The sequence below is a fragment of the Actinobacillus minor NM305 genome (assembly GCF_000175195.1).
In the GTDB taxonomy this organism is placed as follows: domain Bacteria; phylum Pseudomonadota; class Gammaproteobacteria; order Enterobacterales; family Pasteurellaceae; genus Haemophilus_A; species Haemophilus_A minor.
Map to the genome: position 1 here is coordinate 1 of NZ_ACQL01000001.1, position 48,813 is coordinate 48,813.

Below are 48,813 nucleotides of genomic sequence, written 5' to 3' on the forward strand. Positions count from 1 at the left end.
TGCTCTGCTCTGCTCTGCTCTGCTCTGCAAAAGTATGAACCCAAGATGATGGAATTGCCAATACATTTGTATCCCAACCTTGCTCAACTCGGGGAGCCTGATAAAAATTATTCGGCTGATAGCGGTTAGAGATAATCCAATAAGTTTGGTAATCCATTTGATGCAAATATTGCAAAATACCATCAGCTGCAGCAGGATGCGCTTCGATAAAAATCGCAGGTTGGTTTCGTTTAATGGTTTCTCTTGCGCCATCAAGAACACGGAGATCAAAACCCTCCGCATCAATTTTTAACAAATCAAGACTATCTAAACGTTGAACCGGCGCAAAATCATCTAACTTAATAATGCCAATCTCTTCCTTTAAGGTTTCGCCTTGAAAGTTTCCTTCGGTGCTAAATCCTTTATCAATAGAAAAGCTACCATAATTCCAAGGTTGGCTATAATCACTGGTTTCAATCCAAGTTTGGGTATTTTGATCACTGACGCCTAATCGATAACTTTCAACATTAACTAAATTATTTAGCGATAAATTACAACAAAGCTGTTGATAAATAATACGTTGAGGCTCAAAACAAAGTAGTTTACCTTGAGGAACTAATTTAGCTAATGGCACAGCATGCATACCAATATTCGATCCCACCTCAATTACATTAGACGAAGGAGAAAGAAGTAACCTAAATACAAAAACCTCCGCTTCAGACCATTCGCCATAATGAGCGGCAATACTACTAATAAAATCGCCCTGAATAAGGTTAAATTTCCCCCAACGTAACTCTTTTAAATATGTTTGCATACGAGATATCCTTATAGTGAAGATTTGGGCATTATAGCATTTCTTCATCCGAAATTGCCGTAAAAAGAAAAGCCGGGAAATCCCGACTTTGCCTTTCATTTAACTTGAGAATTCAATCAATCCGCTTACTTTACCATGTTCGTCTAATGCAATGAGAGAGTGAATATGCAATGCCTTCATCTGCTCTTCAGCTTTCGCTAAGAAAGTGGAATCCTCAATGGTTTTTGGATTGCGTGTCATAATTTGTTCTGCGGTTTTATTCAAACTTTCCGCTCCAAATTTTGCCAATGCTCGGCGAATATCTCCATCAGTAATAATGCCTTCAAGTTGATCGCCTTGCATAATGACCGCAACGCCCATTCTGCCTTCATTCATCACAGATAAGCATTCGCTAAAACTGGTCGAAGGGGAGGTAACGGGTACTTTGGGATTCATTACATCACGTACACGGCAAAGCAATTTACGCCCTAAACTGCCACCCGGGTGGAATCGCGCAAAATCTTCCGCTCGGAAGTTACGAGCATTAATTAACGCAATCGCTAAAGCATCTCCTAATGCCATTGTGACTAACGTTGAAGTAGTTGGAGCAAGATTATTTGGGCACGCTTCACGTTCTACATTGATATTCAATACAATATCTGCATGCTTTCCTAAGGTGGAATGGGGATTGCCGGTCATCGCAATAATTTTATTGCCAAACCCTTTTAAACTCGGAATCAGTTTATTGACATCATCTGTCTCTCCGCTATTCGAGATTAAGATCACAATATCAATAGCTTTCAGCATTCCCAAATCGCCGTGGAAAGCTTCTGTCGGATGTAAGAAAAAGCTTGGTGTGCCTGTCGATGCTAATGTTGCCACCATTTTTTTTCCCACTAAACCGGACTTACCAATCCCTGCAACAACAACCCGTCCTTCACAGTTTAAGATCATTTCGACCGCTTGATTGAATTCTTCATCAAGACGTTGATTTAAACGCTCTATTTCATAAGCGTAGCGAGTGAGAGTTTCTTTTGCACTGGTTAAATAATTCATTTGCCTTCTCCAGAGAGAAATTTTAGCGCATTATATCCTATTTTTAAGGAAATCATATCAATGACAAGCGGTTGGATTTATTAAATCTTTTACATATAAAAAATCCCAAACACTTCCGTTTGGGATTAAAAGCAAAGAAATTAAAGCTTTAACGATAGTTTTAGTAAACGAGCCACATTTTCTGCACTCGAAGTCAAATTCTCTTGACCTTTTGCTAGGGTTTCTGAAAGTGAACCTAAGTTCCGAATAATAGGGAATACGGCATCAATACCATGCTGATACACAACTTGGTAATCTTCTCTCAAGCAACCTACAATAGCAATAACCGGTTTTGCAAATTGTTTTGCGGTTCGAGCTACGCCTACAGGCGTTTTACCTGCAATACTTTGTGCATCCATTCGCCCTTCACCTGTGATAACCAAATCAGCACCTTTAACATGATCTGCTAATTTCGTTGCTTCAATAATGATCTGTACACCTGCTTTAAGTTGTGTATTTGGGAGTAATAACAAGCCACCGCCCATTCCTCCGGCTGCGCCAGCACCCGCTTTATCTAAAATACGAATGCCTAGTAACTCTTCAACCTTACGAGCAAAATGCGCTAATCCATTATCTAACTCCACCACCATAGAAGGCGTTGCTCCTTTTTGTGGCCCAAATACCGCTGAAGCCCCCATAGAGCCACACAATGGATTATTAACATCACATGCCACTTCAAGCACGATTTGTGATAAACGCGGATCGAGTTCATCTGTTGAAATCGTTTCAATTTGAGCTAAAGCGCCCCCACCCCATTGAATTTCTTGACCTTGAGCATCTAAAAAAGACATACCGAGTGCTTGTAACATGCCAACACCACCATCATTAGTTGCACTACCACCAATACCAAGTAGGATTTTTTTCACGCCTAAATCAAGAGCTTTCTTAATCAACTCTCCCGTACCATAACTGGTTGTTTTCAGTGGGTTACGTGCTTCTTGTGGCACTAAATGTAGCCCTGATGCGGCAGCCATCTCAATAAAAGCCGTTTGCTTATCGCCAGAAAGACCTAAAAATCCCTTAACCTGATTGCCTAATGGTGCCGTCACATCAACTTCAATTAACTCTCCATTCGTTGCATCGATGAGAGATTGAACCGATCCCTCTCCACCGTCTGCCATTGGCACTTTAACATATTCCGCATCTGGATAAATTTGTCTAAATCCGGCTTCAATCGCATTCGCAACTTCTAATGCGGTAAGACTTTCTTTAAAAGAATCTGGGGCAATAACAATCTTCATTTTTTACTCCTAAAATAAACCAAACACACCAAAAATTAAGGTAGAAATGACTGTCATGATGAAACCAATTGCGGTTTCATATGGAATAAGTTTTAAACGCTCACGAATATCCATATTCACGCTCCCTCCTGTGGCATGGAAGAAAGAGCCGTGAGGCATATGATCAAACACTGTTGCCCCTGCATGGATCATTGCAGCGCCAGCCAATGCTGAAACACCTAACTCTAATAGTGTTGCACTAAATACATTAGATGCGACTACAGTACCTGCTGTTGTAGAAGCTGTTGCAAGCGACATTAATGAGCCTGAAATAGGCGCTAATAAATAAGATGGTAAGCCTGAAGCCGTAAGAGCTTCAATCAAGACGTCTTTTAAACCAGAATTAGCAATAATACCTGCCAATGCTCCCGTACCTAATAGCATAATGGCAACAGGAGACATTTTAAGTAAACCGGATGTCGCAAATTGATTTATTTGCTTAATTTTACCCATTACTATTGCGCCAACTAAGCCACCTAAAGGTAATGCAATTAACGGATCAACTTTAATATCTGCAATAGGACGGAGTGCTAATAAAATAATGGCACATAACGGTGCAGAAACAGCGGGTAAGAAAGCGGGTAAATTTTCACTACGATTTACAGAAATTTCCGTATCAACCACTTTTGAACCTTTATTGATCAGTTTTTTTGCTAAAAAATAGGTTAAAACTAAACCAAATAATGCAGGAATAATTCCAGCAGCCATTACTGAAGTTAAAGGAAGGTGAAATGCATCTGATGCTGCAATCGCATTTGGATTTGGGGACATAATATTCCCTGCCTTACCTCCACCAATCATTGCTAATAGAATCGCTGGCTTAGAAAGATCACCACGTTTTGCTAAAGCAAGTGCAATCGGCGATACCGTAATAACTGCCACATCAACAAACACGCCAACTGTCGTCAAAATCATTGTGGAAATAACTAATGCCAATAATGCTCGTGTCTCACCTAATCGTTTCACGATAGTTTCAGCTATCGTATTCGCTGCACCAGACTCAATTAACACGCCGGCTAGAACACCTGCGGCTAAAATTCGCATAACAGCAGTAGTAATATTTTGAGCGCCGCCAATCATCAAACTGACTGTTTCAGATATATCTGCCCCACCAATCAATCCACCTATCAATGCACCAATCAACATGCCGTAGGCAGGTGGCACTTTTTCAAAATCAAAATAATAGCAACAGAGAGAGCAGTAATTGCCCCTAAAGCGGTAATCGTAACCATAAAAAGCTCCTCAACGATTAAATAAGATGAGTGTATTATGATCATTTCTTTTTAAAATGCTTTAGATGAAATAACAAAAAAGTAATGAAAAATCATCACTTTTTTGTTTTATGATACAATTTATCTGATAAGTAATGTTGCTAGATACAAAATACTTTTATCCTCTATCTTATTGAAAGATAAGGAAGTTATCTGGGAAATTCGCTCTAACCGATAACGTAAAGTATTTGGGTGAATAAATAATTTTTTTGCTGCGTGATCAAGATCACAATTTGAGAAAAAATATTGTTGCAAACTTTTCATTAACACCCATTTCTTATCTTGCTCTATGAGTTGATAAATAGGTTTAAATAGAATTTTTGCTTGCCAACTTTGTGCAAAATCCGCCAATAAAGCTGGCATCCGATATTCTTCAAAAAAGAGTAATTGTTTTCTCAAATGCATTTTTTCTACATATAACAATGTTTGCCAAGCATTTTGATAAGAATACTGTATGTCTATTAACGAGCTGACTTCATTACCTACGATGATCTGACAACTTTCCTCTGCAAATTCTGGTGGTAAATAACTTTTCCAAAACTTTGTTTTTTTGAGTATTTCATGTTGATCTAGCGGTTGAAAAATAACAATTTTCTGCAAATCAACTATCGCCGTAGCCACTTTAGGATGATAATGAGAAAGATAGGTCAATAATAATTGGAGTTTTTCCGCTGTGGGTTCTGCAAGTTTAAGCAAGACAGCCATATAAGGAACATCATATCGTAAACCGAAAAATGTAGATTGTTGCTCTATTTGCTCTGGAGAGAGTGTGGCCTTAGCAACCCCTAACACAAATTCCTCTTTATAACGGCTCTGCCAACGTTCCTTTTCAAGCTGCGCGGCCTGTTCGACAATGAGTTCAGCCGCCATCTTAACTAACTTAGCATACTCTCTGACAAGCTCGGGCTTGCCTGAAATACCAACCACGCCAATATTATTATTTAAATAAGTGATAGGGACATTAATGCCTTGTTTAACCTCAAAATGCCACTGCTTTTCTAGTTGTTCATCAATTTCAATAATCTGATTTTTTCTCAGTACTTGAACTGCACCAAGATGCCGTTGCCCTAATCGACAAATATCGCCAGAAGCAATAATTACACCATGTTCATCCATCACATTAACGGAATAAGGAATAATTTGCATCGCTCGCTTGACAATACCTTGTGCTAAAACATTATTTAATTTCACAATAACCTTTCACAAAAAGAAATTTTCTACATTTTAACTTGATGATCTCTTTATAGAAACTTCTTTTTCCCCTTTCACTTTTGCATTACAATCTCTCTATCTTTTTTTCAAAGGACATCATATGAAAAATTTAAAAAAATGCGTACTGCTTGCAACATTAGCTACTTTTCTTACCGCTTGTGGTGTGAAAGGTCCGCTTTATTTCCCAGAAAAAGCACCTGCTGAACAAAAACAAGTAAATTAATTACCATTTATTCTTATAAAAATAATGACATTTTAACAGGATAGCAAATGAATCATTTTGAATATAAAAACCAACAACTTTTTGCAGAAGACATTGCCGTTTCAGATATTGTGAAAGAACACGGTACGCCTGCATATATTTATTCTCGCGCAACACTAGAACGCCATTGGCATGCATTTGATAACGCCTTTGGCGATCATCCTCATTTAATCTGTTTTGCCGTTAAATCTAACTCCAATATTGCTTTACTCAATATCATGGCACGTTTAGGCTCTGGTTTTGATATCGTTTCTCAAGGTGAACTTGAGCGTGTTTTAGCCGCAGGCGGTGATCCAAGTAAAGTGGTATTCTCCGGTGTGGCTAAATCACATGCAGAAATCGCTCGTGCGCTTGAGGTTGGTATTCGTTGCTTTAATGTCGAATCCATTTCTGAACTCCATCGTATCAATGAAGTGGCTGGACAGCTTGGCAAAATTGCACCGATTTCATTACGAGTAAATCCAGATGTCGATGCTCATACCCACCCTTATATTTCAACTGGCTTAAAAGAAAATAAATTTGGTGTGAGCGTACAGCAAGCCAGAGAAGTGTATCGTTTAGCAAGCCATTTACCAAATGTAAAAATTACGGGAATGGATTGTCATATCGGCTCTCAATTAACCGAGTTACAGCCATTCTTAGATGCCACAGATCGCTTAATTGTTTTAATGGAGCAATTAAAAGAAGACGGCATTCGCTTACACCATTTAGATTTAGGTGGTGGTTTGGGTGTGCCTTATCACGGTGAAGAACCGCCACATCCAACAGAATATGCCAAGGCATTATTAGAGAAACTCAAAGACTATCAAGATCTTGAGATTATCCTAGAACCTGGTCGTGCCATCACGGCAAATGCAGGTATTTTAGTCACGAAAGTTGAATACCTAAAAACAAATGAAGATCGCCGTTTTGCGATTGTGGATACCGGTATGAACGATATGATCCGCCCAGCGTTATACGAAGCTTATATGGAATTGACCGAAGTGGATCGCTCACTCTCTCGTGAAAAAGCCGTTTATGATGTGGTTGGTCCTATTTGCGAAACGTCCGACTTCTTAGGGAAACAGCGTGAATTGGCTATCGCTGAAGGCGATTTAATTGCTATGCGTTCGGCTGGTGCTTATGGTGCAACGATGTCATCAACCTATAATTCTCGCCCACAAGCGGTCGAAATTATGGTAGATAGTGCAAATTATTATTTAATTAAAGCGCGTGCTTCATTCGAAGATTTATGGCGTTTGGAAAAATGTTTACCATAAACAAATGGGGGCTTCAGCCCCCTTATTTTTCTCTGCCATTTTGTGATCTATGTCATAAAAATGAAAGAAATTGATAGCTCATAAAAAAGCAAAAGTTTACTATATCAATATACCTATAAATTGTTAGGTTCTTTTATTTTATAACATCAAATGGAGTATTTTATGGAATTCCGTATCGAAAAAGATACTATGGGCGAAGTGCAAGTACCAGCAGACAAATATTGGGCAGCTCAAACAGAGCGTTCACGCAATAACTTCAAAATTGGACCAGAAGCATCAATGCCGAAAGAAATCATTGAAGCATTCGGTTATTTGAAAAAAGCTGCTGCTTACGCAAACCACGATTTAGGCGTACTTTCTGCTGAAAAACGTGATTTAATCGCTCAAGCCTGCGATGAAATTTTAGCGAATAAATTAGATGATCAATTCCCATTGGTAATTTGGCAAACAGGTTCAGGTACGCAATCTAATATGAATGTGAATGAAGTGGTTTCAAACCGTGCGCACGTTTTAAACGGTGGTAAACTTGGCGAGAAATCAATTATTCACCCAAATGATGATGTGAATAAATCACAATCTTCAAACGACACTTACCCAACAGCGATGCACATTGCGGCATACAAAAAAGTGGTTGAACATACCCTTCCTTGCGTAAAACGTTTACAAAAAACTTTAGCTGACAAAGCAGCAGCATTCCAAGATGTGGTGAAAATCGGTCGTACTCACTTAATGGACGCAACACCATTAACATTAGGTCAAGAGTTCTCTGCTTATGCAGCACAATTAGCTTTTGGTATCAAAGCGTTAGAAAATACGTTACCGCATTTAGCAGAATTAGCATTAGGTGGTACAGCGGTAGGTACAGGTTTAAATACACCAAAAGGCTACGATGTGAAAGTTGCAGATTATATTGCGAAATTCACCGGTTTACCGTTCGTGACTGCACAAAACAAATTTGAAGCACTCGCAACACACGATGCGATTGTCGAAACTCACGGTGCGTTAAAACAATTAGCAGTTTCACTTTACAAAATCGCTAACGATGTGCGTTTATTAGCATCTGGCCCACGTTCAGGTATCGGCGAAATTTTAATCCCTGAAAATGAACCAGGTTCATCAATTATGCCAGGTAAAGTAAACCCAACCCAATGTGAAGCAATGACAATGGTTTGCGCACAAGTGTTAGGTAACGATGTAACAATTTCATTTGCTGGTACACAAGGTCACTTCCAATTAAACGTGTATAAACCAGTAATGGCGTACAACTTCTTACAATCTGCACAATTATTAGGCGATGCGTGCGTATCATTCGATGAACACTGTGCAATCGGTATTGAACCAAACTATCCACGCATTAAACAGCAATTAGATCAATCTCTAATGCTTGTAACTGCATTAAATACCCATATCGGTTATGAAAATGCAGCGAAAATTGCGAAAACTGCACACAAAAACGGTACAACACTCAAAGAAGAAGCGATCAACTTAGGTTTAGTGACAGCTGAACAATTTGATGAGTGGGTACGCCCTGAAGATATGGTGGGAAGTTTGAAATAACCCATTAAAAATAGGATAAAACTAAGGCACTCTTTCGAGTGCCTTTCTTTTGGAGCAGATCGCAAAAATTACTTTCTACCAAACATTCCGCCCAGTCCGCCTAAGCCACCAAGACCACCGCCCATCATTCCTTTCATACCACGCATCATTTTCGCCATACCGCCTTTACGCATTTTTTTCATCATACGTTGCATTTCGTCAAACTGTTTGAGCAGTTTATTCACATCTTGCACTTGCGTACCTGAACCCAACGCAATACGGCGACGGCGTGAGCCTTTAATAATGTCTGGGTTAGCACGCTCTTTCAGGGTCATTGAGTTGATGATTGCTTCCATTTTGATGAACATTTTGTCATCGACTTGATTTTTAATGTGATCCGGTAAATTCTTCGCCCCAGGTAATTTATCAAGCATCGACATCATACCACCCATTTTTTTCATTTCTACGAGCTGTTCGCGGAAATCATCAAGGGTAAAATCATCGCCTTTCTTGAATTTTGCCGCCATTTTTTCGGCTTTTTCCTGATCGACAGAACGTTGTAAATCCTCAATCAACGACAGCACATCGCCCATACCTAAAATGCGTGAAGCGATACGATCAGGGTGGAATGGCTCAAGGGCATCGGTTTTCTCGCCAACCCCTAAGAATTTAATCGGCTTGCCGGTAATTTGACGAATAGATAACGCCGCACCACCACGAGCATCACCATCGACTTTAGTTAAAATTACCCCAGTGAGAGGTAGAGCTTCGTTAAAGGCTTTTGCCGTGTTTGCCGCATCTTGACCTGTCATTGCATCGACAGTAAACAAGGTTTCAATCGGGTTTAACACCGAGTGAATTTGCTGGATCTCTTCCATCATCTCGCCATCAACGTGCAAGCGACCTGCGGTATCGACAATTAACACATCAAAGAAATTGAGCTTAGCGTGTTTCAATGCGGCTTCTGCAATCTCAACCGGTTTTTGCGAGGTTTCTGTCGGGAAGAAATCGACTTTTAACGCTTCCGCAAGGGTTTGAAGCTGTTTAATCGCCGCTGGGCGATAAACGTCGGCAGACACCACAAGCACTTTTTTCTTATGGCGTTCTTTTAAGAATTTCGCCAATTTACCGACAGAGGTGGTTTTACCAGCCCCCTGCAAACCCGCCATTAAAATCACCGCTGGCGGTTGGGTGGCAAGGTTCAGCCCTTCATTTGCTTCGCCCATCGCTTTTTCAAGCTCAGCTTGCACGATTTTCAGGAACTCCTGCCCCGGTGTTAAGCTCTTATTGACTTCTTCGCCAATGGCACGCTCTTTGACTTTATTGATAAACTCACGCACCACAGGCAAAGCCACATCGGCTTCTAACAACGCCATACGCACTTCACGCAGGGTATCTTTAATGTTATCTTCGGTTAAACGCCCTTTCCCCGTAATGTTTTTTAGGGTTTTGGATAGTCTGTCGGATAGGTTCTCAAACATAATCTTTTCTCTATTTGCAAAATGCTATTTAAATCTGGCCGCTTGTAAGCAGTAAAGTAGGCGTATTATACAAAAAAACCACCTGAAAAGGCGGTTTATTTATGGATTAGGTAAATTTGATGGCGAAAACAGTACTATCAACAATGATACAAGACCTAAATCAAATTTATTTTATTAATGCCTGTATATTGACAATGAAATTTATCACATTCGCTCGGAGGTTCTCCCCTGTTACACCACCGAATAGTAAGATAGGGTACGTTAAATTACAGTGACCATTACTCTTGGAGGCAAATAAAGAGGTGTAGTTCTGCCTGTTATTGACGGCGTCACATACACTTTCTTTAGTCTGAGTTGCCACGAGCAAATACGCATTATCACGCAACATCGCAGCAACAGGCTGAGTCAGTTTAATATTATTTTCTTCCCAAAAAGATGAATTTCCCAACAAAACTAAAAGTGCAGACTTATTGGGGTCTATATGATGTGTTTCTAGAAGATTGTCATGCTCTAGCGCTGCTTTTAATTCACTTAATGAGATGGTTTCATCAAATACTTGTGCAGTGAATGGCTCTGCTTTAACCACATTTACCACACTAAACGCCAACATTAATGCACCAAACATTCGTACAAATTTGTTCATCATTATAAATCCTTATCTTATAGAAACTCATTCTTATCAACGAACAGATATTTTTTTAACAAGAGCAGCAAATATCGTTATCGTTGACTTGATATTATTTTTGCTTATACCACCAATTAAATTCATTGTTGTCACTAGATTACAATTCTTGCCATTTTTAATAATATAAGCCCCGAATAACTGCCCATTCCAATCAGTAATTGTTTTTTCATTACATTGTGTTTCAGGAAGATATGCTATAAACAATATTCTAGAGTTCAAAAGACTTACTCCTACAGAAGACACATGAACATTTAGATTTTTCCATATTTCATTATCTCCCGTTGCATAAATTTGTACACCTTCACGTTGAGCTTGAAACCTCATTAAATCTTCACTCTCTAAGATGCTTCTTAATTCACTCCAAGAAAGTTTTTCATCAACCATTTCCGTAGTTGCCGCTTTTGCACTAACTGTATTTACCACGCCTAAGGCTAACATTGCTACACTAAGCATTCGTATAAATTTTTTCATCGTTTATTTCCCCTTACTTATTAACGGCTAATGGTAATTTCTAAGCAATTAGTAGCAACTGTATATTGAATAGAGTAATTTTTATACTCCTTGATGATTTTGTGCATTGCTTTATCAATAAGCTCCTTATCGTAATGAATACAAATAACAGCCTTTTGTTCTGCTACCTCAAGCTCTGCTTTAAGCATGTCAATTTTCGCTTGAACTGTTGGTGCAATAAAATCATACACTTCTTTTAAAGTTACCATTTCAAAATCCTTATCCATCTAAATTGATTAAATACTGAACGAATATTGAAATTGTTTGTTTAATGTTCTCCAGTATTTGTTATATGTAGATCTCTACGTCAAGTAGAGATCTACATTCAGTATGGTACTGAATGGCGTATAAATTATGTACAAAAGATATGGGTAATATCAAGCGGTCAAATTCTTATACTTTTTTGTAATTGCCATAAGAAGTATGGCTCAATTGGTAGAATAAAGGTAAATCTAACTAAGAATAACTTTGTGGTATAAAAAAAGCGACATCACGCAATGTAATGTCGCAAAATTGACGATATTCGAGGAATCATTATTGTAATTTGTTTACCCATAATGATACTCTTTTTGTTCTGATAAAGTGAAGCGAAATTTCATTTTTTTCTCAACTTTGAGAACTAGATCACAAAATGAAAAATTATTACTAGAAAAGCAAAACCCCGATGATTTCTCATCGGGGCTTCTTAATATGGCTCCTCCTGCGGGACTCGAACCTGCGACATATGGATTAACAGTCCACCGTTCTACCGACTGAACTAAGGAGGAATTGATGGTGCCTCGAGGCGGAATCGAACCACCGACACGGGGATTTTCAATCCCCTGCTCTACCGACTGAGCTATCGAGGCAACTCGTCGTTTACGGGGTGCATTATGCAGTTTTTTTTAAATGTCGTCAAACGTTTTTTTCAAAAATTTAAGAAATTCTGTTTGAACGATCTTTTTTTGCGCTAATTGTGTTTTTTAACAACAATTTAACGAATACTTGTGTATTTTTCCCGAGCTTTCGATACTTTTTTCAGATAGTTACGAGCCTGCCCAGATGGGTGAGCAGTGGTTAAAATACGATAAACTGCATCCGGCGATAGGTCATTAATACGATCAATTGCCGCATATTTATCATAGTCGAAGACTTTTAATACTGCACCCGCACCACTGTTATAAGCAGAAATCATTGCATAACGTTTTGAAACAGGATCAGTAATGCCATCAAGATACTCATCACGTAAGATGGTTAAATACATTGTTCCGCTGTCAATGTTTTGTTCAGGGTTATATAAATACTCTCTATCTGGCTGCCCGCCAAAGCCTTTACGTGCAAAAATATCTCGACCGGCTGTACGAGGTACAACTTGCATTAAACCGATCGCATTGGCATAACTTACCGCATAAGGGTTAAATGCCGATTCAACTTCCATAATCCCTAAGATTAAACTTGGTTCAATGCCGTAGCGTTTCGCCATTTTGCGCACCAATGGAAGATATTGTCTTGCACGAACTTCAACGTGTCCTTCCACCATTTTAATTTGTACATAAGTGACAGTACGACCGTTTTTCAAACGGCGCGTTTGTACTTTTTGTAATAAATAGGTTGCAAAGTCATTTGCAATGGCAGTATTTGCAACATCACGACCATACTGGTCTCGAACCTGCCCCATCAAGAACGGGTTTGAGCTGATTGGTGTATCGCCCGATGCAAATAGGTCGATCCCTTTCGGGTCTGATCCCATCAATAACGTATGAATAATCGCATTACGTAAACGGTTTTGATCCGCCAGTGTTTCAATGGTAATAGCACCGTCTTCAAAAGAAATATGGCTACGTGTATAAAATTGGTCAGTATATTTTACGTAATCTTTACGGCTTGCCACTAACAGTTCATTACTTCCCCAAATATCATCAATATTATGTGAAAATTGTCCTGTTAAAATATCTAAACCATTGGTATCTTTATAATCGTAGCTCCGCTTACCGGTACGCTTTTTCGTACTTTTTTGTGGACTACTGCTGCAAGAGATCAAAAAAGGCACGAAAGCCAACAGCGGTAAAAACTTTATATACTTTTTCATTTAAGTCTATTCCACCGGTTTATAGCCATCAATGATAACATCTTTACCTTCGAATAAGAAATTGACCATTTCTGTTTCTAAAAGTTTACGATGTTCTGGGTTCATCATATTCAATTTTTTTTCATTGACTAACATCGTCTGTTTTTTGATCCACTCGCCCCACGCTTGTTTACTGATGCTATCAAAAATACGTTTACCTAATTCGCCTGGGTAAAGTTGAAAATCTAAACCATCAGCCTCTTTTTTTAAATATTCACAAAATACAGTACGAGCCATTTTCTAATCCTTTTTATTCTCGATAAGTGAGAGATAATTCATCTAAAATCCGCTTCACGGGTGTTGCCAACCCAATTTCATTCGGCGATGTGAGATCATACCAATAATTCGCCTTTGAAGATACAGACGGACGATAATTTCCGCTATTTTCCGCCACTTTAAGCGGTAAAGTTTCGTCAATTTTTTGCAAATCTAACTCTACCAAAATCGGGGTAATATCCAGATGAAAATGACTAAACGTATGACGAAAAGCGGTTAATTGCTGTGAAATTTGCAAATTTTGTGAAAAAACAAACCGCTTGAGGGTGTCAAAATCCTCAAATTGAGGAAAGACATACAAACCGCCCCACAACCCTTTGGCTTCTCGTTTCTCCAATAAAATGTCTGTGCCTCGTTTTAAAATTAAAAAATAACTTTGCTTCTCCGGTAACGCCTTTTTCGGTTTCTTGGCAGGAAAATCTGCCCAAGCCTGTTGAGCGTTTGCCTGACAGTTTTTTTCTAAAGGACAAAGAGAACATTTTGGTTTAGAACGAGTGCAAATCATCGCCCCTAAATCCATCATTGCCTGATTAAAATCAGCAACTTGCGAGGTAGGCGTAACCGCCTCCGTCAATGCCCACAATCTATTTTCAACCGGCTTTTCGCCCGCCCAACCTTCCACCGCAAAATAACGAGAAAGCACCCGTTTGACATTTCCATCTAAAATCGGATGAGGGGCATTTAACACCGAGGATAAAATCGCGCCAGCAGTGCTTCTCCCCACGCCGGAAAGTGCCAAAACATCGGCAAAAGCGGTTGGAAATTCGCCCCCAAACTCATCTCGAATTTGCTGCGCCGCCTTGTGTAAATTTCTGGCACGAGCGTAATAACCAAGCCCCGTCCACAAATGCAGAACCTCATCAATAGAGGCATTAGCTAAATCAACTACCGTAGGAAAGCGTTGCATAAATCGCTCAAAATAGGGAATGACCGTAACCACTTGCGTTTGTTGTAACATCACTTCCGACAACCACACGCCATATAAGCTCTTATTTTGTTGCCAAGGCAGATGTTTACGCCCATATTGCTGATACCACGCCAATACACGTTTTGCAAAAGGCGCTTCAACGGAAGATTGCGCCAAAGGAAATTCGTTTTTTTCTTTTTTCATTGAGATACATTAAAATTCACATTAAAAACAAATAGTAACCCAAGCGGTCAAATTTAGCGAAAACTTTGCAAAAGTTTAAAAAATCCGACCGCTTATCTAAGGACAAATTATGACACCCATTCTCGGTTTTCATCATATTGCGTTAATCGTATCAAACTACGAAAAATCCAAACATTTCTATACGCAAATTCTCGGTGCGGATATTCTTGCCGAAACCTATCGTGCCGAACGCCAAAGCTACAAACTTGATTTACGCTTTGCCGATGGTTCTCAAATTGAATTATTTAGCTTCCCTAACCCACCACAACGTGTAAGCTCGCCTGAAGCCTGTGGGCTGCGCCACCTCGCTTTTCGTGTCGCAAACATTGAGCAGGCAACCCAATTCTTACAAGCACATGGCATTGAATGTGAGCCTATTCGTATCGATGAACTGGCCGGCAGAGCCTTTACTTTCTTCCGAGATCCTGATGATCTCCCATTAGAGTTTTATGAGGTTAGCGAATGATCTTCCCCCCACTTTCTTCTGGAATTTTGATCCAACGTTACAAACGTTTTTTAGCCGATGTACAACTTCCTAACGGCGAAAAAATTACCGTTCATTGCCCAAACACAGGTGCAATGACGGGTTGCGCCAATGTCGGTGATACCGTTTGGTTCTCCACTTCGAATAATCCTAAACGAAAATACGCCTACACGTGGGAGCTTACTCAAACTCAAGCCGGCGATTTTATTTGCGTTAATACGCAACGAGCCAATCAACTCGTGGCTGAAGCGTTAAGTCATAAATGGATCCGTGAATTGGCGAGTTACGATAATATTTTACCGGAGCAAAAATATGGCGAGGAAAAAAGCCGGGTTGATTTTTTATTGAAACAGCAAGGATTAGCTGATTGCTTTGTGGAAGTAAAATCTACTACGTTGCTTACAGAAAACGGAGTAGGAATGTTTCCCGATGCGAAAACCGAGCGAGGACAAAAACATCTCAGAGAACTCATCGCGATTGCCCAACAGGGGCAACAAGCGGTCATTTTCTTTGCTGTTTTGCATACAGGCATTACGCAATTTGAAGTGGCAAAACAGATCGACCCTAAATATGCCGAACTCTTTAATCAAGCCCGCCAAAATGGCGTGCTAGCTTTAAGTTATAAAGCGACCATTGAATTAGTGCAAGGCGTGCCCGTGGCAATGAATTTGCAAAATTCCATAAAAATCTGACCGCTTGCCCTTGAAAAGAATAACGTTCTCCCCAATCTAACAGGCAGTTTTTATTAAAATCAAGGATATACAATGACAACGATCGTATGCGTTCGCAAAGATGGCAAAGTTGCTATCGGCGGTGACGGACAAGCTACTTTAGGCAATTGCGTAGAAAAAGGTACGGTGCGTAAAGTTCGCCGTTTATATAAAGATAAAGTGGTAACCGGCTTTGCAGGCTCAACGGCAGATGCCTTTATTTTGCGTGATCTGTTTGAGAAAAAACTGGAATTACATCAAGGGCATTTAGTGAAATCTGCGGTTGAACTCGCCAAAGAATGGCGTACCGAACGTTCACTTCGCAAATTAGAAGCGATGATGATCGTCGCAAACGAAAGCGAATTTTTACTGGTTTCAGGTAGCGGCGATGTTATTGAGCCTGAATTTGATGTATTAGCTATCGGTTCGGGCGGTAACTATGCAAAAGCGGCGGCTCTTGCCCTATTAAGAACAGAAAATAATCTTTCTGCCAAAGAAATCGTGGCAGAAGCGTTAAAAATTGCTGGGGATATTGATATTTACAGCAACCATAATCACGTGATTGAAGAGGTTTAACACTGACTACTGCCTAGGGCTCCTCGCCCTAGGTTAGGCATAAATTAGCTCCTACGGAGCTATATGGAAAACTAAATGAGTTACACCAAACTTCTCTATCATATTATTTTTCGCACCAAATATAGTGAACCCAGTATTTGTTTTGAAAATGAAGAACATTTATATCGCTGTATTTGGCATTTTGTAAATGAGAAAAAATGTGTACTTCATCGTGTAAATGGGATGCCTGATCATATACATTTATTAGTTGAATTGCCTGCAACTTATGCAGTTTCTGTCTTTGTGAGAGAATTAAAAAATACGACACATAAATTTATTGATGATCACAAACAACTATTTCCCACTTTTTATGCTTGGTCGGTTGGTTACTGTGCATTAACTTACAGTAATAATGAAAAACAGAAAATTATTGAATATATTAAAAACCAGAAAATTCATCATCAAACCATTAATTTTGAAGATGAAATAAAACAGCTTTTACAACAAGCTCAAATAGAGCATTCTCCTGAATACTTTAATTTATAAAGCTCCGAAGGAGCTTATTTATACTTAACCTAGGGCGTGCAGCCCTAGGCACAATAAGGACTAACTATGTCAATGACCCCTCGTGAAATTGTGTCTGAATTAGACGCACATATTATCGGACAAAATGAAGCTAAACGTGCGGTGGCGATTGCTTTGCGTAACCGCTGGCGTCGTATGCAGTTGCCTGAAGAACTGCGTCAAGAAGTTACCCCGAAAAATATCCTGATGATCGGCCCAACGGGTGTGGGTAAAACCGAGATCGCTCGCCGTTTGGCAAAACTTGCCAATGCACCTTTTATCAAAGTGGAAGCAACTAAATTTACCGAAGTCGGCTATGTGGGTAAAGAAGTGGACTCGATTATTCGTGATCTTGCTGATGTTTCAATGAAATTGGTTCGCCAACAAGCGGTTGAAAAAAATCGTATGCGTGCGCAAGATGCGGCGGAAGATCGCATTTTAGATGTGTTGTTACCGCCTGCGAAAGATCAGTGGGGCAACATACAAGAGAGCGATAATTCTTCGACTCGCCAAATCTTCCGCAAAAAATTGCGTGAAGGTCAGCTTGATGACAAAGAGATTGAAATTGATGTCGCAGCTCAAGTGAGTGTTGAAATTATGACACCACCGGGTATGGAAGAGATGACTTCCCAACTGCAATCTCTCTTTGAAGGCATGTCGCCAAACAGAACGAAAAAACGCAAAATGAAAATCAAAGATGCGTTAAAAGTGATGGTGGACGAAGAAGCGGCGAAGTTGGTAAATCCTGAAGAGTTGAAACAGCAAGCGATTGAAGCGGTTGAACAGCACGGTATCGTCTTTATTGATGAGATTGATAAAATCTGTAAAAAAGGCGAACACAGTGGTGGCGACGTTTCTCGTGAAGGTGTGCAACGTGATTTACTACCGATTATCGAAGGTTCGACAGTCAATACCAAACACGGTATGGTAAAAACCGATCACATTCTCTTTATCTGTTCTGGTGCCTTCCAAGTAGCTCGTCCATCTGATTTACTGCCAGAATTACAAGGTCGTTTGCCAATTCGTGTAGAGCTTAAATCACTAAACAAAGAAGATTTCGAGCGTATTTTAACCGAACCGAATGCGTCTTTAACCTTACAATACCGTGAGCTAATGAAAACCGAAGGCGTGGATATTGAGTTTACCAAAGACGGTATCAGCCGTATCGCCGAATCGGCATTCCGTGTGAACGAAAAAACCGAAAACATCGGTGCAAGACGTTTGCACACCGTGTTAGAACGCCTAATGGACGGTATTTCATTCGATGCCAGCGAACGTTCAGGCGAGAAAATCGTAATTGACGAGAAGTATGTGTCTGATGCGTTGAATGATGTGGTTGAGAATGAAGATTTGAGTCGCTTTATTCTTTAGCCTAGTATGTGGGCAGGGTTGATAAAATTTTATTAATTCTGTCCATTATTCTTTATATAACTACTATGAAATATTTTTATATAATATTAACTCAATTTGTAGTATTACTCACGTTTAACAACTCTATCAAAAATGGATTCTATTTTGATTCAGCTTTTTGGCTATTCTTAACACTTCTATTATCAGCATATATTTTATATAAGAAACTACCAAATAAAGAAACAATTAAGAAAATAAAGTTTATATATTCAATTATCACATCATCTATTTTTGCCATATCATTCACATTAATATATAACTATTTACTTGGTCTCTTATATATAAATTACTTTGAAATAACAGGAATTAAAAATACATTATTTATCAGCAATGGATTTCTATCTAACACATTAATACTATTAAGCTCTATCGCATTAATTTATCTATCTTTTGCTTTATACATAATTTTATCTATACTTATAATATACTTCTCTCAAGTAAAAACAAGTAAAGATAAACAGAAGAGAAAATTTGACAAATACATCTTTATTAGCTTATTTTTAGTCTTTATTCCTACTACTATATCATTCAACTATGTTATGAAATACTATCACTATCCCCAAAACACTATCAATGTAATAAAATATTATCTATATGAATATCAATATTTTGATAATAAAATATCTGAAGGGAAATATATATGTAAGAATTTTAATGATATTATTGAATCCATATACAAAACTGAAAGATTACAAAAAAAAGATAATTATAGTTTAAAAGTCTATCCTTTATTCTCCGAAAACAAGGCGTCATTTGTTTTGAAATATAACAATCAGTATTACTTCAGGATTTCTGAATGTATATAAATTTATAAATTTGATAGTTTTTATTTATGGTAAGTACTATCCTTTAAATAACAAGCGGTCAAATTTGCAAAAGACCTTGCAAACTCAACCGCTTGTCTATTTTCGTGAAAATTATTTCTTCTCCCCCCCCTGATACATCGCTTCAATATAGTGACGATAGCGTTCCATAATCACTTTACGGCGGAGTTTCAGCGTTGGGGTAATTTCCTCGAACTTTGTACTGAATGCCTGTGGTAAGAGGGTAAATTTTTTCACTTGCTCAAAATGTGCTAATTCCTTCTGTAAATTTTCAATACGCTTTTCAAACATCTGTAGAATTTCTGAGTGTTTAATCAGTTCCAAACGATCTTGGTATTTGATATTCAGCTGTTTCGCATAAGCTTCCAGACTATCAAAACACGGAACGATCAGCGCAGAGACATATTTTTTCGCATCGGCAATTACGGCGATTTGTTCGATAAATTTATCTTTTCCTAATGTGCCTTCAATATATTGTGGGGCAATATATTTACCGTTAGAGGTTTTCATCAACTCTTTTATACGATCCGTAATATACAGATTTCCCTCCGCATCAAACTCGCCGGCATCGCCTGTTTTCAAAAAACCATCTTCAGTAAATGCAGAGGCGGTTTCTTCAGGCTTTTTGTAATAACCACGCATAACCATGCCACCACGCACGAGAATTTCATTATTCTCACCAATACGCACTTCCGCATTTGGCATCAATTTGCCGATGGATTTAACATTAAAGCCATCAGCCTCCCAGCACGATACGGTTGCGGTAGTTTCTGTCATACCATAACCTAGCTTAATGTTAATGCCAATCGCTTGGAAAAATGCGCCAATGGCAGGTTCTAATTTTGCACCACCACAAGGCATCATTCGGATATTTCCGCCCAATAACGCTCGCAATTTACTTAGCACCAACTTATCGGCTAATTTAAAAGCGAAGCCTTTTCGACCTTTTTGTGCCGTACGAATAGCCCAATGAAACAGTGCTCTGCGATGAAGTGGTGCTTGGTTTACTTTATCCCAAATAGCGGTGTACATTTTTTCGTATAAACGAGGCACGGCACACATTAAACTCGGTTTTAGTTCCATAAGCGCTTGGCGCACTTCATTGGTATTTTCTAGATAACATATCGTTGCCCCACGGTGTAACATATAGGCAACCCACGCACGCTCAAAAATATGCGAAAACGGTAAAAATGAAAGAGAGCTGTCTTTTTCGTCAATATGAGGTAAAGCCAAATCGTGCGCGGTAAGCTGATGGGCTATATTGGCAAAATCCAGCATAACGCCTTTTGGTTCGCCGGTAGTGCCTGAAGTATAAAGAATAGTGAATAAATCTGATAATGAACGCTCTGCCAAACGCTCCGCCAAAATAGCAGAAAAATCCCTGTTTTTAACCGCTTGTAAATCTTCCCAGCGGATCACTCGTGGATTATCGGCGGATAAATTGGGCTTCATTAGCACAATTTTCTCTAAATGCGGACAATTCTCCGCAATGCTTAATACCACATCTAACTGTTCTTGATCGCCAACAAAAATAATTTTTGCTTCGGCGTGATTTAGAACATAAGCGGTTTGATTTGCGTTGTTCGTTGCATAAATTGGCACGGTAATCGCACGAATTTGTAATACAGCCAGATCTGTAATGGTCCAATTAGGCATATTTTGCGCAAATATCGCCACACGATCTTGCACATTCACGCCATAAGCTAATAATGCTTGAGAAAGTTCATCAACTTGATTTTGGAAGGCTTGCCAAGAAATATCTACCCATTTGCCATTTTCTTTATGGCGTAATGCCGTAGCATTGGCTAATTTTTTTGCTTGCTCACGAAAGCGAGAGATAAGATGAAGATCAGATTTCATAGATAATATTTTTTGAGTGTACAGTTGTTCGCTAATATAAATTCTTTTAACGAAAATGCAATAGTAACAAGCTAAAAAAAGGTACAACTGTTCTCTGAAAAATATTCAATAAGATATTTATTGTTCAATAAAGCTTGAATAACTCTATAAATATAGAGAGCCCAAAAATTAAAAAAGTGTTGATGATAACAAATGTATTACCATCAACACTTTTCGCTCTATTCTCTAAATTATTCAACCGTTACTGATTTAGCCAAGTTACGAGGTTGATCTACATCTGTACCTTTAATTAAAGCAACGTGGTAAGACAATAATTGTAATGGTACTGCATAGAAAATTGGCGCCGTCACATTATCAACACGTGGGAAAGTTAAAACTTTATAACCTTCTTGTGAGCTAAAGCCTGCTTCGCTATCAGCAAAAACATACATTTGACCACCACGGGCACGCACTTCTTCAATATTTGATTTCACTTTCTCAAGTAAATCATTTTCCGGAGCAACTACAATAACCGGCATATCCGCATCAATTAACGCTAAAGGACCGTGTTTTAACTCACCTGCCGCATAAGCTTCTGCGTGAATATAAGAAATCTCTTTTAATTTCAATGCAGATTCCATTGCGATAGGATAGAACTCACCACGACCTAAGAAGAGAGTGTGATGTTTCTCTGCAAAGTCTTCGGATAATTTTTCAATCTCTTTATCAAACACTAATGCACTTTCAATTTGTGCCGGTAAGCGTTGTAATGATTTCACAATTTCCGCTTCTTGTTCTGCTGATACATTGCCTTTTAAGCGACCTAACGCCGTTGTTAAAAGTAATAAACAGGTTAATTGGGTTGTAAATGCTTTCGTTGAAGCAACACCGACTTCTACACCGGCACGGGTCATAAAGGCAAAGTCAGATTCACGTACAAGCGATGAACTTGCAACGTTACAAATCGTCATTGCCGCCATAAAGCCTGATTCTTTCGCTAAACGTAATGCCGCTAAAGTATCCGCCGTTTCGCCCGATTGAGAAATCGTTACTAATAAGCTATTTGGACGGGTTACAAATTTACGGTAGCGGAATTCTGAGGCAATTTCCACATCACAAGCCACGCCTGCAATAGATTCAAACCAGTAACGAGCCACCATACCTGCATTGTAAGATGTCCCACAAGCCACAATTTGGATATGCTCTACTTTTTTCAAAATCTCTTCAGCATTGTTGCTGATCGCTTCAATGTTTACTTGACCGTGTGTGATACGTCCTTCAAGAGTATTCATAATAGCCACAGGTTGTTCAAAAATTTCTTTTTGCATATAGTGGCGATACTGCCCTTTATCCGCTGCATCTGCTTCAAAATTACCTTCGTGAATTTCACGCTCAACTTTCTCGCCGGCACGGTTATAAATATCAACTGTCGTGCGAGTAATTTCTGCCACATCACCTTCTTCAAGGTAAGCAAAACGGCGGGTTACGCTTAATAAGGCTAATGGATCTGAAGCTAAGAAGTTCTCGCCAATACCATAACCAATCACAAGCGGTGAACCTGAACGTGCTACGATTAAATGTTCTGGCTCTTCTTCATTTAATACGACTGTACCATAAGCACCACGTAACTGTTTTACTGCTTTTTGCACCGCTTCTAAAAGCGATGAAGAAGAACGGAATTCCCATTCAACCAAGTGAGCAATAACCTCTGTATCTGTTTGAGATTGGAATACGTAACCACGCGCTTGTAATTCCGCTTTAAGTTCTTCGTAGTTCTCAATAATACCGTTATGAACTACTGCAATTTTGCCTGAACGATGTGGATGCGCATTATTTTCTGACGGCTCGCCGTGAGTTGCCCAACGAGTATGTGCAATCCCTGTACCACCTAATAATGGATTTGCTTCTAATGCTTCATCTAATGCTTTCACTTTACCAACACGGCGCACGATGTTCATTGATTTATCTGAACCTAATACCGCCACACCGGCAGAGTCATAACCACGATATTCTAAACGGTGTAAACCATCCACTAAAATTGCTGCGACATCACGCTGTGCAACCGCACCTACAATTCCACACATAAATTTGTTTCCTTATTTAAAATAATAAATTTTTAATTCGCAATAATGACTTTTACGCCATTGCGTTCAATTCTTTCTTTCAGTTCGAAACTTAATTGATCATCAGTAATCACTTTGTCAATGTGTTGCCAGTCGAGTTCCACATTTGGCATTTTACGCCCGATTTTTTGGGATTCGATTAACACAATCACTTCCCGGCTAACTTCCGCCATCACTTGGCTTAAGCCCACTAATTCATTAAAAGTCGTTGTACCACGTTCTAAGTCTAGCCCGTCTGCACCAATGAAAAGCTGGTCAAAATCGTAGGAACGTAATACTTGTTCTGCCACTTTCCCTTGGAACGACTCTGAACGAGAATCCCAAGTACCACCTGTCATGAGTACCGTGGGTTCAGCTTCTGACACCGTGAGTTCTGTCGCCAATGACAATGAATTTGTCATCACAACTAACCCCGATTGGTGCAACATTTTCGCCAAAGCTCCTGTTGTACTACCGCTATCAAGAATAATACGATTATGATCGCGGATACATTGACAAGCCGCTTGTGCTATCGCCAATTTTTGTGCCGATAACTGGTCACCATTTTCTTCGTCCATCATTTCCGAAGAGAGCCGAATAGCACCACCATAACGGCGGACTAAAAACCCCCCTTCTTCAAGAACTGTAAGATCCTTACGAATCGTAACTTCTGATGTTTCAAAAAGCTGAGCAAGATGTTCCACGCTTACTTCGCCTTGCTCAATAACCATATTCACAATCATCTGGCGGCGTTGTTGTGTATTACGTTTTGACATATTGCGATTACCCTTTGAATTTGTTTCGTTTTAAGTTTCGTTTCAAAACTTTGCGAATTATAAGTATTTTTTAACCGCTTGCAAGTAAAAGATAAAAAAATAGCGAGAATGACCTCGCTATTTCAGTTTAATCGGCAAATACCTCTATGCTTTCACATTCTCAGCCAAAAATGCCAATAATTGCTCTTTGGCAATCATCTGTTTTTCGCCGGTACGGCGGTTTTTATATTCAATCTCGCCGTTTTCAAGGTTTTTCTCGCCAATGACTACCATATGCGGTACGCCGATCAATTCCATATCCGCAAACATCACACCCGGGCGTTCTTTACGGTCATCAAAAATTACATCCACGCCTTGCGCTTTTAAGGTTTTGTATAGCTCTTCAGCGAAAGCTTGCACTTTTTCGGATTTATGCATATTCATTGGCACAATGGCAACCGTGAACGGTGCGATTTCATCTGAAGGCCAAATAATACCGCGTTCATCGTGGTGCTGTTCAATCGCAGCTGCTACAACACGCGTGACGCCAATACCGTAACACCCCATTGTCATTACGAGTGGTTTGCCGTCTTCGCCTTGTACTGTCGCATTCATGGCTTCTGAATATTTTTTACCTAATTGGAAAATATGACCTACTTCAATCCCACGTTTAATTTGTAGTACACCTTTACCGTCTGGGCTTGGGTCGCCTTCCACAACGTTACGTAAATCAAAGGTTTCAGGTAATGCCACATCACGTTCCCAGTTCACGTTGAAGTAATGTTTACCATCAATGTTTGCACCGCAGCCAAAATCTGACATCAATGCCACTGAGCGGTCAATAATCGCCGGAATAGGTAAATTGATTACGCCAAGTGAACCCACGCCAGCACCGATTTTCGCTTTGATTTCGGCTTCATCCGCGAATTCTAGCGGGTCTGCCACTAATGGGTGTTTTTGTGCTTTGATTTCATTTAACTCGTGATCGCCACGAATGACTAATGCAACAAGCGGTTGTTCTTCTGTCGCACCTTTCACAATCAAGGTTTTTACCGTTTTTTCAATCGGTAAATTGAATTGTTCCACTAATTCATTGATGGTTTTCGCATTTGGCGTATCCACTAATTGCATGTCAGCAGTTGGCGCTTGACGTTCGCCAACAGCTACTGCTTCGGCAAGCTCAATATTTGCCGCAAAATCACTTTCTGTTGAGAAAATCACATCATCTTCACCGCTTGATGCCAACACTTGGAATTCGTGGGAAGCTGAACCACCAATTGAGCCGGTATCTGCTTGAACTGCACGGAAATCTAAGCCTAAACGGGTAAAGATATTGCTATAGACTTGATACATCACATCATAGGTTTCTTGCAAACTTTCTTGTGTGGTGTGGAAAGAATAAGCATCTTTCATAATAAATTCACGTGAGCGCATGACGCCAAAACGTGGGCGAACTTCATCACGGAATTTAGTTTGAATTTGATATAAGTTAAGCGGAAGTTGTTTATAAGAAGAGACTTCACGGCGCACTAAATCAGTAATCACTTCTTCGTGGGTTGGACCAAGCACGAAATCACGGTTACCGCGGTCGTTAAAGCGCAGTAACTCCGCACCATAATCATTCCAACGCCCCGACTCTTGCCATAATTCTGCAGGTTGAACAACGGGCATTAATACCTCAATTGCTCCACCTTTATTCATTTCTTCACGGACGATATTTTCTACTTTTTTCAACACTTTGATCCCTGTTGGCAACCAGTTATATAAGCCTGATGCCATTGGGCGGATCATCCCCGCACGTAACATAAGCTGATGACTGACGACCTGTGCATCATTCGGGGTCTCTTTTAATGTTGAAAATAAATACTGACTTGTACGCATTGTTTTTCCTATTTTGCTAAATTTATATTCGAAAATTTGCTTATTTTAGCCTAAAAAGCCCTTGTTGCGTGAAGATTTTTTTCTACGCCGAGCGTGGGTGCTTGTGGTATGATTGGGCATAATTTTCGGCTAAGAAAAATGAGATGATTTAAGATGATTGTAGTTACCGCAGGACACGTTGATCACGGTAAAACCTCTTTATTACAGGCATTAACCGGCACACACACCGCCCATTTACCTGAAGAAAAGAAACGAGGTTTAACCATTGATTTAGGTTATGCCTATTTACCGATTACCGATACAGAAGGCAAACAGGATATTTTGGGCTTTATTGACGTTCCGGGCCATCAAAAATTCTTATCGAATATGCTAGCCGGTGTGGGCGGCATTCAACACGCCTTATTAGTGATTTCTGCGGAAGAAGGGATCAAACCACAAACCGAAGAACACTTGGAAATTCTAAAACTCTTAAATTTCCAACATATTATGGTGGTCATCACGAAGGTGGATCGTGTGGAAGAAAGCCAAATTCAACAACTGATTGAAAAAGTTAAACAAACTTACGCTTTCCTAGCACAAAGTCCGTTTTTTATTACCTCTGCCACTACATTGCAGGGCATTGAGGGTTTAAAACAACATCTTATCGATTTAAACCAACATTCACAGGCTGAAAACAAACCGTTCCGTTATGCGATTGACCGTGTATTTAACATTAAAGGGGCGGGGTTAGTTGTTACCGGCACAGCGGTAAGCGGTAAAGTCAAAATTGGCGATGAAATCTTTTTATCAAACGGGCAGAAAGTCCGTATCAAAGGTATTCACGCACAAAATCACGAAGCTGAAATCGGTTTCGGTGGGCAACGCTTAGCCTTAAACATTGCCGGTGTTGAGAAAGAGCAGATTAAACGAGGCGATTGGCTTTGTGAACAACCGCCACAATACGCAAGCGAAAGAGTGACCGTAACCTTTACCGCTAACCAAACGGTTAAAGAAAATAGCGTGGTGCATCTATATCATTTTGCCTCACACATTACCGGTAAACTCAATCTGTTAAATCGCAAACAAGCGGTCAAAAATCAGCAATGTTTTGCAGAAATTATTTTAGACGAACCATTGTATATCGCCACCTCGGATAAACTGATTTTACGTAGCGGAGACGATAGCCAAACGCTAGGCGGCGCAACCGTTTTAGAAATTCATTCACCGAAACGCCACAAACGCACCGAACAACGCTTAGCTTTGGTAGAAAAATTGGCAAAAACGACCGCTTGCGAACATTTCCGCCAACGTGTCGAACTCTATTTACAACAGAAAGCCGTTCCTACGGATTTCTTATTATGGGCAGAACAATGTTTTCTGGAGGATGTTGCTCCACTTGGTTTTCAGCTTTCCGGCAAATGGATTTTTACCGCCGCATTTAAACAACAAATACAACAACGTATTTTAGAGAAAATGGCGGAATATCACGAAAATCATCAAGATCAGCTCGGACTGACTAAAGCTCGTCTCTATCGCATTGCCGCTTTAGAACAACCTGAGCCTTTAGTTTATCAATTTATTGATGAACTCGTTGAAGCCAAACAATTAACCCAAACACGAGGTTGGTTACATTTACCCGAACATCGGATTGAGTTTAACCCCCAAGAATTGCAAATTTGGCAACAAATTCGACCGCTTTTTGAAGCGACAAATCAAGCGCTTTGGGTGCGGGATATTGCCACTGAACTCTCTGTTGATGAAACAGAAATGCGTAATTTATTATACAAAGCAGGTAAACTGGGCTATCTCATTCCTATTGTGAAAGACCGCTTTTTATTAAGCGAGCAAATTACGGCTTTTGCCCATTTTATTCGTCAATTTATTGCAGAACACGGCGCGATTTCCGTTAATCAACTCCGTGATGAAATTCAATATGGACGTAAATTAACCGTACAACTTATTGAGTATTTCGACCGTAGCGGTTTCTTACGCCGCAAAGGGAATATTCATTTATTACGTGATGCAGATAGTTTTTAAGATGAAAATGACAGAAAAAGAGATTGATAAACTCAGCCTTGAGAAAGCCTACCGTTTATTTGAAAGCGGTGATATTCATCGCATTGAAGTTGGCACAACGGCTGGGCTTCAGGCTATTCATCATTATTTATTTCATAATTTATATCCTTTTGCCGGGAAAATTCGTGAATTAAACATTTCCAAAGGTTATTTTCGTTTTGCCAATGCGTTATACCTCAATGAAATTCTCGTGAAAATCGAACAAATGCCCGAAACGACTTTTGAGCAAATCATTGAAAAATATGTTGAAATGAATATTGCACATCCTTTTATGGAGGGTAACGGGCGTAGCACACGGATTTGGTTAGATATGATTTTAAAGAAAAATCTTGGCAAAGTGGTTAATTGGCAAAATGTGGATAAAACCGCTTATTTGCAAGCAATGGAACGTAGCCCTGTCAATGATCTCGAAATCCGCTATTTGCTACAAATGAATTTAACGAGCGATGTCGATAACCGAGAAATTATTTTCAAAGGTATCGAACAATCCTACTATTATGAAGGTTACGAAAAACCGTAAGATGAAAAAGAAACAAAATGCCCGTGCCGTGGCGGCACACATTATTTTACAGGTCTTAGATCAAGGCAAATCGCTTGCCACTCTTATCCCCGAAGCACAATCGCAAGTTGAGAGCAAAGATTTGCCCTTGGTGCAAGAGATTGCCTTTGGCGTTTGCCGTGTGCTTCCTCGTTTAGAGAACATCATCAAACAGCTCGTAGAAAAACCGCTCAAAGGCAAAACACGTCTGGTACATTGCTTATTACTTGTGGGCTTATATCAGTTGCTTTATATGCGCGTGCCGGCGCACGCTGCCGTAGATGAAGTGGTAAATGCGACGAAATCGCTCAAACTTGATAGTTTTCGTGCTTTAACCAATGGTGTTCTGCGCCGTTTTTTACGTGAACAAGAAACGATTTTGGCAAAAGTGGATAAACATTGGCAAACGCTCCACCCTGAATGGTTGGTCAATAAGTTGAAAAAAGCGTATCCAAATTGGCGTGAAATTGTCGAAGCTAATAACCAAAAACCGCCGATGTGGATTAGGGTAAACACCCAACATACCAACCGTGCTGATTATATCGGGTTGTTAGGCGATTTAGCAAAAAATACCGAAAATGCTACCGCTTACCTCCCTGATTGTGCGATTGCACTGGACAAAGCTGTTTCCGTCAATCGGCTTCCGCATTTTGAGCAAGGTTGGGCAACGGTGCAAGATGCGCACGCTCAATGGTCGGCTGAATTGCTTGATGCCCAAAATGGTGAACTGATTTTGGATGCTTGCGCCGCACCGGGGGGCAAAACCACCCATATTCTCGAAAAAGCCCCGCAAGCGAAAGTCATTGCATTGGATATTGAAGAGGCTCGACTTGCTCGTGTTAAAGAAAATCTTGCTCGCTTAAATCAACGGGCAACGGTTATCTGTGGCGATGCCAGCCAGCCTGAACAGTGGTTAGATAACGGTGTGATGTTTGACCGTATCTTATTAGATGCCCCTTGCTCGGCGACAGGCGTTATCCGTCGCCACCCCGATATAAAATGGCTACGCAAAGAAGAAGATATCGCTGAACTCGCGGCATTACAAAGCAAAATCCTCAATGCATTATGGGCAAGACTAAAACCAAACGGCATTTTGCTTTATGCCACTTGCTCTATTCTTCCCGAAGAAAATACCGAACAAATTCAACAGTTTATTGCTAACACACCGAATGCAAAACTGGTTGAAATGGATTTCCACGGAGAAAAAATGCTAGAAAAACAATTCTTCCCACAAAACCATGGGGGCGATGGATTTTTCTATGCAAAATTATTAAAAGGAAATACAAATGTCTAATATCACTTTTTATTTCCCCTTTGGACACGTACCAACATACGGGGGAGATTTCGTTAATTTAGAGCATATTCGAGCATTAAATAAACATGGTTTTTCTGCAAAAGTTATTTTAATGAAAAATCAAATACCAATAGTCATTGAATCCTTTCCCAAGGATATTCCTGTCGTATTCTATAAACCTGGTATGGAATTAAATGCCCAAGATGTTTTTGTGCTAAGTGAAGGTGTCCGAATTATGTATAGTGGACTTGCTCAAACTCAGGCATTTAGAGTAATTGTCCATAATCAAAACCCATTTTATACACATACTGGTATGGATTCTGCTCACGACATCAATCGTTATCGCATTACTAAAATTATCACGCCAAGCCACTATACAGTAAAAAAACTAGAAGAAATGGGGATTACCAAACCAATGGCTGTGATCTCTCCCTATATTCCGGAATATTTCAAGCCAGCGGAAAAGAGTAATGAAGAAATTCGGATTACCTATTCCAGACGTAAACGTGAAGAAGAAAGTAAAATTCTACTTTTCTATTTACGTTCGCTGTATCGTGGTAAAAAGGCGCTTCATATTCGTAATCTAACCAACTATAAGCGTGAAGAAGTTGCTGAAGAAATGTCTAAAGCACATATTTATGCATCTTTTGCAGAGCGCGAATCATTAGGGCTCATGGCTCTTGAAGCAATGGCGAGTGGCTGCCATGTTGTCGGCTTTTCAGGATTTACCGATTTCGAAAATCAAGATGTCTTTAATGAAGAAAATGGCGATTGGGTTAAAGAAGGCGAATATAAGAAATTTGCTGAGAAGCTCATTGAGGCAATTGAACAAATCGAAAATAACACGCCAAGCCCTAAAATTGAAAATGGACTAGCACTCGTAAACTCACGTTTCCGACAAGATCGCTTTGAACAAGAAGTGGTTCGTGTTTACCAAGATATTTTAGATAATCTTCCCCCATTGGAAGGTTTTAACGAATCAGATAAAGTTGTTTTAGACTTTTGGCATTTTGATTAAAACACGTATTTATGAAAATAATTATTCTAGGAGCCGGTCAAGTCGGTTCAACGTTAGCCGCCTCACTTGCGAATGACGAAAACGACATTACCCTGATTGATGACCGACAAGATCTGCTTGACAAAATTCAAGATAAGCACGACTTGCGTGTATTAAAAGGCAACGGTGCTTCGCCTCGTATTTTACGCGAAGCAGGCGCAAATGATGCTGATATGTTAGTTGCGGTTACGGATAGCGATGAAATCAATATGGTTGCCAGCCAAGTAGCTTATAGCTTATTTAAAGTGCCGACCAAGATTGTCCGTATTCGCAATAGCGACTACGTAAAAGAAAGGGAAAACCTATTCGGTAACGATAATTTGCCCATCGACCACGTGATCGCCCCTGAATTATTGGTGCAGAAAGATATTCTCCGTCTCATTGATTATCCGGGGACATTGCAAGTTGCTCACTTTGCGGATGAACGCGTAAGCCTTGTCAGCGTAAAAGCCTACTACGGTGGACCTTTAGTCGGCTATCCGATTTCGGCTATGCACGATCATCTGCCTTATATTGATGCACGTATTGTGGCAATTTTCCGCCAAGAAAAAGCCATTATTCCGCAAGGTTCAACCATTATTGAAGCCGGCGATGAGGTCTTTTTTATTTGCGAAACGCAAAACATTAAGGCTATCATGAGCGAACTGCAACGCCTTGAACGCCCACATAAACGGGTAATGATTGTTGGCGGTGGTTCAATTGGTTTAGGGTTGGCGAAAGATCTTGAAAATCAATGTAGCGTTAAAATCATTGAACGAGATCGCAAAAAAGCCGAGAAACTTTCTGCCCAGCTAGAAAAAGCGCTTGTTCTGCAAGGCGATGCCTCCGATCAAGAATTACTCTTTGAAGAGCATATTGAGAATATCGATCTCTTTTTAGCGCTCACTAGCGATGATGAAGCCAACATTATGGCTGCCCTTCTTGCAAAACGTTTAGGCGCAAAAAAAGCCATTGTGCTGGTACAACGAATGGCATATCTCCACCTTATACAAGGGGGAACCATTGATATTGCAATGTCGCCACAACAATCGACCATCTCGGCGCTTTCAAGCTATGTCCGCAAAGGCGATATTGTCAAAGTGGTTTCACTCAAGCAGGGGCTTGCCGAAGCCATTGAAGTGATTGCTCATGGCGATATGGATTCTTCAAAAGTGGTAGGAAGAAAAGTCCGTGAACTCAAACTCCCACAAGGCACACTTGTAGGAGCGATAGTGCGTAATCAAGAAGTCATCATTGCGCATAAATCCACCGAAATTCAAGCCAACGACCGTGTCATTTTATTTGTGAACGATAAAAAACACGTCAGTGAAATTGAAAAACTCTTCCAAGTAACGTCTTTCTTCTTATAACAAGATTTCTACAGCTTGCAGAAAATAAAGAAAATTTGACCGCTTGTAAAAAGCACAAACAAAACCCCCAGCATTTCTGCCGGGGGTTTTAATTTTTATTGTTGATTAAGCAACTGCTTTTTCAACAACACGAACTAAAGTGTGAGATTTAGTTTTTGAAACAGGACGACATTCCTTGATTTCAACTACATCACCTAATTTAGCTTCGTTGTTTTCATCGTGTACATGTAATTTTGTTGTACGACGGATAAACTTACCGTATAAAGGGTGTTTAACTGTACGTTCAATAGCAACAACAAATGATTTGTCCATTTTGTCGCTAATTACTTTACCTTGTACTGTACGAATTTTATCAGTCATTACTCACCCGCCTTTTGGTTTAATACAGTCTTAACTTGTGCAATACTACGACGCACTTGTTTTAACTGGTGGGTTTGTTGAAGCTGACCGGTGGCTGCTTGCATACGCAATTTGAATTGTTCACCTAAAAGGTTTACTAACTCAGCATTCAGCTCTTCAACATTTTTGTTACGTAGTTCTTGAGCTTTCATTACATCACCGTCTTAGTTACAAATGTGGTTTTCACTGGTAATTTCGCTGCCGCTAACGCAAATGCGTGACGTGCGATTTCTTCAGAAACACCATCCATTTCATATAATACTTTACCCGGTTGGATTAAAGCTACCCAGTACTCAACGTTACCTTTACCTTTACCCATACGGACTTCTAATGGTTTTTCAGTAATTGGTTTGTCTGGGAACACACGGATCCAGATTTTACCTTGACGTTTAACTGCACGAGTCATAGCACGACGTGCTGCTTCGATTTGACGCGCTGTTAAACGACCACGACCAACTGCTTTTAAACCGAATGTACCGAAGCTCACTTCAGTACCGCCCGCGATACCACGGTTACGGCCTTTGTGTACTTTACGGAATTTTGTGCGTTTTGGTTGTAACATTCAGTGATTCTCCTTATTTACGACCTTTGCCACGTGGCGCCTTTTTAGGCTGTGCCGCTGGTTCTTTTTCAGATTCAATCACTGCAGCCATACCACCAAGAATTTCACCTTTGAAGATCCACACTTTAACGCCGATTACGCCGTAAGTTGTGTGAGCTTCTGCAGTGTTATAATCGATGTCTGCACGAAGAGTATGTAGAGGTACACGACCTTCACGATACCATTCTGAGCGAGCAATTTCTGCACCACCTAAACGACCGCTAACTTCAACTTTGATACCTTTAGCACCTAATTTCATTGCGTTTTGTACTGCACGTTTCATTGCACGGCGGAACATAACACGACGTTCTAGTTGAGAAGCGATGCTATCTGCAACTAATTTTGCATCTAGCTCTGGTTTTTTCACTTCAGCGATGTTGATTTGTGCCGGAACGCCTGCGATTTTCGCTACTGCGTTACGTAATTTTTCAACATCTTCGCCTTTTTTACCGATAACGATACCAGGACGAGCTGTGTGGATAGTTACACGAATGCTTTTCGCAGGACGTTCAATTGTGATACGTGATACTGAAGCGTTCGCTAACTCTTTGTTTAAGAATTTACGTACTTTGAAGTCGCCGTCTAAGTTGTCAGCGAAATCTTGTGTATTCGCGAACCAAGTAGAGTTCCAAGGTTTAACAATACCAAGGCGAATACCATTAGGATGTACTTTCTGACCCATTGTTATTCTCCTACTGATTAACGATCTGATACAACCACAGTGATGTGGCTAGTACGTTTTAAAATACGATCTGCACGACCTTTCGCACGTGGCATAACACGTTTCATGCTTGGACCTTCATCAACGAAAATCTTAGCAACTTTAAGATCGTCTACATCTGCACCGTCATTGTGCTCTGCGTTTGCGATAGCTGACTCTAAAACTTTCTTCACTAAAGCAGCTGCTTTTTTGTTTGTGAAAGTTAAGATTTCTAATGCTGCAGAAACTTTTTTACCACGGATTAAATCAGCAACTAAGCGAGCTTTTTGTGCAGAAGTACGAGCGTAACGATGTTTAGCAATAGTTTCCATCTTTTACCTCTTATTTCTTAGCTTTCTTATCTGCGGCGTGACCGCGGTATGTACGAGTCGGTGCAAATTCACCTAATTTATGTCCGATCATTTCGTCTGAAACATAAACTGGAACGTGCTGACGACCATTATGGACTGCGATGGTCAAACCAATCATTGATGGAATGATCATTGAACGACGGGACCAAGTTTTAATTGGTTTTTTATCCCCGCTTTCCACCGCCTTCTCTACCTTCTTCAACAAGTGTAGGTCAAGGAAAGGACCTTTCTTGAGAGAACGTGGCATGGGTTATCCTCTTTTTAGTGTATTAAATTATTTGCCACGACGACGTACGATGTATTTATCAGTACGTTTATTGTGACGAGTTTTCTTACCTTTGGTTTGAACGCCCCAAGGTGTAACTGGGTGTTTACCGAAGTTACGGCCTTCACCACCACCGTGTGGGTGGTCTACCGGGTTCATCGCTGTACCACGAACTGTTGGGCGAATGCCTCTCCAGCGGTTAGCACCAGCTTTACCAAGTACGCGAAGCATATGCTCTGAGTTACCAACTTCACCGATGGTTGCTGTACACTCAGCTAATACTTTACGCATTTCGCCTGAACGAAGACGTAAAGTTACATAGTTACCTTCACGAGCAATAATTTGTACGTATGCACCTGCAGAACGCGCGATTTGACCACCTTTACCAGGTTTTAATTCTACGTTGTGTACGGTTGTACCCACAGGGATATTACGCATTGGTAATGCGTTACCTACTTTAATTGGCGCTGAAGCACCCGCTTGAATCGTATCACCAGCAGCTAAGCCTTTTGGTGCTAAGATATAACGGCGTTCACCATCTTTATAAAGTACTAACGCGATGTTAGCAGAACGGTTTGGATCGTATTCTAAACGTTCAACTACTGCTGGGATTTCTAACTTGTTACGTTTGAAATCGATTAAACGGTAGTGTTGTTTATGACCGCCACCGATATGGCGAGTAGTGATACGACCTAAGTTGTTACGACCACCAGTTTTAGATTTAGTATCTAAAAGTGCTGCAAAAGGTTTACCTTTGTGAAGTTCTGCATTAACAACTTTAACTACATGACGACGACCAGCGGAGGTCGGCTTACATTTAACGATAGCCATAGTTTTCTATTCCTCCGAATTACTCTGCCGCACCTTCAACGAAGTCAAGTGATTGACCTTCTTGAAGAGTTACGTAAGCTTTTTTCCAGTCACTACGACGACCTGATTTAGCACCGTGACGTTTAGTTTTACCTTTAACGATCACTGTACGTACAGAATCAACTTTAACTTCGAAAAGTTGCTCAACCGCGTTCGCAATTTCCACTTTGTTAGCGTCTAATGCTACTTTAAATACGATTGTGTTACCTTTTTCTGCGTTATTTGTCGCTTTCTCAGAGATATGTGGTGCTTTAAGCACTTTTAGCAAACGTTCTTGTTGAATCATGCTAACATCTCCTCAATTTGTTTTACTGCATCAACAGTTACAACTACTTTATCAAAAGCAATTAAGCTAACTGGATCGATTGCTTGAACATCACGAACATCTACTTTGTATAAGTTACGTGCTGCTAAGAATAGATTTTCATCTACGTTTGCAGTAATGATTAAAGCGTCAGTTAACGCTAAATCTTTTAATTTTTGTACTAATACTTTCGTTTTTGGTGCATCGATTTCGAATTTCTCAACAACCACTAAACGGTCTTGACGAACTAATTCAGAAAGAATGCTTTTGATTGCACCACGGTACATTTTCTTGTTCACTTTTTGGCTGTGATCTTGTGGTTTCGCTGCGAAAGTGATACCACCTGAACGCCAGATTGGTGATTTGATATCACCTGAACGAGCGCGACCTGTACCTTTTTGACGCCAAGGTTTTTTGCCTGAACCAGACACTTCAGCACGAGTTTTTTGTGCACGTGAACCCTGACGAGCACCTGCTGCATAAGCAACAACTACTTGGTGGATTAACGCTTCGTTAAACTCACGTCCGAAGGTAGTTTCAGAAACAGTTAGTGCGTTTGCACCTACAACTTGTAATTCCATCTCTATCTCCTAGACTTATGCTTTAACTGCTGGTTTAACAATAACATCACTATTAGTTGCGCCTGGAACAGCACCTTTAACTAATAATAATTTACGCTCAGCATCTACACGAACAACTTCAAGTGATTGAACAGTTACACGCTCAGCACCTAAGTGTCCAGCCATTTTTTTGCCTTTAAACACACGACCTGGAGTTTGGTTTTGACCAATAGAACCAAGTACACGGTGTGATAAAGAGTTACCGTGAGTTGCATCTTGAGTACGGAAGTTCCAACGTTTAACACCACCTTGGAAGCCTTTACCTTTTGATGTACCAGTAACATCTACTTTTTTAACATCTGTAAAGATGTCAACATTGATTTCTTGACCTAAAGTGAACTCTTGAGTTTCACCTTCAGTACGAAATTCCCATAAACCGCGACCAGCTTCAACACCTGCTTTCACGAAATGACCTGCTTCTGGCTTAGTTACACGACTAGCTTTTTTAGTACCAGTAGTAACTTGAATTGCAGAATAGCCATCGTTTTCAAGGGTTTTAACTTGAGTAACACGGTTGGCTTCGATTTCGATAACGGTAACTGGAATAGACACGCCGTCTTCAGTGAAAACGCGGGTCATACCAACTTTACGACCGATTAAACCAATCATTGTAATAACCTCTTAAAATTCCCAATTAACCTAGACTAATCTGAACATCAACGCCAGCAGCTAGATCTAAACGCATTAATGCATCAACAGTTTTTTCTGTTGGTTCAACAATATCAACTAAACGTTTGTGAGTACGGATTTCATATTGATCACGCGCATCTTTGTTTACGTGTGGAGAAATCAACACTGTGAAACGTTCTTTACGAGTTGGTAAAGGAATTGGACCACGAACTTGTGCACCAGTACGTTTAGCTGTTTCTACGATCTCCGCAGTTGATTGATCGATCAAACGATGATCAAATGCTTTCAAGCGGATACGGATTCTTTGGTTCTGCATTAGACCAGAGCTCCATTAAAATTTAGCTAATAAAAAAACCAAACTACCACTTAACTAATAAAGAATAAGGGAGCTCAGTTACACCTGTTATAGTTCCAAGATTAGGAACATTATATGTGTTACCCAATTGGTAACACCGTTTGATAAATGATTACACCAAACGACTATCAAGACATCTTCTCGCAAAGATGTACGAGAAAGTGCGTGAATCATACAGAAACCAAGATCATTTTGCAAGCGTTTTTTACTTAATCTCTTTAAATTTCTTTGGCTTTCTTTAAGCAAAATATACCAGCATTAACTACCATATGAACCGCTGTATTTGAAATGCATCAAATTCATATTTTATAACTAAATATTTTTCTACATTTTTCGAGCAAGGTCATAAATTTATCATTTATTGGTTGAAAGTCTAACTAAATTCAAGAAAATAGCCTCGATTTTTCTTACAAATACACAGGAGTAAACACAAACATGCAACCCGTTCATCAAATCAGGCAAACTGTAAATGAAATTTTTAACCCGATTATTGGTGATATTCGAATCAAAACATATTTTTCTTATTATGGGATTTTTTCTGACGGTTTTATGTTCGCACTTTATAAAGATGACCACATTTACCTTCGGACAAACCAAGAAACGAGTGCAGACATTCAAGCAGTCAAAGGTGTTTTTGTGCTTGATGATCCCAAAGCCGGCATACATACGAAAAATTTTTATGCCTTACCTATTTCTTATATTTTAAGCTCTACCCAATTTCCTGCTTGGGTAACAATTATTTTAGATGAACTTCGTCAAGAAAGAACAAGAAAAGAAGAAAAACTCAAAACGCAAATTCGTTCTCTTACAAACCTCAATATGAAAATTGAACGGATTTTGAAAAGAATCAACATTCACAACGTGGATGAATTTAAACAGAAAGGCTATTTAGCCACCTTTGTCGATTTAATTAAGCAAGGCGATGAGGGGTCTGATTTACTGCTTTATAAATTGCATGGTGCACTAGAGCAGAAATCTGTTTATAGCTTAACGCCAGAAGAAAAAATTGGTCTTTTACAAGAAGCGAACCAAGCCTTATATGATGCGGGTCTTCGCCATCGCTTCCATATTCCAGATTAAAGACAAGCGGTTATTTTCTGCATGGATTTTGCAAAAATCTCATAGAAAATAACCGCTTACATCAAGCCTTAATTTGCAAATTGTTGAATCAATCGCTCAAAGCCTTCTTGGTCATAACTATTATCATACACCGAGTCCTCTGCCGAAGTGTACAACTCTTCATGTGAAGAAGGACAACCATACTGTTCCAATTTATTTTTAGTAAATTGTGAGCGATATGCCGAGCTTGAGTTATTTAAGCTAATGACCCCAATCGTTGCACGATTACAAGGTTGCTTATTGATAAATACCAAGTTATAGCCCGACTCTCGGATATAACCCGTTTTATTGATTGCTGCACTAAAAAGCTCTTCCCTGACCAACTTATTAGTGTTTTTCACAAAAATATTTTTACGCCCTGCGTGAATATAAGCCGCCGCCATGTTAGACAAAATCTGAATCTGACTTTTCCCTAACGAATACTTCGCCAGCTTCACTAAATCCATCACGCTCGACACATTCGCACTGGATAGTCCTGAACTATCGCTAAAACGTGTTGAACGCATGCCTAGCTCTCTCGCCTTCTCATTCATTTTCTGGATAAATTGCGTACGAGACATTCCAGCAGCACGAGAAAGCGCATGAGCCGCATAGTTATCCGAATGGACTAACATCGCTTTAAGCAACTCTTGGCAAGAAATCGGCGTATAAGTCGGTAATTTGGTAGAAGTCCCTTTAATATAATCGGCATCTTCATCTGTAATTGAAATCGCACAATTTCGATTTTGATTATTTTCTAAAAAGACATTCGCCGTCATCAATTTTGTTACCGAAGCAATCGGCTGAACAGAATTAGGCGAACGGCTTTCCAATACTCTATCGTGGGTAAAATCATATACCACATAAGATTGCGCCATACTTACCGCAGGCAATAAAGCCAAAAGAGAACACAGTTTTTTCAACATAAGATTTATGGATAAGAAAGAAATTTGTGCATTTTAGCAGTTTTTTGAAAGGGTGGCGATTGGGGAGGGTTATATATAAAATTAAACCCAATTTATCTAAACGTAGTCCTTCTACTCTTTCGAAGAAAGATCACAAAATGGTTGAAGATAATTTATTTGTATCTATTGTCTTTTCAGTCATTCGTGCTACATTGTATATACTATCTAATAAAGATATATACAAGGAGCTTGCTATGATGACAAAAGTATTCAAAAGCGGAAACAGCCAAGCAGTACGCATTCCTGCGAGTTTCCGTTTAAATGTTGATACAGTCGAAATTCTACATGGCGAGAATGGCGATATTATTTTGCGTCCATTCAAACCAAAAGCAGATTTGGACTTTCTTGCATTATTTGACGATATGGATGAAAGCTTTATTGAAGCATTAGAAAATCGAGATATTGCTCCACCGCAAGAGCGAGAAGAATTATGATTTATATGCTCGACACCAATATTTTGATTTATTTAATGAAAAATAAACCGCTTGTAGTGGCAGAACGTGTAGGACAGCTCTTGCCTCAAGATCAAATGGTAATGAGTTTTGTGACCTATGCCGAATTGCTGAAAGGAGCGTATGGTAGCGAAAACCCAACGAAAGCATTAGAAACTGTCGAGCGAATTTCTCAGCGAGTACCTGTGGTTTATCCAACAGGAAAAATTGCTGAACATTATGGCAAATGGGCAAATATCTTAAAGCAAAAAGGTTCGCCGATTGGCAATAATGATTTATGGATTGCTTGCCACGCTTTGGCGATAAATGCGGTTTTAGTGACGCATAATGTTAAAGAGTTTAAGCGTGTGAAAGAATTGAATTTGCAGGATTGGGTTTCTACTCAACAGAAGAAAGACATTCATAATATATAGTTAAGGAAAATATCTTATGGCTAGAGCATCTAAGACAAATCGTATAAATATATTTAAGCTAAGACAGGACATTAATCTAACTAATTTTTCTTCTATAAATGAATACGAAAAAATCTTTTCAGATGAGAAAAGCGCTTTATTTATACAGAAAAACAAAAAAAGCATTCCTGAATGGAGTAAATTCATATTACCACTAGCTCCTAAAGTGCATTTTGAGAATTCTTCAAACAGTTTTATTTATCTAATAAAGCATAAAGATAATCTTTATGCCCTTACAGGGGGATATGGATTTAAAGTTATTCAAGACGATATCGATGAAGAATTTGGGTTAAATGTAGCTTTACGTTTGATAGATAATTTATCGATTTCATCTATTCATCAATTTTCTGTAAAGAGCCAAACAAGGCAAATACAAAGGAGCGTAGCTAATTATAATCCTAGCTTTGATAATGAAAATTATAACAAAATATTAAAAAGTATCTCAGGAAAGGGGCAATTTTCAGGAAAAAATTTTCTGGTCCAAGGTAAATCATCCATTGTCCTTCGCACAGAAAAAGATATTAACAATATAGAGCAAGTGCTTGATGAAATTGATGACATTCTCAATAAAGAAGAGAAGATTAAGTTATTCAAGTCATACAAAAAAGTTAGCGATAAAAAATTAATAAAAAAACTGAATTCAAAACTATATAGAGAATTATGTAAGTTCTATAAGAATGAAAATAATTTATCTTCTCTATATTTAGACTTACCAGATCCATTTAAAAAGTTTGATTATTCTAGATATGATTTATTTATTAAAAATAAGCATATAGAAATAGATGAGCTAGATATAGATGAAATAAGATCAGTTATTCGTCAAAACTTTCATAATGACTTATCCATTAGAGAATTACTAAATATAAAGATTATAGGAATAACTATTGAAAATGAAGATGATATTTATCATAAAAACTCACTAGATAAATTAGTAGTTTATGAAACACATTTTAATGAAAAATATTATATAAAGTTAGAAGGAAAATGGTTTGAAGTATTGGATAATATAATTTCCTTTATAGAGGATAGGATTAGTAATATCACTGTTAAGAAGAATTATCTTCCAAAATGGGATACTAATAATATAAAAAAACAGCTTAGATTCAGTGAAAATGTCTATGCTGAACAAATATACAATAACGAAACAGCTAAGGTAAATGGTTTTAAATTACTTGATCGTAAATTAATCCAAATTGATAAAAGCTCAAAAATTGAGTCTATACAGAGCTGTAAATAATATAAGAAATGATGGATATGATGTTATTTTGACTCCAATAGAAATTATATAAACAGGCATAGTAGACAAAAGTGTTGGTAAAAAGTGGGCTTAAAGCCTTATAGTACAAGGCTTTAAGCCCACTTTTTGAAATATGAAAAAAACTGTCCTTTTTGCTTTACGAGCAATATCCAAAAGTATGGAAAGAAAAATAATATTCAGAGATATTTTTTTCGTCCTGTAATAAAACATTTTCCCTTAAGAATAAATTAGATCAAATTAAGATTTGGAATAATTAAACACCCGGAAAATAAACCTATCAACAACTTGCCGTTAAATATCATTGTTCGGTTAGAACTATTCAAAGGTATATTGATAAATCCCCTAAAACAGCTTTAAAATCACTTTCAAATCGATACCTGAACATCATATATGGATACCACTTTTTTCGGGTGTTATTTTGGCCTATTAGTGCTAATGGATTCAATTTCAAATAATGTTATTTCCCATTATTTTGTGCGAACTGAAAAAGATATTTACTACAAACTTGCCCTGAATAGGTTAAGAGAAAAACATAAATCGCAAGCAGATAAAGAATTAAAAATAATTACAAAAACACGCAAAAAAAGCTTAAAAATGAATTTTATCGGCAATTACATTCTTGGTTTATAAAACACCAAGCATTTTTAAAAGGAAGGAGTGATAAAGCCAATGAAAAAGGCTATTTTCCTTATAAACATCGCAATGTAAGAAGTGCTTATGCCTGTTTAAGACTTTATATGGACTATATTTTCATCTATGAAAAACATTCTGAATTGAATATAGAAAAGACGACAAATCGTTTAGAGAGATTATTTAGTGAACTTAAGCGAAAATTAAATAATCACAACGGATTAACAAAAAAGCGTAAGATATTGTTTATACAGGAGTTTTTAAATAAAAAGAGTTGGTAATAATTAGGAGAAATAATTAAAACCAACACTTTTGTCTACTATGCCTAAATACTTCTATGAAAATACCTTTAATTGTACAAGTTTAGGGATATAACCAGTTAAAACAGGTTGATCTCCCAACCCTAATAATTTATAAATTTGCCCACCAATACCTGGAATAACTTCTCCCGAACTAGATTTCTCTTCATCTTTAGCAAAATACACAAATCTAAATTTTCTTGATATTTCATCTGGAAATTCTTTTTCCAAATTTTTTTCTGCATCAATATGCATTACTGGAGAAACAATATAAATTCTATTAACTAGTCGCACTTGCTCAAGCATAGCAATAAGATTTGTTCTTACTACACAGCTTCCGGACATGACTGATTTAACAATAATAACAGTATCTGTATCCCTATAGCCATCTTCAATAAATCTATGAAGAATAGGGGCAACACTCTTACCATTAGAACCAAGTGGATGATGATGATTCCAAAATATTGCTAATCTCTGTTGAATCCCTTTTATGTCTAATTGATTTTTCACACCCGATAATAAATAATCCGCATCTTCTGCTGTTGAAATCAACAATACTTTATTAGATTCTGATAATTTATCTACAAAAGTGGAAGCTAGAAATCTACCAAGATTAATCATATGCTGACGATAAATTATTGGTTCTAATTTTGAATCTAATAGTCCCTCTAGCTCTTGTTTTACTTCTACCTCAATAGCTGGTGGAATATGATAACTTGTATGTTTTTTCATTATTAATTCCCCTTTAAAGCTTCTGATGATATAGTCATTAGGTATGAGCAAATTTCCTGCTTTGTTCCCAATTTTTGGAATTTATTTTGGTCTATATAACCTAAAGCTCTTCTAGGAACTCGAATTTCTAATAACATCTGAATAATTAAATTATTACCGTCATATTTGTACGGTAAGCCTATTCTATCTAAATGTACTCCCACGAATGCAGGTAACTCAATACTTTCTTCATTAATAAATGGATTTGGGTATGTTTGACTTTCCATTCTACGAAAAATATCTTTTATTGAACTAGGAGTAATATTATTACTCAAAGCTCCTCGTAAAACATTTAAAGCATAGTCTTGATCATCTGGATAAGAGCTTTTTGTCATTTTACTTAAATGTGGCTCGAAATATTGTTTATCTAATTTATCGCTGGAATATGGAAAATAAATACTATCACAATATTTTTTCAAATCATCTGGAATAAGATCTAAATTATTCATTTGCTTTTCTTTATCTGGTACAACTAAATAATTTTTACTACTTCTCACCTTATGGTAATCAAAATCAATTTCGATTTGATATCTTGCACGTTCAGAATGCTCATGATTCCAATTAGCTGAGCCAAGAGATGAATTTTTTGCTTGGTAGTTATATTTTATATTTTCTGACTGATCAAAATGACAAATATCATCAAAGAAGTCTAAGTTTTGGCGACTAATTATATGAAATGACCAACTTCCATACTTAGATGATGCTAATTCCAAAACCTTAGATAATACAAATTGCTCTTCATAAGCTTGTCCTTTATTAGCATTATGTCCACCACGGTGAATATTCTTGATTTTATTTAAAACTTCATCACCGAAGGTTTTACTAATAAAATCCTCTTTATCTGACACGCTAAGAACCCCGAAATTCACAAAGATATTATATAAATTTATGGTAACGATATAAACAAGCCTTGTAAAGCTATTCACATAAAAAAAGCCCCCAGAACTTCACTGCTCTGGGGGCTTTTTTATATCTAACGGTGAGCTAGCAAGCCCACCCTACGTTTTTACTCTTCCGCATCCATTTCAGCATTTAATAATGCTGCAAGGCTTTGGGTTGCGTCGTCTGCAACAAACTCAAATTCTTCTTCAATATCCGCATCGGTTACGAAGCTGTTTGCGCTTTGAGTTGCAACTTCCGGTTCAAATTTCACCGCTTGTAAACCTGCTGCACGTTTTTCTGCGCGGGCTTTGTGGTAAGCGAAACCTGTACCTGCCGGGATTAAACGACCAACGATCACGTTCTCTTTTAAGCCACGTAATTCGTCTTGTTTACCTGCCACAGCTGCTTCGGTAAGAACACGGGTGGTTTCTTGGAACGATGCTGCTGAGATGAATGACTCAGTTGCCAATGATGCTTTGGTAATACCAAGCAATTCACGTTCAAATTCCACTTCCGGTTTGCCTTCGGCAACACGTTTGCGGTTGGCAATTTTCACACGTGCAACTTCCACTTGCTCGCCCTCTAAGAATTCAGAGTCGTAAGCGTTGGTAATTACCGCTTTACGTAACATTTGACGTACGATCACTTCGATGTGCTTGTCGTTAATTTTTACCCCTTGTAAGCGGTAAACTTCTTGCACTTCGTTTACGATGTATTCAGTTACAGCGTGAACGCCACGTAAGCGTAAGATGTCGTGTGGTGTTTCCGCACCATCAGAAATCACATCACCACGTTGAACCATTTCGCCTTCGAATACGTTGAGCTGACGCCATTTTGGAATCATTTCTTCGTATGCTTCGCCTTCCACTGGGGTAATCACTAAGCGGCGTTTACCTTTGGTTTCTTTACCGAATGATACGATACCTGAGATTTCTGCAAGGATCGCCGGCTCTTTCGGTTTACGAGCTTCGAATAAGTCTGCTACGCGTGGAAGACCACCGGTAATATCTTTTGTACCCACAGATTCTTGTGGAATACGTGCTAATGCTTCACCAACTGCGATTTCTGCACCATCATCAAGGGTTACAATCGCTTTACCCGGTAAGAAGTATTGCGCCGGTACATCTGTGCCTGCGATTAAGATGTCGTTACCTTGTGCATCCACTAATTTTAATGCCGGACGTAAATCTTTACCTGCAGTTGCACGTTCACCCACATCTTGTACCACGATTGATGATAAACCGGTTAATTCGTCTGTTTGACGTGTTACGGTTAAGCCATCAATGATGTCGTGGAATTGGATACGACCTGATACCTCTGCGATAACCGGCATTGTATGTGGATCCCAGTTAGCAACCACTTCACCAACTGCCACTTCTGCGCCATCGTTTTTACTTAATACTGCACCGTATGGCAGTTTATAGTTCTCTTTGGTACGACCGAAGGTGTCAATCACTGTTAATTCGGTATTACGAGAAGTTAAAACTAATTTGCCATCTTTGTTAGTCACGTATTTCGCATTGGTTAATTTAATCGTACCGTTGTTTTTCACTTGTACGCTAGATTCTTTCGCTGCCGCAGATGCCGCACCACCGATATGGAACGTACGCATCGTTAACTGTGTACCCGGCTCACCGATTGATTGTGCCGCAATAACACCGACTGCTTCACCTTGGTTGATTAAGTGACCACGTGCTAAATCACGACCGTAACATTTCGCACACACACCGAAGTCTGTGTTACAGGTTACTACTGAACGTACTTTAATGCTATCAACTGAGTTTTCATCGATCACATCACAAAGTTTTTCATCGATCAGTGTATTACGTGCGATTAACACTTCGTCTGAACCCGGTTTTAATACGTCTTCAGCAACAACACGACCTAATACTAATTCACGTAATGGCACTTTCTCGTCTCCACCTTCAATATGTGGAGTCATCACGATACCTTCTTCCGTACCACAGTCATCTTCAATGATCACTAAATCTTGTGCCACGTCTACTAAACGACGGGTTAAGTAACCAGAGTTCGCTGTTTTCAACGCGGTATCCGCAAGACCTTTACGTGCACCGTGGGTTGAAATAAAGTACTGAAGAACGTTCAAGCCTTCACGGAAGTTCGCTGTGATTGGTGTTTCGATGATCGAGCCGTCTGGACGAGCCATCAAACCACGCATACCGGCTAACTGACGAATCTGTGCCGCAGAACCACGAGCACCGGAGTCTGCCATCATAAAGATACTATTGAATGACGCTTGTTTCTCTGGGTTACCTTCACGGTTGATTACTTCTTCCGTAGAAAGGTTATCCATCATCGCTTTCGCAACACGTTCGTTCGCTGCTGCCCAAATATCGATCACTTTGTTATAGCGTTCGCCTGCGGTTACAAGACCAGAGTTGAACTGCTCTTGAATTTCAGCAACTTCTGCTTCTGCTGCACGGATAATTTCGTGTTTTTGTTCCGGGATAACCATATCGTTGATACCAACCGATGCCCCTGAACGTGCCGCATACGCAAAACCGGTGTACATTACTTGGTCAGCTAAAACTACCGATTCTTTTAAACCTAAACGGCGGTAAGATTCGTTGATTAATTTTGAAATCGCTTTCTTACCTAATGTTTGGTTGAATAATTTGTATGGCATACCTTTTGGTGAGATCATCCATAAAATTGCACGACCTACTGTGGTATCCACTAATGAAGTTTTCGGCTCAAATTCGCCCGCTTCATTTTTCTCGTATTCGGTAATACGTACTTTTACACGTGCGTGTAATTCTGCTTGACCGGTACGGTATGCTTTTTCTGCTTCACGAGGGTCAAGGAAGTACATACCTTCCCCTTTCGCATTCACTTTCTCACGAGTCATATAGTATAAACCCAATACAACGTCTTGAGATGGAACGATAATTGGGTCACCACTTGCCGGTGAAAGTACGTTATTGGTAGACATCATTAACGCACGTGCTTCTAACTGTGCTTCTAACGTTAATGGTACGTGTACCGCCATTTGGTCACCATCGAAGTCCGCGTTGAACGCCGCACAAACAAGTGGGTGTAACTGGATTGCTTTACCTTCGATTAAGATTGGTTCGAACGCCTGAATACCTAAACGGTGCAACGTTGGTGCACGGTTAAGCAGGATTGGGTGTTCACGGATAACTTCTGCAAGAATATCCCATACAATTGGCTCTTCACGCTCTACCATTTTCTTCGCCGCTTTGATTGTTGAAGCAATACCACGGCTTTCTAATTTAGAGTAGATAAATGGACGGAATAATTCCAATGCCATTTTTTTCGGTAAACCACATTGGTGAAGACGTAAGTATGGACCTACGGTAATTACCGAACGACCTGAGTAGTCTACACGTTTACCTAATAAGTTTTGACGGAAACGACCTTGTTTACCTTTGATCATATCCGCAAGGGATTTTAATGGACGTTTGTTAGAACCGGTAATCGCACGACCACGGCGACCGTTATCTAATAACGCATCCACAGACTCTTGTAACATACGTTTTTCGTTACGTACGATAATGTCTGGCGCAACTAAATCTAATAAACGTTTTAAACGGTTATTACGGTTGATCACACGGCGATATAAATCATTCAGATCTGAAGTCGCAAAACGACCACCATCAAGTGGTACTAATGGACGAAGATCCGGTGGAAGAACCGGTAATACCGTCATTACCATCCATTCCGGTTTATTGCCGGATTGTTGGAATGCTTCTAAAAGTTTTAAACGTTTTGTAATTTTTTTACGTTTGGTTTCAGAATTCGTTTCTTGCAACTCTTCACGCATGGTTTCGCATTGGTGTTCTAAATCCATATCGCGTAATAATGCTTGGATACCTTCCGCACCCATTTTCGCATCGAATTCATCACCCCAACGCTCTTCTGCGTCTAAGAATTGTTCTTCAGTTAATAACTGACCTTTTTCAAGATCGGTCATACCCGGTTCAATAACGACATAGCTTTCAAAATAAAGCACACGCTCAATATCACGTAACGGCATATCAAGGATTAAACCGATACGGGACGGCAGTGATTTTAAGAACCAAATATGTGCCACAGGGCAAGCAAGTTCGATGTGTCCCATACGGTCACGACGAACTTTAGTTTGAGTTACTTCAACGCCACATTTTTCACAAATAACACCACGGTGTTTTAAGCGTTTATATTTACCACATAAACATTCGTAATCTTTTACCGGCCCGAAGATACGTGCACAGAAAAGACCATCACGTTCTGGTTTGAATGTACGGTAGTTGATGGTTTCCGGTTTTTTCACTTCACCGAAAGACCAAGAACGGATCTTGTCCGGCGATGCTAAACCAATTTTAATTACATCAAAATCATCGTTTGATTTAGATTGTGCTTTTAAAAACTTAACTAAGTCTTTCACGTTTTTGCCCCTGATTTGAGGTTTTTGTTCTTGAAATGGTCGCCCATTTCAACTGAAAATCTTTGGTTGCAAGCGGTCGGTTTTGGCAAATTGTTTGCAAGATTTGACCGCTTGTTGCGTTTTATTACCCCTGCTTAATTCAAATTCGTAGGGGTGGGGTTTATCCCCAC

General features: G+C 39.2%; 48 protein-coding genes, 2 tRNA genes and 1 pseudogene. 18 read left to right on the plus strand and 33 right to left on the minus strand.

Annotation, left to right across the window (positions count from 1 at the left end; all coding sequences use genetic code 11):
• The 5 genes and pseudogenes from AM305_RS00005 to AM305_RS00025 all read right to left on the minus strand — a co-directional run.
• Positions 1 to 793: FkbM family methyltransferase (locus AM305_RS00005; protein ID WP_005821799.1), on the minus strand; the 793-nt coding region annotated here is incomplete at its 3' end.
• A gap of 99 nt (positions 794 to 892) precedes the next feature.
• On the minus strand, positions 893 to 1,828 hold the full coding sequence (locus AM305_RS00010) for a KpsF/GutQ family sugar-phosphate isomerase (RefSeq protein WP_005821801.1): 936 nt from the start codon (positions 1,826 to 1,828) through the stop codon (positions 893 to 895).
• A gap of 140 nt (positions 1,829 to 1,968) precedes the next feature.
• A complete protein-coding gene (locus tag AM305_RS00015; protein ID WP_005821804.1) occupies positions 1,969 to 3,108 on the minus strand; it encodes a glycerate kinase in 1,140 nt (379 codons plus the stop codon).
• 9 nt (positions 3,109 to 3,117) lie between these two features.
• A pseudogene (locus AM305_RS00020) lies at positions 3,118 to 4,379 on the minus strand (GntP family permease).
• Positions 4,380 to 4,499: 120 nt separating this feature from the next.
• Positions 4,500 to 5,609, minus strand: a complete 1,110-nt coding sequence (locus AM305_RS00025) for a CdaR family transcriptional regulator (protein ID WP_005821809.1) — start codon at positions 5,607 to 5,609, stop codon at positions 4,500 to 4,502.
• Between the two features lie 121 nt (positions 5,610 to 5,730).
• Here AM305_RS00025 and lptM point away from each other — a divergent pair, with 121 nt between their 5' ends.
• The 3 genes from lptM to fumC all read left to right on the plus strand — a co-directional run bounded on the left by lptM (position 5,731) and on the right by fumC (position 8,708).
• A complete protein-coding gene (gene lptM, locus AM305_RS11875; protein WP_005821810.1) occupies positions 5,731 to 5,853 on the plus strand; it encodes an LPS translocon maturation chaperone LptM in 123 nt (40 codons plus the stop codon).
• 47 nt (positions 5,854 to 5,900) lie between these two features.
• Complete coding sequence (gene lysA, locus AM305_RS00035; RefSeq protein ID WP_005821811.1) at positions 5,901 to 7,151, plus strand: diaminopimelate decarboxylase; 1,251 nt, start codon at positions 5,901 to 5,903, stop codon at positions 7,149 to 7,151.
• Between the two features lie 162 nt (positions 7,152 to 7,313).
• A complete protein-coding gene (fumC, locus tag AM305_RS00040) occupies positions 7,314 to 8,708 on the plus strand; it encodes a class II fumarate hydratase (protein WP_005821813.1) in 1,395 nt (464 codons plus the stop codon).
• Positions 8,709 to 8,776: 68 nt separating this feature from the next.
• On the opposite strand, the gene ffh is transcribed toward fumC, so the two are convergent.
• The 9 genes from ffh to mutY form a co-directional block, all read right to left on the minus strand.
• The gene (gene ffh / locus AM305_RS00045; RefSeq protein WP_005821815.1) at positions 8,777 to 10,168 is read right to left on the minus strand and encodes a signal recognition particle protein; all 1,392 of its coding nucleotides are present in this window, start codon (positions 10,166 to 10,168) and stop codon (positions 8,777 to 8,779) included.
• Positions 10,169 to 10,334: 166 nt separating this feature from the next.
• On the minus strand, positions 10,335 to 10,814 hold the full coding sequence (locus AM305_RS00050; protein WP_035293418.1) for a hypothetical protein: 480 nt from the start codon (positions 10,812 to 10,814) through the stop codon (positions 10,335 to 10,337).
• 33 nt (positions 10,815 to 10,847) lie between these two features.
• Complete coding sequence (locus AM305_RS00055) at positions 10,848 to 11,324, minus strand: hypothetical protein (RefSeq protein ID WP_005821818.1); 477 nt, start codon at positions 11,322 to 11,324, stop codon at positions 10,848 to 10,850.
• A gap of 20 nt (positions 11,325 to 11,344) precedes the next feature.
• Complete coding sequence (locus tag AM305_RS00060; RefSeq protein WP_005821820.1) at positions 11,345 to 11,572, minus strand: hypothetical protein; 228 nt, start codon at positions 11,570 to 11,572, stop codon at positions 11,345 to 11,347.
• 482 nt (positions 11,573 to 12,054) lie between these two features.
• Positions 12,055 to 12,130 (minus strand) — tRNA-Asn (locus AM305_RS00065).
• Positions 12,131 to 12,135: 5 nt separating this feature from the next.
• Positions 12,136 to 12,211 (minus strand) — tRNA-Phe (locus tag AM305_RS00070).
• 125 nt (positions 12,212 to 12,336) lie between these two features.
• A complete protein-coding gene (gene mltC, locus AM305_RS00075; RefSeq protein ID WP_005821821.1) occupies positions 12,337 to 13,431 on the minus strand; it encodes a membrane-bound lytic murein transglycosylase MltC in 1,095 nt (364 codons plus the stop codon).
• Between the two features lie 6 nt (positions 13,432 to 13,437).
• Entirely contained in the window at positions 13,438 to 13,707 is a 270-nt protein-coding gene (locus AM305_RS00080; protein ID WP_005821824.1) for an oxidative damage protection protein, read from the minus strand.
• Positions 13,708 to 13,720: 13 nt separating this feature from the next.
• Entirely contained in the window at positions 13,721 to 14,857 is a 1,137-nt protein-coding gene (mutY, locus tag AM305_RS00085; RefSeq protein WP_005821825.1) for an A/G-specific adenine glycosylase, read from the minus strand.
• 106 nt (positions 14,858 to 14,963) lie between these two features.
• Between mutY and gloA2 the strand changes: the two genes are divergently transcribed.
• The 5 genes from gloA2 (at position 14,964) to hslU (ending at position 18,580) form a co-directional block, all read left to right on the plus strand.
• Positions 14,964 to 15,362: an SMU1112c/YaeR family gloxylase I-like metalloprotein gene (gene gloA2 / locus AM305_RS00090; protein WP_193594248.1), complete on the plus strand. Its 399-nt coding sequence runs from the start codon at positions 14,964 to 14,966 to the stop codon at positions 15,360 to 15,362.
• The gene (gene sfsA, locus AM305_RS00095; protein ID WP_005821828.1) at positions 15,359 to 16,072 is read left to right on the plus strand and encodes a DNA/RNA nuclease SfsA; all 714 of its coding nucleotides are present in this window, start codon (positions 15,359 to 15,361) and stop codon (positions 16,070 to 16,072) included. Before gloA2 ends, sfsA begins: the two co-directional genes overlap by 4 nt.
• A gap of 72 nt (positions 16,073 to 16,144) precedes the next feature.
• Positions 16,145 to 16,666 (plus strand): ATP-dependent protease subunit HslV, encoded by a 522-nt coding sequence (gene hslV, locus AM305_RS00100; protein WP_005713804.1) that lies wholly within the window; start codon positions 16,145 to 16,147, stop codon positions 16,664 to 16,666.
• 75 nt (positions 16,667 to 16,741) lie between these two features.
• Entirely contained in the window at positions 16,742 to 17,191 is a 450-nt protein-coding gene (gene tnpA, locus AM305_RS00105; protein WP_005819533.1) for an IS200/IS605 family transposase, read from the plus strand.
• A 66-nt stretch (positions 17,192 to 17,257) separates the two neighbouring features.
• Complete coding sequence (hslU, locus tag AM305_RS00110; RefSeq protein ID WP_005821830.1) at positions 17,258 to 18,580, plus strand: HslU--HslV peptidase ATPase subunit; 1,323 nt, start codon at positions 17,258 to 17,260, stop codon at positions 18,578 to 18,580.
• Between the two features lie 956 nt (positions 18,581 to 19,536).
• Here hslU and AM305_RS00120 read toward each other — a convergent pair.
• The 4 genes from AM305_RS00120 to proS all read right to left on the minus strand — a co-directional run bounded on the left by AM305_RS00120 (position 19,537) and on the right by proS (position 26,020).
• Positions 19,537 to 21,303, minus strand: a complete 1,767-nt coding sequence (locus tag AM305_RS00120) for an AMP-dependent synthetase/ligase (RefSeq protein ID WP_005821832.1) — start codon at positions 21,301 to 21,303, stop codon at positions 19,537 to 19,539.
• 230 nt (positions 21,304 to 21,533) lie between these two features.
• Positions 21,534 to 23,366 (minus strand): glutamine--fructose-6-phosphate transaminase (isomerizing), encoded by a 1,833-nt coding sequence (gene glmS, locus AM305_RS00125; protein WP_005818347.1) that lies wholly within the window; start codon positions 23,364 to 23,366, stop codon positions 21,534 to 21,536.
• Positions 23,367 to 23,398: 32 nt separating this feature from the next.
• Positions 23,399 to 24,160: a DeoR/GlpR family DNA-binding transcription regulator gene (locus AM305_RS00130; protein WP_005821834.1), complete on the minus strand. Its 762-nt coding sequence runs from the start codon at positions 24,158 to 24,160 to the stop codon at positions 23,399 to 23,401.
• 144 nt (positions 24,161 to 24,304) lie between these two features.
• Positions 24,305 to 26,020, minus strand: a complete 1,716-nt coding sequence (proS, locus tag AM305_RS00135) for a proline--tRNA ligase (RefSeq protein WP_005821835.1) — start codon at positions 26,018 to 26,020, stop codon at positions 24,305 to 24,307.
• Between the two features lie 153 nt (positions 26,021 to 26,173).
• Between proS and selB the strand changes: the two genes are divergently transcribed.
• The 5 genes from selB to trkA are packed head-to-tail and all read left to right on the plus strand — an operon-like array spanning position 26,174 to position 32,313.
• Positions 26,174 to 28,036 carry a selenocysteine-specific translation elongation factor gene (gene selB / locus AM305_RS00140; protein WP_005821836.1) on the plus strand — a complete coding sequence of 621 codons (1,863 nt, stop codon included), beginning with the start codon at positions 26,174 to 26,176 and terminating at the stop codon, positions 28,034 to 28,036.
• Positions 28,020 to 28,595 carry a protein adenylyltransferase Fic gene (gene fic, locus AM305_RS00145; RefSeq protein ID WP_005818332.1) on the plus strand — a complete coding sequence of 192 codons (576 nt, stop codon included), beginning with the start codon at positions 28,020 to 28,022 and terminating at the stop codon, positions 28,593 to 28,595. Before selB ends, fic begins: the two co-directional genes overlap by 17 nt.
• 1 nt (position 28,596) lies before the next feature.
• Positions 28,597 to 29,907 (plus strand): 16S rRNA (cytosine(967)-C(5))-methyltransferase RsmB, encoded by a 1,311-nt coding sequence (gene rsmB / locus AM305_RS00150; RefSeq protein WP_035293436.1) that lies wholly within the window; start codon positions 28,597 to 28,599, stop codon positions 29,905 to 29,907.
• Positions 29,900 to 30,925, plus strand: a complete 1,026-nt coding sequence (locus tag AM305_RS00155; RefSeq protein ID WP_005821838.1) for a glycosyltransferase — start codon at positions 29,900 to 29,902, stop codon at positions 30,923 to 30,925. The genes rsmB and AM305_RS00155 overlap by 8 nt, the downstream gene beginning before the upstream one ends.
• A gap of 11 nt (positions 30,926 to 30,936) precedes the next feature.
• A complete protein-coding gene (gene trkA / locus AM305_RS00160) occupies positions 30,937 to 32,313 on the plus strand; it encodes a Trk system potassium transporter TrkA (RefSeq protein WP_005821839.1) in 1,377 nt (458 codons plus the stop codon).
• Between the two features lie 105 nt (positions 32,314 to 32,418).
• On the opposite strand, the gene rpsQ is transcribed toward trkA, so the two are convergent.
• The 11 genes from rpsQ to rpsJ are packed head-to-tail and all read right to left on the minus strand — an operon-like array spanning position 32,419 to position 37,389.
• Positions 32,419 to 32,673, minus strand: coding sequence for a 30S ribosomal protein S17 (rpsQ, locus tag AM305_RS00165; protein ID WP_005818325.1), 255 nt, complete (start codon positions 32,671 to 32,673; stop codon positions 32,419 to 32,421).
• Entirely contained in the window at positions 32,673 to 32,864 is a 192-nt protein-coding gene (rpmC, locus tag AM305_RS00170) for a 50S ribosomal protein L29 (RefSeq protein WP_005818323.1), read from the minus strand. The genes rpsQ and rpmC overlap by 1 nt, the downstream gene beginning before the upstream one ends.
• On the minus strand, positions 32,864 to 33,274 hold the full coding sequence (gene rplP, locus AM305_RS00175; protein WP_005818321.1) for a 50S ribosomal protein L16: 411 nt from the start codon (positions 33,272 to 33,274) through the stop codon (positions 32,864 to 32,866). The genes rpmC and rplP overlap by 1 nt, the downstream gene beginning before the upstream one ends.
• Positions 33,275 to 33,287: 13 nt before the next feature.
• The gene (gene rpsC, locus AM305_RS00180) at positions 33,288 to 33,995 is read right to left on the minus strand and encodes a 30S ribosomal protein S3 (RefSeq protein WP_005706400.1); all 708 of its coding nucleotides are present in this window, start codon (positions 33,993 to 33,995) and stop codon (positions 33,288 to 33,290) included.
• 17 nt (positions 33,996 to 34,012) lie between these two features.
• Positions 34,013 to 34,345 carry a 50S ribosomal protein L22 gene (rplV, locus tag AM305_RS00185; RefSeq protein ID WP_005706427.1) on the minus strand — a complete coding sequence of 111 codons (333 nt, stop codon included), beginning with the start codon at positions 34,343 to 34,345 and terminating at the stop codon, positions 34,013 to 34,015.
• A 10-nt stretch (positions 34,346 to 34,355) separates the two neighbouring features.
• Positions 34,356 to 34,631 carry a 30S ribosomal protein S19 gene (gene rpsS / locus AM305_RS00190; protein ID WP_005539416.1) on the minus strand — a complete coding sequence of 92 codons (276 nt, stop codon included), beginning with the start codon at positions 34,629 to 34,631 and terminating at the stop codon, positions 34,356 to 34,358.
• A gap of 27 nt (positions 34,632 to 34,658) precedes the next feature.
• Positions 34,659 to 35,480, minus strand: a complete 822-nt coding sequence (gene rplB, locus AM305_RS00195; RefSeq protein WP_005821840.1) for a 50S ribosomal protein L2 — start codon at positions 35,478 to 35,480, stop codon at positions 34,659 to 34,661.
• A 19-nt stretch (positions 35,481 to 35,499) separates the two neighbouring features.
• On the minus strand, positions 35,500 to 35,805 hold the full coding sequence (rplW, locus tag AM305_RS00200) for a 50S ribosomal protein L23 (protein ID WP_005818317.1): 306 nt from the start codon (positions 35,803 to 35,805) through the stop codon (positions 35,500 to 35,502).
• A complete protein-coding gene (gene rplD / locus AM305_RS00205; RefSeq protein WP_005821841.1) occupies positions 35,802 to 36,404 on the minus strand; it encodes a 50S ribosomal protein L4 in 603 nt (200 codons plus the stop codon). Before rplD ends, rplW begins: the two co-directional genes overlap by 4 nt.
• 15 nt (positions 36,405 to 36,419) lie before the next feature.
• Positions 36,420 to 37,052: a 50S ribosomal protein L3 gene (gene rplC / locus AM305_RS00210; RefSeq protein WP_005818306.1), complete on the minus strand. Its 633-nt coding sequence runs from the start codon at positions 37,050 to 37,052 to the stop codon at positions 36,420 to 36,422.
• 25 nt (positions 37,053 to 37,077) lie between these two features.
• Positions 37,078 to 37,389, minus strand: coding sequence for a 30S ribosomal protein S10 (rpsJ, locus tag AM305_RS00215; protein WP_001181005.1), 312 nt, complete (start codon positions 37,387 to 37,389; stop codon positions 37,078 to 37,080).
• 474 nt (positions 37,390 to 37,863) lie between these two features.
• Here rpsJ and AM305_RS00220 point away from each other — a divergent pair, with 474 nt between their 5' ends.
• Positions 37,864 to 38,508 (plus strand): TfoX/Sxy family DNA transformation protein, encoded by a 645-nt coding sequence (locus AM305_RS00220; RefSeq protein WP_005821842.1) that lies wholly within the window; start codon positions 37,864 to 37,866, stop codon positions 38,506 to 38,508.
• Between the two features lie 68 nt (positions 38,509 to 38,576).
• Here AM305_RS00220 and AM305_RS00225 read toward each other — a convergent pair whose 3' ends face one another.
• The gene (locus tag AM305_RS00225; protein WP_035293425.1) at positions 38,577 to 39,452 is read right to left on the minus strand and encodes a D-alanyl-D-alanine carboxypeptidase family protein; all 876 of its coding nucleotides are present in this window, start codon (positions 39,450 to 39,452) and stop codon (positions 38,577 to 38,579) included.
• Positions 39,453 to 39,685: 233 nt separating this feature from the next.
• On the opposite strand from AM305_RS00225, the gene AM305_RS00230 reads away from it, so the two are divergent.
• From AM305_RS00230 to AM305_RS12915, 4 genes are all read left to right on the plus strand, one after another.
• A complete protein-coding gene (locus tag AM305_RS00230; protein WP_005821844.1) occupies positions 39,686 to 39,925 on the plus strand; it encodes an AbrB/MazE/SpoVT family DNA-binding domain-containing protein in 240 nt (79 codons plus the stop codon).
• The gene (locus AM305_RS00235) at positions 39,922 to 40,356 is read left to right on the plus strand and encodes a type II toxin-antitoxin system VapC family toxin (protein WP_005821845.1); all 435 of its coding nucleotides are present in this window, start codon (positions 39,922 to 39,924) and stop codon (positions 40,354 to 40,356) included. The genes AM305_RS00230 and AM305_RS00235 overlap by 4 nt, the downstream gene beginning before the upstream one ends.
• Positions 40,357 to 40,372: 16 nt before the next feature.
• Positions 40,373 to 41,632, plus strand: coding sequence for a DUF6119 family protein (locus tag AM305_RS00240; protein WP_005821846.1), 1,260 nt, complete (start codon positions 40,373 to 40,375; stop codon positions 41,630 to 41,632).
• Positions 41,633 to 41,758: 126 nt separating this feature from the next.
• The gene (locus tag AM305_RS12915) at positions 41,759 to 41,884 is read left to right on the plus strand and encodes a transposase-like zinc-binding domain-containing protein (RefSeq protein WP_420196298.1); all 126 of its coding nucleotides are present in this window, start codon (positions 41,759 to 41,761) and stop codon (positions 41,882 to 41,884) included.
• A 734-nt stretch (positions 41,885 to 42,618) separates the two neighbouring features.
• Here AM305_RS12915 and AM305_RS00250 read toward each other — a convergent pair.
• The 3 genes from AM305_RS00250 to rpoC form a co-directional block, all read right to left on the minus strand.
• Positions 42,619 to 43,314, minus strand: coding sequence for a hypothetical protein (locus AM305_RS00250; RefSeq protein WP_005821848.1), 696 nt, complete (start codon positions 43,312 to 43,314; stop codon positions 42,619 to 42,621).
• A gap of 2 nt (positions 43,315 to 43,316) precedes the next feature.
• Positions 43,317 to 44,201, minus strand: a complete 885-nt coding sequence (locus tag AM305_RS00255) for a hypothetical protein (RefSeq protein ID WP_005821849.1) — start codon at positions 44,199 to 44,201, stop codon at positions 43,317 to 43,319.
• A gap of 158 nt (positions 44,202 to 44,359) precedes the next feature.
• Entirely contained in the window at positions 44,360 to 48,643 is a 4,284-nt protein-coding gene (gene rpoC, locus AM305_RS00260) for a DNA-directed RNA polymerase subunit beta' (protein WP_005821850.1), read from the minus strand.
• Positions 48,644 to 48,813 lie beyond the last annotated feature (170 nt).

Bases quoted from the DNA above. Each gene is read 5' to 3' on its own strand.
- AM305_RS00050 (WP_035293418.1), bottom strand. From the start codon at position 10,814: ATGATGAACAAATTTGTACGAATGTTTGGTGCATTAATGTTGGCGTTT.
- AM305_RS00235 (WP_005821845.1), top strand. From the start codon at position 39,922: ATGATTTATATGCTCGACACCAATATTTTGATTTATTTAATGAAAAAT.
- rsmB (WP_035293436.1), top strand. From the start codon at position 28,597: ATGAAAAAGAAACAAAATGCCCGTGCCGTGGCGGCACACATTATTTTA.
- selB (WP_005821836.1), top strand. From the start codon at position 26,174: ATGATTGTAGTTACCGCAGGACACGTTGATCACGGTAAAACCTCTTTA.
- rpsJ (WP_001181005.1), bottom strand. From the start codon at position 37,389: ATGCAGAACCAAAGAATCCGTATCCGCTTGAAAGCATTTGATCATCGT.
- AM305_RS00120 (WP_005821832.1), bottom strand. From the start codon at position 21,303: ATGAAATCTGATCTTCATCTTATCTCTCGCTTTCGTGAGCAAGCAAAA.
- AM305_RS00155 (WP_005821838.1), top strand. From the start codon at position 29,900: ATGTCTAATATCACTTTTTATTTCCCCTTTGGACACGTACCAACATAC.
- AM305_RS00055 (WP_005821818.1), bottom strand. From the start codon at position 11,324: ATGAAAAAATTTATACGAATGCTTAGTGTAGCAATGTTAGCCTTAGGC.
- rpsS (WP_005539416.1), bottom strand. From the start codon at position 34,631: ATGCCACGTTCTCTCAAGAAAGGTCCTTTCCTTGACCTACACTTGTTG.
- AM305_RS00250 (WP_005821848.1), bottom strand. From the start codon at position 43,314: ATGAAAAAACATACAAGTTATCATATTCCACCAGCTATTGAGGTAGAA.
- mltC (WP_005821821.1), bottom strand. From the start codon at position 13,431: ATGAAAAAGTATATAAAGTTTTTACCGCTGTTGGCTTTCGTGCCTTTT.
- rplD (WP_005821841.1), bottom strand. From the start codon at position 36,404: ATGGAATTACAAGTTGTAGGTGCAAACGCACTAACTGTTTCTGAAACT.
- rplW (WP_005818317.1), bottom strand. From the start codon at position 35,805: ATGATTCAACAAGAACGTTTGCTAAAAGTGCTTAAAGCACCACATATC.
- tnpA (WP_005819533.1), top strand. From the start codon at position 16,742: ATGAGTTACACCAAACTTCTCTATCATATTATTTTTCGCACCAAATAT.
- sfsA (WP_005821828.1), top strand. From the start codon at position 15,359: ATGATCTTCCCCCCACTTTCTTCTGGAATTTTGATCCAACGTTACAAA.
- mutY (WP_005821825.1), bottom strand. From the start codon at position 14,857: ATGAAAAAAGAAAAAAACGAATTTCCTTTGGCGCAATCTTCCGTTGAA.
- AM305_RS00015 (WP_005821804.1), bottom strand. From the start codon at position 3,108: ATGAAGATTGTTATTGCCCCAGATTCTTTTAAAGAAAGTCTTACCGCA.
- AM305_RS00080 (WP_005821824.1), bottom strand. From the start codon at position 13,707: ATGGCTCGTACTGTATTTTGTGAATATTTAAAAAAAGAGGCTGATGGT.
- trkA (WP_005821839.1), top strand. From the start codon at position 30,937: ATGAAAATAATTATTCTAGGAGCCGGTCAAGTCGGTTCAACGTTAGCC.
- rplC (WP_005818306.1), bottom strand. From the start codon at position 37,052: ATGATTGGTTTAATCGGTCGTAAAGTTGGTATGACCCGCGTTTTCACT.
- AM305_RS00230 (WP_005821844.1), top strand. From the start codon at position 39,686: ATGATGACAAAAGTATTCAAAAGCGGAAACAGCCAAGCAGTACGCATT.
- glmS (WP_005818347.1), bottom strand. From the start codon at position 23,366: ATGTGTGGAATTGTAGGTGCGGTTGCACAGCGTGATGTCGCAGCAATT.
- rpsC (WP_005706400.1), bottom strand. From the start codon at position 33,995: ATGGGTCAGAAAGTACATCCTAATGGTATTCGCCTTGGTATTGTTAAA.
- rplB (WP_005821840.1), bottom strand. From the start codon at position 35,480: ATGGCTATCGTTAAATGTAAGCCGACCTCCGCTGGTCGTCGTCATGTA.
- fic (WP_005818332.1), top strand. From the start codon at position 28,020: ATGCAGATAGTTTTTAAGATGAAAATGACAGAAAAAGAGATTGATAAA.
- ffh (WP_005821815.1), bottom strand. From the start codon at position 10,168: ATGTTTGAGAACCTATCCGACAGACTATCCAAAACCCTAAAAAACATT.
- AM305_RS00220 (WP_005821842.1), top strand. From the start codon at position 37,864: ATGCAACCCGTTCATCAAATCAGGCAAACTGTAAATGAAATTTTTAAC.
- hslV (WP_005713804.1), top strand. From the start codon at position 16,145: ATGACAACGATCGTATGCGTTCGCAAAGATGGCAAAGTTGCTATCGGC.
- hslU (WP_005821830.1), top strand. From the start codon at position 17,258: ATGTCAATGACCCCTCGTGAAATTGTGTCTGAATTAGACGCACATATT.
- AM305_RS00010 (WP_005821801.1), bottom strand. From the start codon at position 1,828: ATGAATTATTTAACCAGTGCAAAAGAAACTCTCACTCGCTACGCTTAT.
- rpsQ (WP_005818325.1), bottom strand. From the start codon at position 32,673: ATGACTGATAAAATTCGTACAGTACAAGGTAAAGTAATTAGCGACAAA.
- lysA (WP_005821811.1), top strand. From the start codon at position 5,901: ATGAATCATTTTGAATATAAAAACCAACAACTTTTTGCAGAAGACATT.
- lptM (WP_005821810.1), top strand. From the start codon at position 5,731: ATGAAAAATTTAAAAAAATGCGTACTGCTTGCAACATTAGCTACTTTT.
- AM305_RS00240 (WP_005821846.1), top strand. From the start codon at position 40,373: ATGGCTAGAGCATCTAAGACAAATCGTATAAATATATTTAAGCTAAGA.
- rpmC (WP_005818323.1), bottom strand. From the start codon at position 32,864: ATGAAAGCTCAAGAACTACGTAACAAAAATGTTGAAGAGCTGAATGCT.
- rplV (WP_005706427.1), bottom strand. From the start codon at position 34,345: ATGGAAACTATTGCTAAACATCGTTACGCTCGTACTTCTGCACAAAAA.
- fumC (WP_005821813.1), top strand. From the start codon at position 7,314: ATGGAATTCCGTATCGAAAAAGATACTATGGGCGAAGTGCAAGTACCA.
- AM305_RS00130 (WP_005821834.1), bottom strand. From the start codon at position 24,160: ATGTCAAAACGTAATACACAACAACGCCGCCAGATGATTGTGAATATG.
- AM305_RS00225 (WP_035293425.1), bottom strand. From the start codon at position 39,452: ATGTTGAAAAAACTGTGTTCTCTTTTGGCTTTATTGCCTGCGGTAAGT.
- rplP (WP_005818321.1), bottom strand. From the start codon at position 33,274: ATGTTACAACCAAAACGCACAAAATTCCGTAAAGTACACAAAGGCCGT.
- proS (WP_005821835.1), bottom strand. From the start codon at position 26,020: ATGCGTACAAGTCAGTATTTATTTTCAACATTAAAAGAGACCCCGAAT.
- AM305_RS00060 (WP_005821820.1), bottom strand. From the start codon at position 11,572: ATGGTAACTTTAAAAGAAGTGTATGATTTTATTGCACCAACAGTTCAA.